Origin of the sequence: Paenarthrobacter sp. TAF1 (assembly GCF_052113825.1) — a bacterium.
GTDB lineage: Bacteria > Actinomycetota > Actinomycetes > Actinomycetales > Micrococcaceae > Arthrobacter > Arthrobacter nicotinovorans.
Genome location: NZ_JBFRDO010000006.1, coordinates 1 through 57671 on the forward strand (window position 1 = coordinate 1; position 57671 = coordinate 57671).

A 57671-nucleotide genomic window follows, 5' to 3' on the forward strand; every position below is an offset into this window, starting at 1 on the left:
TACCCGACCACCCTGGTGGCGGACATCGATAACGACAACCCGCTGGTGGCTGAAGAACAGTTCGGACCCGCGCTGCCGATCATCAAGTACAGCACCGTTGACGAGGCCGTCGCCAAGGCGAACGCGCTCGACGTCGGACTGGGCGCCTCMGTCTGGTCMTCSGACYTGGRYGCSGCCCGGGAAGTCGCCTCACGGATCCAGGCCGGCACYGTRTGGATCAACAAGCACGGCGCCGTAGACCCMCGCATCCCGTTCGGTGGTGCSAAGCAGTCCGGCTACGGYCTGGARTTCGGCGYCGARGGCCTCAAAGCYCTCGGCGTTCCCCAGGTCATCAACGGCTAAATGAACACCCGGACGGCACGGCGGGCCGCACACCCGCCGTGCCGCTCACTCGGCAAAGGGAGATTCCCGCCGTAAGAGCCATTGCAGTCACAGCAGTCCAGTCCACCAGGAAGCGAGGAACCCCATGAAACAGAGCAAGCATGCAGTTGAAGTGAAGGATTGGTCTGTTCTGAAGGCCGGTGAAATGGTGGCCATCGCGGACGATCCCTATGTCCAGGACCCGCTGCGCGTGGAGGAAACAGCTCCGGAGCTGGGTGTGCTCTGGGTGCGGAGGCAGTCCAGTGGAGACCGGCAAATTCTGAACGCCGGCGATTTCAAGATCTGGCGCTTGACCTGACAGGTGGTGTCGACGCGGAAATAGGTCCAGTGTGTCCGTCGCGGGTAGGGCTCTGATGGATGGTGTCAGGCGTTGGGGACCGGCTCGCGGACGTTGCTGCCCAGGGATGCCCAGAGGTATCGGATCGCTTTCTCAACTCCCGAGGGATCCACCCCGGCAAGATGCTGGAGGACCAGCCCATCCAGGGCCGCGAAGACTGCCTCCCGCAGTACCGGCCCCTGTATCGACTCCGATCCGGCGCAGCCCGTCCGAAGGTGCGGAGACGTAGCTGGAGTAAAGCTTCCGTACGGACACGCCAAGCTCGGGTCTGCGACGTGCCTCAAGGATCATCTCGTACTGAAAAATTTGCAGATCCGAGTTCTCGGCTATCAACGCCAGGATGCTCTGGCAGAACTCTTCTTCCGTTCCCGGGAGTGCTTACAGCTGCGACATACCGATGGATTGCTGGACCGACCATTGCAAGGCAGCCTGTATGAACGCATCGCACGTGCCGAAATGATGGGCAACAAGAGAGTTGTTGACACCAGCCTGGTCGGCGACCGCCCGGAAAGTCGCACCCCTGAGACGTTTGCGCGCGACAACGAACATGGTTGCAGCCAACAGGGCTTCCCGCCATTTGCGGCAGTACCGATTTACGGCGGAAGCGCCCCGGAGGTGGACTCAGCCTCCGGGGCTCTTTTCGGGTTCAGAGATGTTGTCCTGATTATGAAGGGCCCCGGGAGGCTTGAATGATGCCTCGGGCCGCTTCCAACCCGCTCTCGATAGCGCCGTCTATGAAGCCGCCCCATCCATTCGCGTAGTCAGCCCCGGCGATCCGGAGACTGCCTTGGAGCTGCTGAAGGGCGGGAAGGGATTCGGTGAGGAAGCCGGTCCGGTGCATGGGCCACGTCTCTCCGGCCAGGGGGTCGTTGGTCCAGTCATGGCTGGCAACGTCCAGGACTTCCAAGCCGGGAATGAGCAGGTCGATGGCTGCTTGAACTTCATCGCGTGACGTGGCATCCAATCGGGAGGCTTCCGGACCGAAAGCCACAAGGATGGTGTTCCCGTCGTGATGGTATTCGGTCTGGACGAAGTTCAGCGGCCAGCTGGCCGAGCCAAGGGAAACGAACGGTGTAACCTCACTTTTGACGGTGATCCATGCCTTGACCCCCTGCGATATTTGGCCAACGTTGATCGCCTGCTGGCCCGCTGCGGGAAGAACGGGGTTGAAAGCGACCGTCCCCAAGCTTCCCAATGGGATGGTGCAGACGACATTGCCAGCGCGGAATTTCTTGCCGTCGGTAGTGCGAACCGTAGCGCCGCCAGGGCCGTGCTCGATCGCAGTGACGGTGTTTCCAAAGCGCACCTCAGTACCTGCGGCGATGTGGTCGATCAGGGTCTTGGTTCCGCCGACGATCTTGTAGGTGGCGCACGCTTCGAAAGTCACCATCCAGTCACCGTTGGTCAGCGCGACCCAGCGCAAGGCCTGGGTTAGCGCGGCGTCGTCAAGGGGACCGTTGAAGTTTAGGGTCCAAAAGGACTCGAGAACATCTTGCTCTTGATCGCTGAGGTTGAGTTGGGCGATCTTCTTGGGGAGCGGGATGTCGTCGATGGCTGAGATCGCGGGATTGGTGAAGGGGGCGAATGGTTGCGGGAAATACTCGCGGGAGCTCTCAGTAAGCTTGCGGTTGGGTCCATCGAGGAGTGCCAGCAGTTCTTCGGGATTTCCTTGGTATCGTTTGCCGGCTGCGTACCAGTAGGCGGTCCCGGGGACGGGGCTTTGGACCGTGCCGATGCCATAACGCTTCATTTCGGCCCAGACGTACGGTTGGGTCCAGTGGACCCAGGTGCCGCCGATTTCCAGGTCGACGCCCATGCGCCGATCCAGCCAGGTCCGGCCGCCAATCCGGTCGAGTGCTTCTAGGACCGTGACTGACAGCCCTGCCTGGCGGAGTTCCCGGGCGGCGGTCAGTCCGGCAAACCCGGCGCCAATAATGACGACGTCGGAGTGTTGGGTTTGGGAGTTGGTGTTGGACACGGTGGAGCCCTGTTCTCTGTGTGCTCAGGAGTAAACGAAGAACTCGGTGGTGTCTTCGAGAACAGTCCACCTGGTCTGGGCACCCTTGTTAAAGGATGCGRCCGAGCCGGGGCGCAGGTCGAAGCTTTCGCCACCTTCGACTTCGATGCGCAGGTGTCCTTCGATGATGTGGATGGTCTCGTCGGCGTGGATCAGCAGATCGAAAGGCTCGGGTGCCTCCGTGGTGGTCACCTGCCAGAATCCGGCCGAGAGAGCGGGCCGGTTGCCGTCACCCGGGCGACGGACCCACTGAACCTGGCCAAGCTCAAAGGGTTCGAACTTCGTCGCATCGTAGGCGTCGTGAACGGTGAATCCGGTTGCTGGGGTAGAAGTCATGGTTTCCTCCTTGAAATGAACTAAGCATCCGCTTAGTTGTGTGGCTTATCACAGCTAAGCAGATGCATAGTTTTCATGTCAATAGCCCAACAGCAACCGTTAGAATCTGGTTCATGATTGCTACGAAGCACACCGGGTACGGCACAGGCCGCGACGCACTATTGGCCGCGACCGTGCACGTGGTTGCCCGGAAAGGGCTTCGGGGTTTGACCTTTCGCGCGGTGGCCGAGCTGGCAGGGGTCAATAACACCTTGGTGGTGCACCACTTCGGAACAAGGGATGCTCTCATCGAAGCGGCGCTGGACTGGTCCGTCAGGCAGTCGATCGGTCTCTCCAAGCTGGGGGAACTTCCATCGACGGAAGACGAGTTTTGTGCAAGCATCATGGCCCTCATCGGCGCAGACCCGGACATGCAGATTTTTCAGTACGAGATGATTCTTGAGGCCCGGAGGCGACCTGAACTGGCCCAAGCGGTGGGACAGCTCTATGAGAGCTACGTCGAAGCACTTTCCGAGGGGTTAAGGAAGGCGGGGCTCGGTGACGACAAAGGAGCGGCGCAGGCTACTTTTGCTGCCTTGGACGGCCTAGTGCTGCAGTTGCTCGCCGGTGGCAACCCAGCCGGCGTGGAGGCTGCCATCCGGTACCTCTGGAATTCGCTCGGAGGACAGGTGGCAGCAGCTGCGGGCGAGTCCGGATAGTCCCTTCTCAGGGCTGCATGGTGGCTTTGCTTGTCAATGCCGCCGTCGTCATGGCGCTGAATCCAAGGCTTCCGGGATCGACTGACACCATTCCGCCATCCACGGGTATGACTGCTGCATTGATGTAGGAGGCTTTATTCGAAAGCAGCCAGGAGATAACGTCGGCCACCTCGCTTGCTTGGGCGGGTCTGCGGGCAGGTACGAAAGACGTCGCTGTCCGGTAGGCCTCTTCCGGGCCTAATCCCAGGTCCGCCCCGTATTCCTGCATTTCCACGTCCGCCATCTCGGTCCGCGTCCAGCCCGGGCATACAGCGTTGGCGCGGAGGCCCCGAGGTCCGTAGTCCACGGCTATGGACTGCATGAGCATCGTCAGTCCGGCTTTGGATGCGCAGTACCCGGCTATTGCTTCCGTTGCCCTCAGCGCGGCGGCAGAGGCGACGCCCACGATAGCTCCCTGGGAAGCAAGGAGATGAGGCAGTGCTTCCCGGACCAGCCGGAAGGGGCCGGTGAGGTTTGTCCTCATCATGTCGTCCCAGTCATCATCTGCAAGTTCTCCCACGGATCCCGGGCGGACAATCCCCGCGTTCAGGACCAGACCGTTCACTGAGCCGAACCGTTCAAAAGTTGATTCGACCAGCTTTGTGACGTCGGGTTGGGAGTAGGTATCGGCTACTACCGGGACGGCCCCCGTTTGCTCGGCAATCAGCTGCAAAGGTTCGGGACGACGGCCGGAAATGACGACTTCCCATCCTTCGGCACGGAGCCGGGCGGCAGTAGCGCCGCCGATTCCCGAGCCTCCGCCGGTGATGATGGCTACTGGAGGACTGCTCATGGTGACTCCTTGCATTGCTGGGCGAAAGCTGAGGCAGAACAACGGGTGATACCCGCGCGTATAGGCGACCGGGTATCACCCGTTCTAAAGGGTTTAGCCGTTGATGACCTGGGGCACTCCCAAGGCCTTCAGGCCCTCGACGCCGAACTCGAGACCGTAGCCGGACTGCTTCGCTCCGCCGAAAGGAATCCGCGGGTCAACGGTGCCGTGCTTGTTGATCCACACCGTGCCTGCTTCGATTCGGGCCGCCACTTCGCGGGCTGCTTCGATGTCGCTGCTCCAGACTGAGGCGCCGAGCCCGACGTCGAGCCCGTTCGCCTTGGCGACGGCCTCGTCAACGGTGCTGTACTTGATGATCGGGAGCGCCGGACCGAACTGTTCTTCTGCGACCAGCGGGTTGTCGTTGTCGATGTCGGCCACCAAAGTCGTGGGGTAGAAGTAGCCGGGCTGGCTTGTATCGGGGTTGCCTCCCAGCAGGACCCGGGCGCCGGACTCCTTGGCGGCATTGACGAGGTTTGTCACGATGTCGTACTGGGACTTGTTCTGCAGGGGACCCAGGACGCTGTTTTCGTCCAGGCCGTTGCCCATAGGCATCGAGGCGGCGACCTTGGTCAGTTCCTCGCACACGGCATCGTAGATGTCCTCGTGAACGTACAGTCGCTTCAGGGCTGCGCAAGTCTGCCCGGTGTTAATGAACGCGCCCCAGAAGAGGTCTTCTGCGATGGCCTTGGGGTCAGCATCCGGGAGCACGATGCCCGCATCGTTTCCACCCAGTTCCAGCGTCAGCCTCTTGACGGTATCGGCGGACGATTTGATGATCGCCCGCCCGGCCGCGGTGGAGCCGGTGAACATGACCTTGCCAATGGCAGGGTGCTCTGTCAGCCGGCCACCCACTTCGCGCCCGCACGACACAGCTGAAAGTATGCCTTCGGGCAAAGCTTCATTGATGACGTTTACCAGCGCCAGAACGGACAGTGGAGTGTTCCCCGAGGGCTTGACCACCACGCTGTTTCCCATGCGCAAGGCCGGGGCGAACTGCCACACGGCGATCATCATGGGCCAATTCCACGGACCAATTGCCGCGACGACGCCGATGGGCTTGTAGCTCATCCGGGCAAAGGTCTGGCCGTCGTCGACCACGGTTTCCGGCTCGAGGGGGATGGTCGCCGCTGCGCGCAGCCATGCGGCGCAAGCGCCCACTTCGAAGCGTGCATTCGGCCCGTTGAGGGGCTTGCCCTGCTCCCGAGAAAGGATTTGCGCAAGTTCTTCAGCGGAGCGCTCGACAGCATCAGCGGCTTTGAGCAGGGCCTCAGACCGGCCTTCGTGCCCAAGGGCGGCCCAAGCCGGCTGCGCTGCGTGTGCTGCGGCGACAGTGCGCTCAAGGAAGTCGAGGTCATGAATGGGCGCTTCGCCGACTGTTTCGCCGGTGGCAGGGTCCAGGATGGTGCGGCTGGGTCCGTTGTGGGCGGTGATGTGATCGAGCCAGGATACTTTGGTCTTCATGTTTTCTCTCCTCGTTGAGGGATGGTTTGGTGATAATTACGGCTGACTTCAGCTGAACTCAAGGACCGGCTGGGCTGATCGCGCGAGGTACCCGTGGTCGGCCAAGAGGCTGGTTCCGTTGATCGGTGCACTGGCTGGGGAGGCCAGGAACAGGGCATGTGCTGCAACTTGCTGGGGATGCATGACGGGAAGGTTGGCGTCTACAAAGCCGTCCTGGCGGCCCAGGTCGGTGCGCGACATGGGGGTGTCGACGACGCTGGGGGACAGGCAGTTAACCCGTATCCCTGGGTGTTCGACCGAGAGGGCCTTGGTCAGCATCAGGAGCGCGCCCTTGGAAGTGGTGTATGGGACCATGCCTTCAAAGGCCACCATTGCTGAGTCTGAGGCCAGGAACACCATGGCTGCAGCGCCGCTCTGGCGCAGATGCGGAACCGTGTGCTTGGCAAGGAGGAAGTTGCCTCGAACATTGACCGCCATGACCTGGTCCCATTGTTCGACCGTGATGTTTTCTGTGCTGACGCCGACGGGCCCTGACACGCCGGCGCAGGCGATGACCACATCAATCCGGCCGAAACGGTCCAGTGTTTCCTTTACGCACTGGCGGACGTCCGGTTCGATGCTGAGATCGGCCTGGGTGAAGACGACATCGTGACCATCTCTGCTGAGGCTGTCTGCCAACTCGACGCCCCGCGGGTTGCGGTCGGCGATCGCCACATTGGCGCCTTCGGCCAGGGCTGCTTCCACGCAGGCCAAGCCAATGCCTGAAGCGCCGCCTGTCACGAGGACTACAAGGTCGCTCAAGTGCAAGTCCATTGGTTCTCCCTGGTGTCCTCAGCGGCGGATGTCATTTGTTCTTCCGTTTCGGGGAATTCGATTACGTCAGGTAGCGCGGGGGTCCGCTTGCCGGCGGACCCCCGAGTTTCCTTTATTCCTTGTGGAAGTCTTCCGGGTATTCTGTGGTGTTCAGGACGCTGAGCCTGGAGTTGAATGGGAGGATGACGGGTTCGTTTGCGGGGTCGTCCCAACCGAACATGCGGCCAATGGAGCGATTCTCGCGCAGATCGACCAGAAGCACGGCCTCGACACACATGACCTTTTCGGTCCAGAAGAAGATGAAGAGGTCTACAGCGACCTCCCAGGTCATGCAGCGGTCGGTGTCTGCAAGGCCGGCCTCACCACCGCGAATGCAGTTCCACGTGAACGTGCCGGGGTTGAGGTAGATGTGTTCGTACGTTTCGACGTCGCTGTAGCGGTAGAAGATCCGCTTGCCCACCAGGGCCGAGGAGCGTTCGTGACGCAGTGATGATCCCTTCGAGTTCCCTTGATTGAATTCCGTGGTGCTTCGCGTTCGTCCCTCGGGGACTACGAAGTAGGACAAGCCGGAGGTGACAGCTCCGGTGTTGTGGTCCCAGATGATGGTGACGTTTTCAGCCTCGAGAGCATCGCCGCGGACGAAGTCGATAATGAAGATTCCGCTGCGGGCTTCGATGGCCTTGTAAGTGGCCGTTCCACTGGTTTCGTCGCCTTCACGGGTCTCCGTCCACGTGACGGTGGCTGCGTCGTCAAAACGGTAGGTCGCACTTGCTTCATCATCCGAGGGGATACTCAGTGTGGTGCCGGCGAGAGCGGGGGAGGCAGGCAGGGTCTGGTCTCCGAAGCCTTCAAGCATGGCCGAGACGGGAGGCCACTGGTCTTCGGGGATGTAGTCCTGGATGTCTGTTGAGGTCATGTGTAGTTCCTTATTGTGAATTTTCATTGGTACGGACAGTTGGTATGCGCGCGCGTTGTCAGCCGATGACAGCGGCGAAGTTGATGGACGGTTTTTGTGTTCCGCGGGCAAGTCCGGCAATGAAGAAGACGGGGATACCCAGAAGCAGCCAGCGGGCCACCCCGCCTGCTCCTCCGAGGAGGGCGTCGTAGTTGTCCAAGGTGAGGTAGCCGATGACGACAAAGGCCAGGAAGGACAGTGCGGGGGCGATGACCGTCACCCAGAGGTTGTCTCGCATCCGGTTCTTGGCGAAGAACACTATGATCGCAGCGGAGGTCACGAGGAGGATCGTGATGAATCCGGCAGTTCCTAGGGCAACGAACCACGAGAAGACAGTCGTGATGGGATCTGCTCCGGAGAGCAGGAAAGCGCTGATGATGACCAGGACCACGGCGCCATTAATGAAACCTGCGACATGGGGAGCCCCGGACTTGGAGACGGCGGACAGCTGCACTGGAAGGGCCCCGGCCCTTCCGAGCGAGAACAAGTAGCGGGAAAACATGTTCGACAACCCCAGCAGCATGGCCAGGAAGCTGGTGACCACCAGAACTTGCATGGTTACACTCAGCCAGTAGCCTGCGCTGGCGTCGGCAAGGTCGAAAATCATGCCGGCAGGATTCTCCGTGGCGACAGTCTGGATGTTGTCGATACCGATAGCGCCGCTGATGGTCCATGTTGAGATGGCGTAGAAAACGCCCACAAAGGCGATGACGAAGTAGGCAGCCCGGGGTATGGTGCGTCGGGGATCCTTGGCTTCTTCGGCAAAARCGACGGTGGCCTCAAAGCTCGTAAAGCAAGCAAACGCAAAGAGCAGGGAGATGCCCAAGCCCGGGCCGAACACGGCGGATCCGGTGAATCCTTCGAAAGTGAAGACGCTGAAACCTTTTTGCGCGATCAGGGAGATCACCAGTGCCGCTACAGCGAACGTCTCGCCGAGGATCAGTACTCCGAGGACTTTGAGGCTGGCATCGACGCCCCGCATCGTCAAACCGGTGACAACAGCAAGGAGGATGGCAATCCAAAGGTAGACCGGAACGCTGAGGCCGGTCAGCCCTTCGACGAGCAACTGCGCAAAGGCGCCAAACTGTGACCACAGGCCCACCTGCAAGCTGAGATAAGTGAGAATGGCAATACCTGCGCCACCGGTGGCCCACTTGTTCCCGAGGCCCTTGGCCATGTAGGCAACGAAGCCGCCGGCGTTGGTGATGTGTTGGCTCATGCGCAGGTAGCCCACCGAGAACAGGGCAACCAGCAGCGCTGCAATCACATAAATGATGGGAGTTCCGGCACCGCTGGCAGAAAACAGCACTGGGCTGGCCCCCACCACGGCGGCCATGGGGGCGGCCGCTGCGATGGCAAAAAAGGCGATGGCCAGGACACCGAGCTTGTTCGCCCGCAAGCGCACCGGAGCGGCGGAGTCTCCGCGCTCTTCCAACCCGATGGTGGTGGAGGATTCGACTGAATCTTGGTTCATGCGTTGGCTCTTTCAGGAGTGCAGAGGCGTGATGCTACTGCGAAAGGGTTTGGGAAGCCCTGCATAACTGCGCGACTGTGCGCTGACGTGTCAGGGAAGTGCTGGAGCTTTTGACGTCAAGTGAAGTGACCGAAGCCACAAACAAAACTCTACGTCTGTTTAGTTCTGGCTGTCAATGCCTCACGGGTAAGCGCCGGCTGGGGCTAGACTCGAAGCATGACGCAACCTCAAACCTCTTCACGCTTGCCATACGGTGACGGGCGCGACGCACTCTTGTCGGCAGTGCTCGCCGTCGTGGGGGAGAGGGGCCTCAAGGGTGTCACGTATCGCGCGGTCGCGGCGAAGGCGGGGGTGAACCACACGTTGGTCACTCATCACTTCGGGTCTCTGGAGGGCCTCCTGGCCGCAACCATGGAATGGGCTGTGCAGCGGTCCATCGAGGAGACGGGCCTGGAGCACCTGGTCGACTTCGGCGAGGGCTTCGCGGATGCACTCATTGCTACCGTGGCTGCCGAACCCGAGCTGCAGCTGTTCCAGTTTGAAATGTTGCTCGAATCGCGAAGAAACCCCGAGGTTCGAGCACTCGTGGAGCGGCTGTATGCAAACTATGTGCGAACCGTTGAGGCTGCTCTTCGGGAGCGTGGCCTGACGCCTGACGATGGTTTCTCGCTGGCCATATTTGCCGCGCTCGACGGACTGATGTTGCAGTTCCTGACCATCAGTGACCCGGTCAGGATCCGGGCTGCCGTGGTTGAAGTGGGGCGCCTGCTCGAACTTGTTGAGGCTTCCAAGGGTCGCGATGCCGGCCGCCCCTCCTTCAATTCCGCGCACGGTAGCGCTGGCGCCGCTGTGCTGTTCATGGAGTAGTGTCCGTGGCGTATGGGGCCGGACGTGACGCCTTGGTGCGCGCGGCCATAGAAATCGTGGCCGAAAAAGGCATTCAGGGACTCACCCACCGGTCGGTCGCGGCCCGCGCTGGCGTGAATCATGGGCTGGTGGCGCTTCATTTCGGGTCGCTGGACGGCCTTGTTGCAGCAGCCACGGAGTCAGCCGTGGAGCGCGCGATCACCGAAACCGGCCTCGCGAGGGCCGAGGGATTCGATGGAAGTTTCGCCGATCAGTTGCTGGCGTCCCTGGTTTCGGATCCCGAGATTGAGATGTTCCAAGCCCGGATGGTGCTGGAAGCACGCGGGAGACCCGAGATAAGAGCGCTGATTGAACGCCTCTACGAGAACTACATCTCAACTATCGAGCGTGGCCTGCGCGGGCGGGGAATCCATGGAAACGAAGGCTCCCCGAAGGAATTGGCCCGCCTGGTGTTCGCGTCCCTGAACGGGCTGGTTCTTCAGTTCCTCGCTGTCGGAAGCGAGGCACCCATCCGGGAGGCCATTGTTGAACTCGGGCGATTGCTCGACGCTGTGTCGCCAACCCGCAATCGCCCCGAGGCCCCCGCCGCGCGCCACAGACCGTAGCCCGCTTTGGCGCGGGGCGCGATAAATCCGCGGCCATGTTGGTGCTGCGTTGTCGACGCCGACGGCGGTAAACGCCGATCTCGCGGCAGTAGCGGGGTGTGCTCTCCCCGGAAAGAAACTCTCCATTTGTTTAGTCAAAGTCTTGACGCTCGAAACTAGACAAACGTATATTTTTAGCAACGTGGTGGTCGTCACAGGTAGATGACCCACCTGCGCCATCAACCTCAATACCTCTCCCACAGCGCCCCCAAAGCATGACGCCGTTCTCATCAGTCATGCGCTGAAAGGCGTCGTTTCACTCATCAATCCCTCCTGACTCTGAGGACTCCCATGAAATTCTCTGCATTCGCACGAGCCGCCGTCCTCGTCACGGCTTCCGCGGCGCTCCTCACAGGCTGTGCCAGCGCCGAAGGTGCTGGAAGCTCGGACGGCTCCACGCGCAAAGGTGCCGTGGCCATGAGTTTCCCTACCCATGACGTAAACATCTGGAAGCAGCAGATCGATCTGATGCAACCCATTGTGGAAAAGGCCGGCTACGAACTGCTGGCAGACAACCCTAACTGGGCCATCCAAACACAGGTCAACGACTGGACCAGCTGGATCCAACGCGGCGACGTGAAGGCCATCATGGGCTTCCCGGTGCAAGCGGACTCCATGGTTGCTGTCACCGCCCATGCCAAATCGGCCAACATTCCGGTCATCGGATACGCAGGTTCATGGGAAGGCACTTCCGGCCAGCTCATTCTTGACGTCAAAGGCGCAGGCGCTGAAGTTGGCCAAGCGGCCGGGGACTGGATCAAATCGAAGTACGCCAACCAAGCAGTCGAGGTAGGACTGCTGGCGGATACGCGCGCCGACCTCGGTCGCCTACAGGCAGAAGGAATCACCGAAGGACTCAAGGCCAGTGGTGCAAATGCGAGCATTTTCAACCTTGAAGCATCTTCCCGGGACGACGGCTACAAAGCCGCGCAGACCCAACTCGTAGCCCACCCGCAAACAAAGATCTGGCTCGGCATCGGTGCCGACATGATGCTCGGCGCCCGTCAGGCCGTCCTCGACAGCGGCGTCAGCGCCACTGACCCCGACCGCTATGTCTCCGCTACCGACGGGAACGATGAGGTCTTCAAGCTCATCCAGACGGGCAACGACATCTGGCGTGAAACCCACGTGTGGTCCCCGAAAGATCTGGCCGAAGCGGACGCCAAGCTTTTGATCTCAGCGGCCGACGGCAATCCTGCAGGCGACATCAATGTACCCACGCGGCACGTCACCAAGGACACCGCTGCAGACATGATGTCCAAGTGATCGACTCAACGATTGAGGTGAGCGTCATGACGCCGAATAGCGACGACGTCGCGAGTCGCGTGACATTCCAGAACCTGACAGTTGAGTTCGGCGCTACCAAGGCCGTGGATGATTTCACCCTGACCATGCGCCCAGGGGAAATTGTTGGACTCCTTGGGCACAACGGTGCTGGAAAATCGACCGTCCTGAACGTCGCTACCGGCGCCGTCAAACCCAGCGGGGGTTACTTCGCCATTGATGGAGTGGAAGTGCCCAAGGGTAGCTCTCCGCGGGAGTTCGCGGAACTTGGGGTAACAGTGGTGCACCAGGAACCGGCACTGGCCAGGAACCTCAGCGTTTTCGACAACCTGGAACTGGGTCGCAGCCGACGCGGCGGGCTCGAGGTGCGGCGCAAGGCGGCCCGTGAAGTGTTGGCAAAGGTCGGGGCGAAGATTGCGCTGGACCACCCCGTTGCCACCCTGTCCCTCGGGCAAAGGCAACTCGTAGACCTTGCCCGGGGAGTACTCGAGGGTGAGATCAAAGCCCTGCTTCTGGATGAACCCACAGCTGCTCTCGGGGCGCAGGAAACGGCAGCCTTGCACCAACTCATCAGGGAATTTGCAGCCACCGGAACCTCCGTCATCTACGTCTCCCATAGATTGCCGGACATCCTCGATGTCTGTAACCGGATCGTCGTGATGAGCGGTGGTCGGCTGATCGCTGACCGTCCCGCGGCCGGCATCACCGCCCGCGACCTAGCCCAGGCACTGGCCCCCGGAGTCTCCAAACCAGAACTGACCAACTCAGCTACGCGAGGGGTCGCCGTCGAATTCCCGTTCGGTAATGGCAAGATCAGTGGTTTCGCCGGGGAAGTGGTAGGCCTCTTTGGAATGGCCGCCGGAGAGCAATTTTCGCTGCTCGAAAGCCTCTACGGAGTGGGCCGGTCAATGGATGCGGTCCTGCTGGATGGCCACCCCTACAAGCCAACAAAACCAGCAAACGCGCTTCGGGGAGGTATCCACTATGTCCCCGCCGACCGGGAAAAAGATGGCTTGCTTCCCACCGTATCGGCCAGCATGAACGTCTTGCTTCCGTGGCTTTCCAACCTGGGCGGAGGTTGGTGGACCAGCCGTGCAGGAACGCAGCTCTATGCCAATTCCCGAAAGCAACTCAACGTCCATGGCCCCACCGGAGAGGAACCAATCGCGGAGTTCAGCGGCGGAAACCGGCAAAAGCACTTGCTTGCGCGGTGGATGTTCCCCAAGAGGCCCCGGCTCTTGCTTCTGGCACAACCCATGCAAGGGGTCGACTTCGGAGCCAAAGTCGATATTGTCCGTTCCCTTCGTCGCCTCGCCGCTGAGGGAACCACAGTCCTTGTGGCCTCGGCCGAGTCCGACGAGATCGCCAGCATGTGTGATCGAAGCTACGTCCTCTACCAAGGCCGGATCCGTGAGCTCACTGGGGAAGACCTTACTGACGAGAACCTGCTGGACAGCCTCCTCACGCTCGCAGCAGACAGCGCCCAAAGCCGGACCGCAATTCCCCTTCATGATTCTGATAGAAAGCAACTCCAATGAGCATTGAAAAGATCAAGATTGTTCTTGCCCAAAACGGCGTGTTTGGCGCATTGCTCGTTATGGCCCTCATCTTCGCCGCACTCAACCCCAGATTCCTCTCGTTCAACAATGGGTCAACCATCCTGCTGCAGATTGCCGAGCTGGGGATCATCGCCCTCCCTGTGGCATTTGTAGTCATGATGGGATGCGCCGACCTCTCTGTAGGCGCCATAGCGTCCTGTTCAGCTGTCATAGCAGGCTACGCATTGCTCGCAAGCGGCAACGTCGTTCTCGGGATGCTGGCGGGCCTGGCATTCGGAATCTTCGCCGGGGCCGTCAATGGCTTCCTGGTGGCTTATCTGGGCCTCAATACATTCGTCGTGACGCTCGGCTTTTTGAGCGTTTGGAACGGACTGGCTTTCCTTCTCAGCGGCGGCAAAACACTGACTGGCCTGCCTAAGGACTTCACCAGACTCGGCACATTCTCCATCGGCTTCATACCGCTGCAAATCGCCATCCTCATCGTCGCCGTCRCAGCCGCTTGGTACATCCTCAACCGAACGGCGAAGGGCAAGCAGATCCTGGCCGTCGGCGGGAACAACCGCGCCGCCCATCTGATGGGCGTCCGCGTCGAGGCCACCAAGTTCTGGGTTTTCGTTGTCACGGGTGCGCTTTCGGCGGTGGCAGGGATGATGCTTTCGGCGAAACTGGCGGCTGTCAGCCCGGCAGCGGGCAATGGTATGGAACTGACCGCACTGACCGTCGTCCTCCTGGGCGGCATTGCCTTCGAAGGTGGCACCGGCCGTATCAGTGGAGTCGTGGCCGGTCTGTTGTTCGTGGGCGTACTGCGCAATGGGCTCGTCATCCTGGGTGTTTCCGCCTACCTCCAAACGGTTCTGGTTGGCCTGACGCTGGTTGTGGCAGTGGCACTGGACAAGTCCATCCAGCGAATCATCCGCTCCGCCTGGCAGGCCCGAGCCAGGAAATTCATCGAGCAGGACCCGGCCGGTCCGAAGCGCCCTGAACTCTTGTCCTTGAACAAGTAGACCTGGTACCAAGATCCCTTCAACAACAGGGCCGTCCGCCATCACCAGTACGGCGGGCAGACCTACAGGAGCAGACATGTCGACCATTTACCTCAATGGCGAGATTTACACAGGGAACACCGCTCAGCCGTGGGCCGAGGCGATATGGGTTTCCGACGGACGCATCAGGGCGGTGGGCACCGCGCGGGATCTCCAGGACCTTTCCGGCGGCGCCGAACAGGTGGACCTCCAAGGGCGCATGGTCATGCCCGGCATCCACGATGCGCACCTCCACCTTTTGTTCAGTGGCCTCAAATTCACATACGAAGCACGGCTTTCGCCCGGCGCCGACGCTGAACAAATCATCGAAGACCTCCGGAACTGCCAATGCTCAGGACCCACGGACAGGCACGGAAACCAGTGGATCATCGGCGGCGAGTTCATGCCCGCCAACTTCACCCACGGCGTCGACAATCACCACCTCAGTGAAGCTTTCCCCGAAACCCCGGTGTTCCTCTACGACTACTCAATCCACCACGGCCTCGCCAACGCCAGGGCGCTGGAACTGGCCGGATTGGAATCGGGACAGCCCCCGGAAACGCCCGGAGGAAGATTTCTTAGAGATTCGACGACGGGCCAGCTCACCGGCGAACTGGTGGAACAAGCCACCTGGCCGGTGCAAAGCGCCATCCCGGACTACACCGAGGATGTCTACCTTGATGCCGTGAACTGGGCTGTGCAGCAATGCAATCAATATGGCATTACCTCCGTTCAGGAAGCATCCGCCTCACCTCAGGCCCTGGCAGCATTCAAAACCCTTGACTCCCGTAAGCARSTCAAGGTCCGGGTAGCCGCGCACCTGGTGTGGCGGGAGGAAGGTTTCGGTATGGCAACGGCCGCTGAGCTTGAAGCCTTGATCGCAGACCGACACGCCTGGGCAAGCCCCCACGTCGATACTTCGTTCATCAAAATCTGGTTGGACGGAGCCCCACTGCCGCCGCACTGCACGCAATCAGATCTGCTGGAGGACGAGATCGACGAGTCGAAGATCCTGGTCCCGCAGAGCGAACTTATCGAAGCACTGGCGAAGTTCGACTCTGATGGTCTTCAAGTCAAGATCCACTGCGCTGGTGAAGGAGCCATACGGGCAGCCCTGAACGCCATCGAACAGGTGCGGAAAAGGAACGGCGCCGGAGGCCCAAGTCACGAGCTGGCACACGCCGGGTTCATCAGCGAAGCAGACTATCCCAGGCTCGCCGAACTGGATGTCATCGCCGAAATGTCTCCGGCGCTGTGGCACATCCCGGAATTCGGCCTCCAGGACGGATTCCGGTTCAAGTCCGTCCTGTCCCACCACGCGAAACTCACTGTGGGTTCCGACTGGATCGTCTTGCCGAGCCCAAATTTGTTCCCGGGCCTCCAAGGAATGCTCGAACACGGCCCGCACTCCGTTGATCTGGCCACGGCCTTGGAAGCAGTGACCGTTGCCGGAGCACGAGCGGTCGGCAAGGAAGACATCCAAGGAACGCTGGAGCCGGGAAAATCGGCGGACTTCATCGTCTTGGACAGGAATCTCTTCAAAATCCCCATTTCGGATATCGGGACAACCCGCGTCGAGATGACCGTCTTCGAAGGCGACGTCGTCTACCGCTCCGAACCCACCATTAACGACCACCTTGGCGCCGCAGCAGGGCCTAGCCCGGCGGCATCCCCAGAACAGGAATACCGAGCCACATGAACCACGACAAACATTCAAAGCCCGTTGCCATCGTCACCGGCGGCGGAACAGGAATCGGTGCCGCCACCGCGGCGCAGTTACGCGACGCCGGCTGGGAGGTCGCCATCAGCGGCCGGCGACCCCAGTTGCTTGGGGAGACAGCCGCAGCGACCGGCGCGTTCCCCATTGCCCTGGACATGACTGACGAAACGGGAACAGATGAACTCGTCAGCATTGTCATGGAAAAATTCGGCAGGATCGACGGGCTGGTCCTTAATGCTGCGGTGGCCCATGCCGGGCGTTTCATGGACACCACTGACTCGCGCTGGAGGGAGATGCTCGAGACAAATCTCGTAGGCGCCGCGCGCCTGACCAGGGCAGTCCTCCCACATTTCGGTCCAGGGGGAGGCTCCATTGTCGGAGTCGCGTCCCTTGCGGCTCTCCGGGCAAGTTCATTCATGAGCGGGTACGCAGCCTCGAAAGCCGGCCTTGGGCTGATGCTGCAGTCCGTAGCTGTTGAGTTCGGCCATCAGGGCATCCGCGCCAACTTGGTGTGTCCTGGACTCATCAAAACCCAGATGTCGGCAACTGCCTTGATGATGGTCGCCGAACAGCGGGACATCAGCTTGGAGGCAGCCTACGACGCTGCCACTCAACACGTTCCGGCACGAAGGCCCGGCGACCCTTCGGAAGTCGCCTCAGTCATATCCTTCCTTCTTTCTCAGGGCGCGTCTTATCTCACCGGCGCAATCATCCCCATCGACGGCGGCGCCTCGGCCGTGGACGTCGCGGCATTGCTGTACGAAAACGACCACTGACAGGCCGGAGCCTCTGGCTCGATGTGGACACTGATACGGGAACAGCTGCGGCTAAGTCGTTCTGCCGCTCCTTTCGAAGCGCGCCTTGGCGTTCCGCCTGGAGATTGCGGCCTCAAACACTCGGAATGGTGCGTCACGGATGGCCGGCTTCATCCCTTCCACTTCAGGGTGCCATTGAACACCTACAGTTGAGCCGTCTGCGTTCTCGAACGCCTCCACAAGGCCATCCTCTGCAGTAGCAGAAGCTTTGAGTCCAGTCCCTAAACGATGGATTCCCTGGTGGTGTCCGGAGGCGATACTGAAACGGCCGGAATTGGATGCATTGGCCAGATGTGTACCTTCCACGACATGGACGTCGTGCCACACGAAGTCCATATCCTCTTCTTCGAGAGGGACGCGACAATGCTCAACGGAAGTGGGAGGAAGGTCTTCAAACAATGTTCCGCCGAATACGACGTTGATAACCTGGGCGCCTCGGCAAATGCCCAGGATCGGAATGTCGGCCCTAAATGCCTGTTCCGTCAGCATAAAGTCGAGCTCGTCCTGAGCAGGATTGATGTCATAAAGGACGTCAATAGCAGATCCTCCGTACCGGGCAGGGTCTATGTCTCCTCCACCAGGAAGGACAAGCCCGGAATAGGGAGCGAGTTCGGACCCGGGATCGGTGAGGACAACCGGTTCGAAGCCCCTGAGCCTGATCAGGTCGACCACTTCCTCAGAAAGTCTGTTCGCCCCGGCAATGCGAGGGTCACCCCCGGAACCTTCAGAGAGCCGTGCTGGAACAGCTATCGTGCCGCGACTGAGATTCAATGATTGCTCCTAAACGATTTTGGGGTCGTGGGCTGGCTGCAGCCAGTGAAGTATGGAAGACAGTCTGCACCAGCTGCGTGCTTATACTCGGTTCATGACAAATGGGCGGCCCGAAAGACCAGAAACAGGGGAGGCCACCCCGGAAGTGCAGGACATCCTGGGGCCTTTGGAGGGCGTGATCGCGGCGCAAGTTAAGCGTCACAGGCTCCAGGCAGAGATGTCCGCTGCAGAGCTCGCAAACCGGACAGGCTTGTCGAAGGCGATGATTTCCAAGATTGAGTCAGCGAGTACGTCGTCTTCGCTCACCACCTTGCAACGGCTGGCGCAGGGTTTGAATATCCCGGTTACCGCCCTGTTCCAGGGTGCGGACACTGAACGTGAAGCAACTCTGACACGAGCCGGGGAAGGCAGCGTCACCGTCAGGAGCGGCACCAGGCATGGCCACGAATACCGTTCCCTGGGTTCTTTGAAGAGGCGGGAGCGGGCCATCGAGCCAAGCCTGGTGACCCTGACCAGTGCCTCGGATGTGTTTCCGCAGTTCCAGCACCCCGGCACCGAGTTCATCCACATGTTGGAGGGTCGAATGGTTTATGGCCACGGTTCCTATGAGTATGAGCTCGGCCCGGGGGATTCGTTGGTGTTTGAAGGGGAGGGACCTCATGGGCCGCTGCGCCTGGTGGAAGTGCCCATCCGTTTCCTGGCCGTGACCGCCCCTTGACACTTCCGGCAGGAATTTGTTTCAGCGGCTGAGGGCGCCATACAGTCCCACCAACGCCATAGTCCCGGTTCCTCTCAGCAGGACCTTTTCGTTTCGTGAACCGAAAAGCGTATCGAGGCTGTGGAGTTTGTTTCCGCCTGCGAAGGCTTCACCCTCCAGCAGGACTGCGGCCTGATGCGGCAGCAGCACGTGTTCCTGCAGCGGAATAATCGAGACGCTGCCGCCGGCATGACCCCTCCGGCACATGAGATTCAGGTTTCTGACTGGCCCCTTGGGCAGTGCCGCCCTGGTGTGGATGCCGCCGTCGAACGCCAGCGGCTGGTAGGTGGCAGCCAGCCGGGATTTGCCGTTGATGGTGAGGTGAAGCGGTCCGCCGTCGACAACTGTCAGGATGCGCCCGACGCCGGGCAGCGGAGAGAAGTCTCCGGGCTGCCCGACGTCGGCTATGGAGAGTCGCCAATCCCAGCGGTCGCTTCCGGCGATGCTGACGGTGCCGTCGCTGGCGACGGCCCCGGAGGCAATGACCTTGACCGTGCCGCCGCCGTTGATCCAGCGGGATTCGGCGAGATCGCTGTAACTGACGATGTTCATCAGGACCTGGAGGGCGAGCCGAGCATCTCGGGTTCTTCATCGACGAGGTAGGCCTCTTCGGCGTGGGCTGCGAGGTCGATGCCGCGCAGTTCGTCCTCCGGCCGGATCCGCAGGCCGACAGTCATCTGGACGAGCTTCGCGACGAGCCAGGTAGCGACAAAGGAGTACACGAGCACGGCTCCGATGGCCAGCGCCTGTGTTCCGAGGAGCCCGAAACCCCCTCCATAAAGGAGTCCTGCGGTCTTGTTGGGTGCGGCTTCGGTCGCGAAGACGCCGATGAGAAGGGTGCCAATGATGCCGCCAACCAGGTGGACGCCGACCACGTCGAGGGAATCGTCGTAGCCCAGGCGGTACTTCCATTCGACGGCCAGCGAGCATACGACGCCGGCGATGGCTCCGATGGCGATGGCGCCCAGAGGGCTGACTGCGCCGCAGGCGGGGGTGATGGCGACAAGCCCCGCGACGAGTCCGGAGGCTGCGCCGATGCTGCTTGCGCGGCCGCGGCGGAGGCGTTCGACGGCGATCCAGCCCAACAGCGCAGCGGCAGCTGCCACTGAGGTGGTGAGGAAGACGACCGCGGCGGTGTTGCCGGCCGCGAGTGCTGAACCTGCATTGAATCCGTACCAGCCGACCCAGAGCAGCCCGGCACCGACAAGCACCAGCGGGCGGCTGTGCGGGCGGACGTGTTCGCTCTTCGGCCATCCGGCGCTGCGGCCAAGGACCAGGGAGAGGGCCAGGGCAGCTACGCCGGCGTTGACGTGTACGGCCGTTCCGCCAGCGAAATCGATGGCCTTGAGGTCGTTGAGGATCCAACCTCCCGTGATGCTGCCGTCCGCGGAGTCAAGCGCGAAGACCCAGTGGGCGACCGGYAGGTAGACAACGGTCGCCCAGAGGCCGGAAAACAGCATCCAGGCGCCGAATTTCATGCGGCCAGCTGCGGCTCCGGCGATGATTGCGGTGGTGATGCCGGCGAAGAAGAGTTGGAACGCTGCGAAGATTGCCGGCGGCAGGCTGGCGTTGGGGTCCTCGGTCAGCGGCTGTTCCAAACCGAGGAACTGAGTGACATCGCCGATCAGTCCGAGGCCGCCGACGGAGCTGCCGAAGACTGCGGAGTAGCCAAACGCTGCCCAGAGGACGGCGACGATGCTGACGCCGCCGAAGCACATCATCATCATGTTCAGGATGCGGCGGGAGCCCACCATGCCTCCATAGAAGAGGGCCAGGGCGGGGATCATCAAGCAAACCAAGGCCGAGCTGACCAGCAGCCAGGCGACGTTTCCCGAATCCATGGGAAACCCCTTTCATGCAGCAAATTGTTGGGTGCGGTTGATTGGTGCGCGTGGGGGGCAGGTGACCTCTGCCCCCCACGCAGGTTTGGGGCGCTTAGGCGAGGGCGGGGGTGTCCCACAGGTTCAGCACGGTGCCGATGTTCTTCTCCTCGGCCGTGCGGTACAGGTCGGTGGCCCAGGCGACGTCTTCGATGGGCATGCCACCGACGGAGTAGAGGATGATTTCCTCGTCGTCGCGGCGGGCCGGGAGCTTGCCGGTGGCGATGTCGGCGATCTCTTCAATCTTCGAGGCGGGGAGCTTGCCTTCTTCCAGCAGGCCGAACCAGTGCGAGCCGGGGATGCCGAGGATCTGGTAGGCGGTGGGGCCGTACTCTTCGAGCCAGGCTCGGTAGAGTCCTTCGGCGTCGATGACCAGGCGGGCGTCGCCCTGCAGGAAGTCGTCGTCGAAGCGAGCCGCTGCGGGCAGGAGCAGCAGGGCGCCGGGCTTGATGGCGTGCTTGGGGAAGTAGGGGAACGCTTCGCTGCCGGCGGCGTCGGTGGATGTGGTGGCCATGACGACGTCGGCCTCGGCGATGGCGTCTTCGATCGTCTCGGCTGCGGCGACCTTGGTCAGCTGCGGGAAGGTGGATTGTGCCCAGTCAACGAAGGCTTGAGTACTGCCGGTGCTGCGGCCCTTGACGTAGAGGGTGTCGATGGAGGGGCGCAGGGCCAAGGTGGTGGACAAGACCGAGCGGGCAATGACGCCAGGACCGACGACGGCGGCGACCTTCGCGTCGGTTTTCGCCAGGTGCTTGACGCCGACACCGGGGACGGCGCCGGTGCGGTAGGCGCTGAGGAGGTTGGCGCTCATGATCGACAACGGGGCGCCGGTGTCGCGGTCGTTCAGGACAAACACGTGGATCGAGCGGGGGAGGCCCTTGGTCCGGTTTTCGGTGTTGGAGCCATACCACTTCACACCGGACGTGCCGAAACGTCCGCCAAGGTAGGCCGGCATGGCCATGAAACGGCGGTCCGGGCCGTCCTTCGGCATGCCCTCGAACTCCGGTGCTGCCGGAAAGGTAATCATGGCGCCGTGGGAATTGCCGTTCTCGCCGGCCATCCGGTAATCGCCTCGACGCAGCAGGACGAGGGCCTCTTCCATGACATCGGTGCAACGCACGAGGTCACCGACACCGGCTTCGATCATGTCCGGTTCGCTGAGGTAACGGAAGTTAATTTGAGTAGACATGCGGGATTCCTAAATTCTTGTTGGGAAACGGTGGTAACTGCTAGTAAACGCTGATTCCGTTACGCATTCATCAAGCGAATGTTTCCGGCGTGTAACTTCTCGGTCGGCCTGTGGGACGTTAGACGAGAAGAGCTTGTAGGGCTTCGGCCAGGGCCTGGGCTCCGGTTTCGGCGTCTTCGTCCACGACGTGCTCTTCGGGGGAGTGGGAGACGCCGCTGGGGTTCCGGACGAAGATCATGGCCGTGGGGACATGGGGGGAGAGCACTCCTGCATCATGTCCAGCGCCGGTGTCCAATATGGGCGCCTCGGGGAGGGCCTTTTGGAGTTCCTTTTGCAGGGCGGGGTCGAAGTGGACCGTGGGGCTAAGCGATTCTTCGTGCAGGTCCACGGTGCAGCCTTCTTCCGCAGCTATCAGTTGCGCTTGGGTGTGGATGCTTTCCACCACAGCCGCAGTGACGGCGTCGTCCGGGTGGCGGACGTCGAGCCAGAAGTCCACGCGGGAGGCGATGACGTTGGTTCCGCCGGGGACGGGTTGGAGCCTGCCGACGGTGGCGCGGGCGTGTGGTTGTTCGCGGGCGGTGTCGCGGATGGCGACGACGGTGCGGGAGGCGGCGACCATGGGGTCGTGGCGGTCGGCCATCAGCGTGGTTCCGGCATGGTTGCCTTGGCCGTTGATGCTCAGGCGCCAGCGGCCGTGGCCGAGGATGGAGGAGGCGATGGCGATGGGCTGGCTCAGGTCGATCAGGCCTCGGCCTTGTTCGACGTGCAGCTCAACGAACGCACCGATCTGGCTCAGGAGTAGCTCGTCGCGGCCAATGAAGCGGGGGTCGAGGCCGTTGGCTTTGGCGGTGTCGGCGAAGGTGTTGCCGTCGGGGTCGCGGAGGTTCCGGGCTTTGTCCGGGTCGATGGCGCCGGTCATGAGGCGGGAGCCGAGGCAGGCGACGCCGAAGCGGGAGCCTTCTTCTTCCGGGAAAACGACGACGCCGAGTGGCCGGGTGGTTTTGGTTCCGCGTGCTTTGAGGATGTCGACGGCCACCAGTGCAGAGACCACGCCGAGGGGTCCATCGAAGGGGCCGCCGCCGGGGACGGAGTCGAGGTGGCTGCCGGTGACCAGGGCGTTGCTGCGATCTTTGGTGGGGGTATCCCACCAGGCCCAGATGGCTCCGTTGCGGTCGGTTTCCACGGCAAGGCCGCGCCGGGCGGCTTCTTGGATGAACCATTCGCGCAAGTCGAGTTCAGCGGTTGAATAGACGGGGCGGGTATAGCCGCCACGTACTTTGTCAGTGCCGAGGTTGGCGATGTCGGAGAGCAGCCCGGTGACCGTTGCTGCCGTCGTGATTGTCTGGTTGGTGAGGCTCTTCATTAGTGTGCTCCCGCCTTTGCGACCTGGGCGGCGATGCGGAACTGGTCCGGGACGGTCCCGGTACCGGTGGCCAGGTCCGCTGCGAACTGGCCGATAAGAGGTGCGAATTTGGCGCCGTGACCGGAGCAGGGGGAGAGGATGGTGATGCCATCCGCCCGGTCGATGATGAAATCTTCAGTCGGAGTGTTGGTGAACAGGCAGGTGGTCTCGGCGTACGGTTCGGGCACCAGGCCTGGGAGGTATTTTTCGACGTAGTTGATGACACGACGGCGGTTCTCGGCGCTGATCAATCCGTCCTGTTCTGCGGCCGATGGCAGAATTTTTCCGCCGTTATATTCGGCGACCTTCTGGCCCCGGAATCCTGCATCACGACCACCTGGCAGGCCGTAGGCCTGCCAGCCTTCTCGCTTGTGAATGAACGTGGGCCAGGTGGCCGGGTCGGTGCCGTCGACGTAGGGGAAGTGGTAGGCCTGTTCTTGCCGGACTTCGAATTCCGGGAAGTGCTCGAGGAACGAAGCCGGCAGGGACAACGACCCCAACAGCTTGGGGAGCCAACCGCCTGCCGCGACGACGACGTTTGCTGCCTGGATCGAGCGTCCATCTATGGATGTGAGAGTGTAGGAGCCCGCAGATTCGGTGATGCAGGCAACTTCCCAGTTGGTGTGCACTGCAGCCCCGTGGGCCACAGCCTGGTTCACCATGGTGGCGACCGACTCGTGCGCGTCGATCACGCCGGCGCTTGGGTGCCACAGCACGTCGGTGTCGAAGGAGATCTGGCCCCAGCGGTCCTGGGCTTCCTTGGCCGTCAGCAGTTCGTGGTCAATCCCACGTGTCTCGAGTACGGCCGCGAGCCGCTCCGGCCGGCGCACGGAACCGTAGTCCACCGCGCCGTGAGGTGTGATCAGTTGCTTGCCGGACAGGCGGGCGAGTTCGTCCCAACCGGCCGCGGCCACCTGGACCAGCGAAGTGTAGAACTCGTCCGGGTATGCATAACGGAAGATCCGGGCCGAGCCGTGGGAACTGCCAGCGTCATTGGCCGGGGTGGCCCTCTCCAGCAGGGCCACCTCGTGTCCTCGGGCAGCCAGATGCCATGCGGCAGCTGAGCCGGAGAGCCCGGCTCCGACAACGACGTATTCGAACGATTCCATGGACGATACTCCTGTGATAGCGGGTGGTTGCTGAGTTTTTTGCTGCAATCAGTTACCCACCATTCAGGGCGGTGCGTCCAATATCATTTTTATTGGAATTGTTATCGTCGATCGAAAGAATTGCCCATGGAACTCAGGCAGTTGCGGTACTTCCTCGTTGTCGCGGACGAGCTTCATTTCGGTCGCGCCGCCGAACGCCTGCACCTAACCCAGCCGCCGTTGACTGTGGCTATCCGCAGGCTGGAGACAGAGCTGGGCGTCCAGCTGTTCGATCGGACCACCCGTCGCGTCACGCTCACCCCAGCGGGAGAAGCGTTCAGGAGACGGATCCAGGACGCCGTGACAGAACTGGACGACGCCGCCGGCGATGTTGCCAGTGTGGCTGCAGGACTTAGTGGCCGGATCAGGGTCGGATTCGTGAGCTCTGCCAGTTACAGCACCATCCCGCAAGCGATTAGAACGTTCAGGGAACGCCGGCCCCGCGTGGAGCTGGTTCTTTCCCCACTCACCAGCGGGGAGCAAGTGGAACAGCTGCTCGATGGCGCGCTGGACCTGGGTGTGCTCCGCGACCCCGGTGAGGTACCAGGCTTGATGCTGGAACGGGTCAGCACCGAGGCGCTGGTTGCAGTCGTGCCCGAGGCCCACCCGCTGGCATCGCGCGCGGAGATCCGACCCCAGGATTTCCAAGGGGAGCCAATGATCCTGTTCCCGTACCGCCTCATGCCTGGGTTTGTTGCATGCGTCCTCAACCTCTTCAACAAGGAAGGGGTGTCCCCGAACGTGGTCCAACAAACCATCCACCAAGAAACCGTCCTCGGCCTGGTCGCAGCAGGACTTGGGCTGTCGATCCTTCCCGAGTCCGTTCGTCGTTTCCAGATGCCTGGCGTAGTCGCCAAGCCCATCACCGGGCACCCGCAGACGTCTCTCTTCGCTGCCCGGAGCGCCGGTACTGCGCCAGCAGTGGACGAATTTCTGAGCTGTCTAAGAAGCGCGGAGCGGAGAGAAGAGAAGTAACAGGGCTGAAACTTCTGCTTTATGCGCACGAAATTCCAACTATGGTTTACTGCTAGTCATCAGAGTTGACTAAAGGTCACCAGATGCGTAGGAGTTGGTATGAAGAAAAGAAGCCTTATCAGCAGCAAACGAAGGAGTGGATCCGGGCTCATCAGCACCATCCGTACGGGAGATCATTGCCCAACCAGCGGCTGGTGGGCGCCGGACGGAGATGCTCAGGCGAGGCAGTTCGTCAGCGAGGGAAGCCTGATGCCAACGAGTAACGGTACTGCCACTTCATGGATGCCAGCGCGAGAAGTGGTTGCTAGTCCTGCCAACTAGGACCATACGGTAGGACTCTATGGTCGGCGGGCACCCCAGGTTTCTGGTCATGACTAGCTGGTCCAAGTCGGTCGTCAGGGATGGACCTTTGCTCGAGTGCTCATTCGTGAGCTGCAGATGGGGGTACTTCAGTGGAATCAGCCCAGGTCATGGCATGTCGAGGTTGTTCCGGTAGGCGGTGTTTTTGTTGGTGTTCCAGCCGGCGATGATGCCGGCGCCGAGCATTTGGTCGGTGAGCCGCGCGAAGCGGTAGCTGGGGTCGATGTCGAGGGCGAGTTGGAGGTATTGGTGTGCTTTGGAGCCTCGGCCTTCCCACCAGTTGATGTAGCCGATGGTGGTGAGGATTGGTGCTGCGTGTTGTGGGCTGGTTCTGGTGTAGGCGTGGATGAGGAGTTGTTGGGCCCATTCGACGCGGGGCCATTTGGGCGCGGTCTCGGTTTGGGCGAAGAGGAGGTGTTGTGGTGGTTCGTTGATGCCAGGGATGTCTGCCATGAGCCGGTCGCGGATGTGGGGGAGTTGGAAGTAGGCGATGAGTGTGGTGCAGTCTTCGTCGGTGGGGAAGTCGTTGCTGTCGAGCATGTTTGTCCAGAGTTGGCTTGCTTGTAGTGCCGCTTGATGGGGTGCCTGGGCTCGAATGGAGTTCATGCAGTTTTCAACGGCGGTAGCGTGGTCTTCTTCGTGGGTCGGCGTCGGGAGGATGATGCGGTTGGTGGGTTCTATGGTGCTGCCGCGGTAGATGAATTCGGCGTTGACGCGGCTGTATTGGGTGGTGCTGATGGGCAGGCTGATGTCTTGGCCGGGTTCGCTGTCGTAGGGGGAGTAGGTTTCGTCGCTGACGAAGACTCCGTCGCGGATGGTGATGCCGTTTTGGGCGAGGACTCCGGTGAGTGCGGCGATGGTGGCTGCGTGTGGTTTGGGTTGGCCTGGTTGGCAGTGCTGGGAGGTGTAGAGGGCGAAGACGATGCTCGTCGTGCTGGTGTCGCTGGTGAGGTAGCTGCTGACGGTGCGGGCGTAGGGGAGTTCTGTTCCGGGTTGGCGGGGGAGGTCGATGCGGAGGGTGGCGCCGACCTTGCCTTTGTCCAGGGTGATGCAGACCAGACTCTCTTGGGGCCAGAACCCTAGGGTGTGCCCGATGAAGCTGAGCAGGTCCGCTGGGTCTTTGATGGTGAGCGCATTCATTGTCCTTTTCCTTTGCGCGTGCGTTGCGTCTTTGGTCTTGTGGGCCGTTCTGATAGGGGCCGAAGTGCAACTCGGGGGACCGGGTCCGTCGCGTCAGCGCCCTGGTTAGGCCGGAGTACCGTCGAGCGATGATCGGGATATCAGAATGACAAACAGCGTTGTTGCTTCTGCCTATTCATGGGCAGCCTGATGCACGGCGCCATGACGTGAGCTGCCACATTCTTCGGTATGTGCCATCGCTTGGCGGGATTTCTTCGCCGGTTCGGCCGCGGGCTGCTTCCAGTCCCGACTTATGCCCCGTTATCGGCTCGAATCTCGGTAGGTCTGCGCCCGAGCGCGATCGTTGATTCGTCTCGCTGCGAGAAGGCTGAACCGATTCGCGCAAGTAAATATTGGCTCGTCAGACGCCCTCGTAACGTTCAACTCCCGCCATAAATTGGACCATCTGTCCAGTGCTCTCGTGTGTCGAAGCCCAGTTCAGCGCGACTACTGTCCGGTCTACTTTGATTCGTCCGCGTCCCAGAAGGACGCCAGACCAGTAGGCACTGCCAACGGTCGGTTGGCACAGGTTCGTCAGGATGTCTGCCAGCATGCCGAATCTGGTCACTCCTCCGATTTACGACGACGGAATGACGAGGGGGCAAGGGCTGTCTGGCGCGTTCAGGCACTCCTACCTGTGTCCAGAACGCGTGCCCGCTTTTCTGTGCTAATCTCGCGAGACTAGCACTGGGAGGCGCGAGCTTGGAAAGTCTAATCGAGGATCTTAGGGCGGATGCACAATACGCGCATCTTGCGAACTCTTTAGAAAAAATAAGAGGCTCCGTCCAAGCACATTGGGCGAATGTCGCGTTGCCAGATTTTACGGATCACGGCCCAAATCATTCGAGGCGTGTAGCAGAATATGCCGAAAAGTTAGCCACCCTTCGAGATCTGCCACCAAGCCTCAAATTGGATCTGCGGGAAAGATATCTTTTGTCGGCCGCAGCATGGCTCCACGACGTCGGCATGCAGGATGAGCGTGCAAATATTTTCGACCCCGGCGACAGGACAATCGCTGATCCTCAAACAGTTCGACGGACGCATGCGCAACGCTCGGAGCACCTCGTGCTTCAGCGACAACTTGACTTAGGACTCCCGACCAATGAGATTGCCGCCCCCGAGGCTATTGCTCGCTTAGTGCTAGCGCACGGAACTGACACTTACCAGGCAACAGTGGCATCCATTACGGAGCCTGAGGCCTCGTTTATGAACAAGCCCGTAAAACTGAAACTTCTGGCAGCTCTCCTACTCATGGCCGACGAACTGGATTTACACTACGAGCGTGTCCCCCCTGCAAATCCGATGCGCCCTCTAAATCACGAATCTTCGGCCCATTGGCTCAAGCACGAATGCGTCCGGAGTGTGGACCTCTTCGAGGAAGAAGGGGGTATACAGATCGTGGTGAACTTAATGTCCCCCAGTTCCATGCAAGAGGACGACGTGGCTAGGGTTAAAGAGTGGATTGCGACGAAGCTGCAACGGCAGATGGTTCTAACGGAATCCGAGATACTTTCACGGACGGGATTCAATAGGCATTACCACTTCAATCGGCAGATCCGGCTTTCCAACAAGCCTGCAAGACGTGACAGCGAACATGCGACCCCGCAAGCTGCGGCCATAATAGATCGCGAAAATGCGTATGCGCGCCTCATTAGTAATCGCGCCACTCTAAGTAGCATTGTGGAGTACGTCAAGAATGGGGAGCCAGTACTGTTGGTCGACTCAGAAGATCTTACTGGTGGCATTGATTTGAAGCATGCAGTAGATTGCCATTTCAGAAGCGAAGGCTGGAATGTTCTCTCATCAAATACCTTAGACCCCTTTGGCCTTACGAGTATCACTGAGCAAATTGCTATTTGGTCTAAATCGCTCGAAGTTCCTTGTGATGGATCTGGCTCTGCGCAAGAGGATGTCCACGGCTTGGTCAACTTTGTGCGCTCCCAGCCGGAGAAACGTTATCTTTTCTCCCTCAATGCCGGGCAGAACCGGGAACTGGAGAGGGATGCCCTGGGTGAGCTACTCCACAAGCTAACTGACATCGACAATGCCRGCCTTTTTGTCCTAGGTGTCGAGGACTTTGCTGATATCACCAAGGGAAGTTGGGTCAAAGCTTCATTTGATGATTTGACTGAACAGGACTGCGCTGAATATTTGGCTCGGTATTTGGCAAATGATGCAAAGATTGTTGCTAGAAACATTCCTCGAACTTATGCAAACATAAAGTCTTTTGCTATCGACCATGCACTTGGAAGGTAATTAATGGCTACTACCTTGGGTTTCCCCACGTCAGCATTTGACGTGTTAGGGACCGTGCCGTGTTTTGACCTAACGCTCGGCATCGAACTTATGAGTCTTGCGGGCCATAAGGATAATGCGGCGCAACTTTTGTCTCGGATAACTAATAATGGAATCGCACTCTCCTCCGGGGGCCTGTATGCAATTCCAAATCATAAAGCCACTGAATTACGCGGGCGTCTGCTAGAGTCGGATATCTCAATGGTCAGACGAGCTCTTTCGCTCTTCGTTGAGCACGCCCGTGATCGGTTAAAATCCCCATTGGCGCTCTCCTTTGGCGAGGATGGCCTGAGCCTTCTCACAAAGTCCCTAGCGGTTGTTCTTTCGCCGGACCAGGTGTCCGAAAGCTTTGATGATTTTATACGCAACAGAGAGCAGCAATCCAAGTTCGCTGATCTCAGTGCGTCGGCAAGGGTGTTGGACGCCTACGGTCAGGGTCGAGGTAGAACGGCTCGGTACCTGCACGGGATGACGCTTTGGCATTTGGGTAAACGCGCTGAGGCTTTCAATCACTTTTCGCAGGTCTGGAGCTCGGGAGTGGAAGATCGGATGACCGCCGTTGCGGGACACCTCCAAGCCGTGCACCTTCATTCGGATCTGAACAGGACAAGCGATGCTTTGGAGCTTCTAGACCGGACCGTAGATGTTCAAGAACATCTTGACGATGCTTATGGCCTAGTAGTGACTCTGTCTACGCGTGCTCGGACGCTATTGGATCGTTTCCGTAACCTTCGGAACGAAGACGATCTCTGGTCTGCGTTCACCGACGCGGAGCGTGCGGTGAACACGTCCGTGCGAACGGCTGATGGCGTTCCCGGCGGATCGGTGCACTTTGCCGCGACGCTCACGCTGGCGAATTTATTGCTTGAGGCAGGAAAGCCGGACGATGGAAATGAGAGGGCAGGTCAGGCTCGCCATATGGTAGCAAAGGGTTCAATTGACTCTCTTAGAGCTGCAATGACATCTGCGCGGGCGCTGCGAAACCTTGAGCGATTCGGCGAGGCGGCAGATGTCCTTAAGGATGAGTTGAATCACTTTGTACCGAAGTCGAGGAGCGATACTAGGCATAAAGCTATCGCGCTTAATGTGCTGGCGAGCGTCCAGAGATTCTTTGACCTTCACGAAGCATTGCAGGCTGCCGAGGAGAGCCTGGATATCGGAAGGGGCATTAACGATACTCGTCACACGGCGCACGCAACGTTGACCGTTTCGCAGATCCGCCTGGACATGCTAGAAGAGCAGACCACCTTCGGGGAGGCTGAAGCGGATCTGCGCAACGTTAAGTCAAGCCTGTATGTTGCCAAGAGCAAGCTGACGGAGCTACGGGATGCAGATGGGCTTCGTAGAACAAATGAGTTGCTAGAGCGAGTCACAGCCCTTCAACTTCGCCTTGAGGATCGTCTTTCCGGAAGTCAAGACCCGTTTTCCCCTGACTGAGTCCAGTGCTTGTCTTCGGCGGAAGCCCGCAACCCAGTAAGGGTTTCGGTTCCCCCTTGAGGTTCTGCTTGCATCGGGCCGATGCTTTGCTCAGCCGGCTCGGTGTTTCGAGACCCCTGTGTCTAGAACCTGTCTAGAAGCGCTGCGGCTTAGTAGGAAGCGAAGGGTCGTCGCTTTGCGGGACCGGTAGGTAGAGCGCTCTGAGGAGATTGAGAGGCTGGCAGATCGGGTTTCGGCTTGCGTCAAAGCCAGGTGCAGGGACTGGATAAACGTCATGGTTTCTGCACGGAAGTATGCATGATCGCTTGGCTGTGAAGCAGTCTATTTGAGGATTCGCTGGGCCCGCTGGATGTACCACCACATTTCAGGCCAGCGCCATTCGTTGAGTCTCATTTCCGCGTGTGCGACAACCAACACGCTCAACCCTTCCAACTGCTGTGCGGCGTCCATTGAGACGTCGCCGGCCATGACTTTCGCGGCCGCTGTGCACATCCGGTCAGAGATGCACATGGATGTCACTGTGCAACTAAGGACCGCACTCCGACCTGACGACAGCCAGGATAGAACGGCAGCGGGGACGTGTTGAAGCGGGACGACTAGCAGTCGGTGGAGTGTTCGCGATGTCCGTTCTATTGATGCGTGCCTTTCAAGTCCAGTAGCTGCGGGCATTGGGCGGATTAGGCAAATCGCATCTCGCCCCGAGTGATCCGACCGCGCGGCCGCAATCAGCCCGCTGCCGACGAGGCCGGACTTCTCGGCAGAAGTGAAAAGACCGCCACCAACCTCACTAAACTGGCCAGCTCAACACTTGAAGGGCGATGTTTTCCGTAGATTCCGGTGACGATGCTCCTACAGCCGTGAAATTGCCTGAGCGGCTTGATTGACAGTTTTAGTCTTCTCGACGCGGACTATCGCACACAGCCCTGAGACAGCGGACAGATCGCAGGAAAGCCAATATCGCGAGTCGCGTAGTTTTTGCTGAGGCAGGCCGACTCAGGAGACTTTTCATTATGATCCCCACTACGATGAGTGCAAACGTGGGCTGGAAGATCCGCATGGGGGACCTTAGCTCTAATACGGGACATGAGGTAACCACACCGCAATTGCACCTGTTCTCGTAACTGCCGGACTGCCTGGGGCTCCGAATAGCCATGAAGGTTTGGCTCGTCTCGGAAGACGTCTTCCCGTGGTGGGGTCAGCGTCACTCTCGCTTGTGTCCTAATTCTGCGGTTGCCGGGGCGGCTGTATCGGCGCCCCACCCCAGCCATAGGAGGTTATGATCCATCTGTGGAGATACTGGACGAGACTACTCACCGTGTTCTGACTTACATCGAGGCTGTGACACGCCAAGGCGCATCACTAACAACCGGGGCGGTGAATGCATTCGCCGAAGATTGGAATCGAAAGACCACCTACAAGATGACGATAGCTGAGCAGATCACCATTGCAGCACAAATGGCGTCAGGTTCGTTCAAGCAGTTGTCTTCCGAAGAAGCCATGTCAGCGTTTCTGACCCGCCTTGGCTGGGTAACCAAATCCAAGGACGTGGTTGCTTTGACTGAGGTTGGTCGGGCTGTCCTGCGCGAGGCAAGTTCGCCGCAGTCTGCTCCAACAGCGGAGTCAACGTTGGAGATCGTCATTGATCCTGATAACCCCTTTGCCTATGCCCAGTTGATGACCAAAATTACTAGTCTCGAAGACTGCATGATCGTCGACCCCTACCTGGACCTCGATCAGCTTGCAGTGGTGGCGAAGTTCAACACGGTCAGTCGTATCCTCACAGGTTCGAAGGATCTTGAAGCGAAGAAAGCCGCGTTTGGGTTGATTTTGGAAGCTGCCCAGCACCTCGAAATTCGAACCGCGGCGAAGGGCATTTTGCATGATCGGTTTGCCATCCCAAAGGACGGGAGCGTGTACGTCTTGGGATCGAGCCTGAACTCGATAGCAACGCGCTTCGGTGTGGTCACTACCCTTGAGAAGGCCAGCTCGGCGCTGATCCGGGATCAATACCAGAAGCTCTGGGATGAGGCCACCGCTATGGATCGAGTCCCTGTAGGCGCCAAGAAGGGGTCTTGAAGCCTACATTGTCGGGAAGGCTCATTTGGAGGCGGCGTCGGTTTCTGGGTGGTGGCTGCAGACGGCGGCTGGGCCGCAGGCTACCCACATGAGAGCTGGCTCGGCTCGTGCCGTTGATGCATGTTTCGAAGTTACTTGTCAGGACTGCATAGTAAGTTTTTCATTGAGCCAACCAATGGAAGATGGAGAACCTAGATGGCAAACGCAATTTGTGGCCGGTGTGGAACCTATACGCACATGACTACCTACGGCGGCGGACACTGGACGCCTGATTCTGTGGGTTCGCCAACTGGATGGTATGACAGCGCATTTAAGTGTGACTCCTGCCAACGGCTCAACATTGGGACCACCCATAATGGCCAGCACCCTACTCACCCTTCCGATACCGGCCAGACGCGGAATTGGTGGGATCAGAACCAACCAGACGAGTGGTCACCATCTTTCGTCAAGGGGCAGCATTATCCTGACGTTCCGGACCATGTGGCACGGCCAGCGTCGGAAGCACACAAGTGCCGGAGCATCAATGCCTTGATGTCTTCCATCTTGATGGCCCGGGCCGTAATTGAATCCATTGCAAAGGACCACGGAATTACGGCTGGAAATCTATTCAAGAAGATCGATGCCATGCATGGTGCGGGTCTCATAGACGCTTTTGCAAAAGAGACGGCGCACACAATAAGGGTGTTCGGTAACGATATGGCCCACGGAGACTTCACGGTTGACGTCGACGCATCTGATGCTGACGGTGTGCTCACATTCTTGGATCACATCATTCGTGGCGTTTATCAGTCCAAAGCCGAACTGCAACGCCTCAAGGACTCTGCGGCCGCACGTGCGGCCGCTCAGAACCACTAGGAGGTCGAGTAGCCGGTGCAACTACATCTTCTGGCTGCATCATTGCGGTGGCCTCGCGGTGTTCCCCGGAAAGACAGTGGGGCCACGTACTTCAAGTTTTGGCTGAGTAGGGCCGGCTCAAAGACTGTTCCAGTATTACCGTCGTTTTGGTAGGTCCAACAACTCATCACAAGCCGGCCTCGATGTCGAGATCGGTGTCAACCGCGATCTTCTCGATAACGTGGGGGCCGTCCGTCGAGTTTCCGCCCGGGGCTCCGCTTGAACTGTGACTAGTTCTTGGGTGATAACCCCAGGATCGGGCGGCAATCAGCCATTGGCCGCCCTGATGAGGACGGCACGGAAAARAAGAGTGGAAGTTCCTTGCGCCGGTTTCGTATCCCAAGAGGGTGTCAAGCTCAGCTTGCATTCGCGAAGATCAACCGTTTCGTCGGTCGGCTCAGTGCGACGTACAGATGGTTGTGTGCAGAGATGGTTCTTGGATCGAGAACAATCACGTTGTCGAACTCGAGCCCTTTCAGCCTAAGCGTCGTGCCAACAACTGTTCCGAAGGGCGCCCATGAGGAACGATGATTATTCCGGTCGATCAGCTGGGCAGCATTGACTTCAAGTGCAGGTTCTGGGTCGGCAATGCTCATGGACAAGACCTTGACGAACAGCTTTTGCAGTTGGGGTCTATACGTGTGGCCCTGTTCAGAGCTGATGAGGTGTCTGAAGAAGGTCATCGCTGCGCGTGCGCTTCCGTCCTCAAGGTACGTTGTTGCGGCGACAACAACCGGCTGTTTTGACCGGCTTGCCGCCCCTTTCGACTTGAGATTTTTCTTCAAGTTCTGGACTACGGATGTGGTCACCGCTGTCCTTGTACTCGAGGCAAATTCGATCAGTCTAACGAGTACTGCAGCCCTGTCTGATGTTCGGTCGATGAAGCTGGCTATGGCCCGTAGCTCCGAAAGGTCAGTTTTTTCAGCAACCCGCACCTTACCTTTGTAGGAACGCGCAATGTTATGAAGAGCGGTGGGGTTGGCTGGGTCTGGAGAGATGATGGCCGTGGTGCCTTGTCGGGGTATTAGGCCCGCAAGCCCACCTTGAGCAGCACCGCGATCTAGTGATGCAACTTCGAATGGGTGCGGTGTGTTAGGTCCTGGCCTTCGGCCGGCGAGCATCTCCTGGCGGCAATGCAGTAGCCACTCTCCGAGGCGGGGATTTGTGTGCTTCCAGCGGTGGGGAGTGCTCAACGACGCCAGTTGGGGCAGAACAGTGGTCGAGCCCGTCCATGCAACAGAAGGAGTGGCGCCGAAGTCGAAGATCGCCTGCAAAGGATCGCCCAGAACGACCGTCCGTAGTACGCCTGCCAACAGCTCGATGACCATGGTCTGTTCGATGCTGCAGTCCTGATACTCATCAACGATCAGGAGGTCGTAGCCCAACGCTACGACTTCCAGAATGGTACTGCTTCGCAGTGCCCTCAATGCGGCAGGCTGCACTTGCGCAAAATCAGGTTCTTGATCGGTGTGCCATTCAGCCCGGCCCGGAAAAGAGCGCACTAACTTGAGGCAAAATGCCGAGATCGTCTCGATGCGGACGTGACCCGCCCCATGAGCTTTGACCTGACGCTTGATCGCCGCAATTCCGGCATTCGTATGCGTGAGAACCAACAAGCGAAGCTCAGGATGGTCAGCTATGGTCCGCGCGATGGAGTAAGTCTTGCCGTGACCGGCCGGGGCTATGACGCTACCTGTCCCAAGGTCAGCGAGGTCGAGGCTGTCAGGCACCCGTGCCCCAAACTAAGAGCTTGCTGACTATTTTCTCTGCATCGGAATTTGGTCGGACGGCATCTCTATCCCTAAGGGCAATTTCCGCAAGGATCTCACCGCCCGTTGTGGATTTGAACCACTTTGTGCCCTCCTTCTTGGCCAGTTGCCAGAGGGCATTTCTTGCCAGTGTCAGCTCACCTGGACGGAGAGGATTCCGCTCGCGGATCATTTCTACGATTGAACTGCTGCAACCCCTGCTTACCAAGGCGTCCACAACCGATTGCAGCGTTGAATTGGCGAGACCGTGTTCAAGGACAAGCCGGAGGCCATCTTGGGAGAGTGCTCCGATTACTTGCTGCTCTGTACATTTCGAATCGTCACACCGGATTAGTGTTGTGGTGGAGGGCAGTCTTGAAAGATCCAGTTTTGTGTCGTAATCGCAGAACACGGCGGTGCGATAGCCCAGTTCAGCGAATGCTGTCGCGTGAGAGACAAGAGATGCTTCTCCGCCTGCGTCCGCAGTTGCCACCGCCGTGATCAGTTGGGGGTTTGATTCCTCAGCATGAGCATAGACTCCCCGAGCGAAGCCAGCCTCCGTGGCGCCCTCGCAGATCAGAACGTTGGGAGCTAGAAATGATTCTGCATTCTTTCTCAGCGCCCCTTGAAAAGCTGGTCCCGGAGTCGTTGCCTGGGTTTGGCCAGGCGGGGCAGTCCTGACTACATTCAAGTTTGAGTGGCTCAGCTCCCGAAGTACGACCGGAGAATGCGTTGTGACCACAACCTGGGTGAGGAAGGATTCGTCAGAAACTCGGGTTTGTAGTGCTCGCAGGAGGTGTCGAATGCGGAAGGGCTCAAGACCGGCTTCTAGTTCATCAAGTAGGAGTACGCGGGCATTTTGAGCTCCCGAAAGCTGGACGCCCACTCCAGTGAGTCGCCGCGACCCCAAACCATGCCGTTCAAGCGGAACACCCTCGCTGTGCAGGGAGACGGATCCTTCCTTCAGTTGCATGGAGTCTGCATTCAACGCTGCAACTAACGTCGCTGTTGGAGCTATGCCGCGCAGTAGCCGGGCTTCGGCCTGAATTCTTGCAGTTATGCTGTCAAGCTCTCCGAATGCACTGGCCGAAGCGTGTTTGGCTGCCCTTGAGGCCTCAAGGAGGGCGTGAGCGGTGGGACGCTTATCCTCTGAACCTGTCATTCGGAGCAAAGCAGAATTTCGGGACCACCGAAGATCCGCGACGTTGTCGCTCGTCACCCTCACAACACCGAATGCGTCTCGGTGGGATGCCCGAAGCACGCCAGGGACTTCCTGCCGATCAGCAATCACCTGCCAAACGGGTTCTAGGAACCGATCCACTCTGAGCTCAACTGTCAGTGCGGGCCGTTCGGTATCGGGCTCATCAACGATGGCACCCGAGAGCTGATCGACGCCTCGTATGTACGGCATGAAGGCATCAAAGCTGAGTAGCTCCGCGGGGGGATCCACAACTGTGGCCTGAATTAGGAAGCCGCCGGAGTCGATAGATTGTCCGAAGAAGTCGTTGTCGGTGAAGGCATGGCTCCAACGTGGGGAAAACAGTAGACCCACCGCGTCCAGGATGGTCGTCTTGCCCGAGTCGCCGGGACCAACCAGAGCCGTGATGCCTTCCTGCGGGCGCCACGTGAGATTCTTGATACCCCTGAAGTTCTCGATCTGAACTTCGTGAATGCGCACTGCTAATTCCCCCTGATCTGAGGGCTCGACGCGTATAGAGCCCGCACAAATCTATAGCCTTTCTTGGGTAAAACTAGCTTTGCGGGAGCAGGTTTTCTTTCGTGTCGCCCAGCGCCGGCTCCGTCGGATCTCCCGTTGTCAGGTGGGCAGGGGCTGGTGGCGTCGCGGTCTCGGAACGAATCCGATGAACGACTTTTGCACCTCCGCGTCGGCTGCTCGCACGGGCCTGATGAGAGGTCAGCCTTCCTAAAGCACAAAAACCTAGGGTCGAGCGGCGCGTGCCGAGAAGGGTTTGCAGCCACCGTCTTTTGTTCGTTCGGACGTTCTCTGTCAGACCGCTGCGGGTACTCCACGGATTCTCCCCGCAATGGCTCTCCCTTACCGTTCGTGACGTTCCGCTGTGAAGGCAGCATTCTTCACACCGTCTAGCCAAGGAGCAGTTGACTGCTAGGGGTGGTGCTATCAATTCAAATCCAGCTAGTACGCGGGATGGGTCTGAAAGTTTCCCGCGTTGTCATGTTGCTCGCTCGTCGCCGTGACATGGATGCGTGAAAGGGGGAAAGCTAATGAAGCTGTCTTGCTCAGCGCTGGTCTGCTATTCCGGGCGCCAGCGTGGACAGGTTGCGTGCCGGGCTGTGCGTTGCGTGTCCCAGATGATAGGCGTCGCCCTGACGGCTAACCGTATAAGCAAAAGGAACGTGTGGACACTGTCCACACTTTCCGCCCCGGACTTCCCCGTATAGCCGCCGGACTGCCCCGGATTCCGCATGTTTCCGCCACTTCCCAGTCTTCGCAAGGCGTGGAATCCCCTTCGAGTCCCACCTCGGGCACGGCATACCCCCTCGTCAGAGGGGGTTTTGCTTTTAAGTGTTGACAATTGTTGACACGAGTCTCTGATGTGTGGTGCCGGCTTGTGCCTGGTCGCCGGTTGGCCTGTTCAGTTGTGGGGAGCGGGTTCTGGGGTTTGGCTGGTGCGCCCTCCGCTTGCTGTGAGCTGCCGGCTATGCGTTCCTTTCTTGTTCGTCCGGGAGGACGTTGTTGTCCTACACCCCTTTATGGATAGAGGGACTGAACGCAACATGACTTCGAGATCCTGTGTCAAAGTTCTTGGTTGTGGCTCGAAGTCGGAGTTTAGAGGGTTGACTCAGGAGAGCTTTGTTAGGCCAAAGGGGGTGTGGGTATTGTCCACACTTAAATCTCCTTTATAAAGACTGATCACAGCCATTTCCTTCCACTTCTTCGGCCTACATCTACTCATCGCGTGTAATGGCCCGGACGATATGACGCCAGTTCGCAGGCGCTCCGTCTGCAGGGCCGCAGCGAGGCGAGAGCCCAGCCGCCACGGGCGACCGGGCGCTTTGGGGGAGGTCTCTTCGGTGTCGTCGACGCGTAACTACGACTAAATGGGGGAGTGTCCGGCGCGGATGCCGGCCCTTTCCAAGGTCGACGATCATTCAGAGTCCGCACGCTTGTGGGGGCGCGCACGGCGGGGCCGACCACATCGACCATAAGTGCCCTTCCGTCAGGCTGGGGAAGTACGTCGCTAGGCGCGTCGGATCAGGGCGCAATAACCAGAATTTCGGCCTGGCGGTAGAGGCAAGGACATGCTTTATCGGGCAGAAGCTCTTCATGCCCACCCGACGACGAGGCGCGCAGCGTCCTGTGGGACGGTAGGATCGATCCCTGTGATTTCCGCGAATCGACGTAGACGGTTTGTCAACGTATTCCGATGACAAAAAAGCTCTACTGCCGAGTCTCCGACGCTGCCTGTACGGAGGTAGCTGCGAACGGACTCTTCCAAACGGCTACGTTCCGCCCTAGTGCAGCTTGAAAGAGCTGCTGTGACGTCTGTTAGGACCGGGTGCCCTGCCAGTATTAGGCTCCGGTTGGCAAGTCTGGCCCAGCCCCGCTTCCAAGTCATTGCACCATGTTCATCGCTTCGGAACACCCTAGCGAGATCTCGGGCGATGTTTGCTGCTTGACGTAGACCCCGGAGGCCCGTATCAGCATCGGTAAGTCCGACTCTGATGGTGAGTAGATTGCGTCGGAACGCATCGCGCTTGGGATCTGTGCCTCCGAGTTGCGTTGTGAACGCAATGAGTGCGTCACCACGGTGATGGGTGAACACGTTTCTGCCTGCGCGTTCGGCTTCGGCGATAAAGACCCTCAGGGCAGGCATCTCATCGGGCTCGGCACCTACCACTATCAGGGGGACGGCAGGGGAAATCTCAAGCTCACTGGCGATGGTGCGCAGCTGTTCGTCCGTCATTTCGGATGTCTGGAAGAGTTCCGCCAGCAGGCCCTGCCGTACGGAAAATGCTTCGTCCTGCATACGCTCCCGTTCTGCGATGAATGCCCGCTGAGTCTGTCCCGCGTATTCGTCGACGGTGTCGAGCACAATCCAGGTGTGACGAACCACCAGGGTTGCATCCTCCGGTGTTGCAACCCTGATAAGGGCCTCCCAAAGGACGTTGTAATCAAGGCGGATAGCTGACATCAATGAGGTGATGGGGATTCCCGCTCGTGCTCGGGAGACCCCGACATCAGCGGCTACAGCAACTGCCTCATGAAGCCCACCTTCACGTAGGCCGGTAACCATGGCCTCGAAGGCCAGCCGCCCCGTCCGCCGTATCTCGGAAAGGGGGATCGGGGCAGGGTCGTAACCGGGGATTGCGATAATTCGGGAAAGAAACGCCTCGGTGAGCTCCTCAACGTCGAGCTCGTCCAGAAGCTCCTGCCAGCGCATGGAATCGTGGGGCTCCGGACCACCGCTAAGCCGGGGTTGGTTCATGTCCATGCTTCTCACGATATGTGCATATGCACTTTTTTCACCAAAAAAATCGAGGTGAATGCTGTGCGAAAATGGCCGTAACTCCTGAGAACCTCATTGAACAAGATGTTTGCGGAAGATTCACATAAACGTAAACCGGATCACGCATCAACGGAGAAGACAATGAGTGAGACATTAGAGACGGCGAATATTGAGCAACATGCCGTCAAAGAGCTGAGCAGGAAAGACGCGAACAAGGTCGCGTTGGGCGCATTGATCGGCTCCGCACTTGAGTACTACGACTTTTTCCTTTTCAGTGCCGCAGCGGCACTGGTGTTCAACGTTCAGTACTTCACAAGCGGCAACCCGACCGCGGCGGCTTTGGCCTCGTTCGCCACCTTTGGGGTTGGCGTTGCTGCCAGACCCCTCGGCGGAATCATCTTCGGCAGCATGGGCGACCGGATCGGGCGCCGCAAGACCCTGATGATCACGATCATTGGCATTGGCATGATTACTGGTCTTATCGGGGTGCTGCCGACTTACGCCGCAATCGGTATTGCCGCTCCAATTCTGCTCGTGTTGTTGCGGGTAGTACAGGGCCTCTTTGTCGGTGGAGAGTGGTCAGGGGCCCTGACCCTGGTGGTAGAAAACTCGCCGTTACACCTTCGAGCCCGGTACGCCGTGATTCCACTGATTGGTTCCCCCATCGGGACGATACTCTCTTCCGGAGGGTTCTTCCTGGTCACGATCCTCTTCACCAAAGAAAACTTTGACGCGTGGGGCTGGCGTATCCCGTTCCTCATTTCCCTGCCCCTGTTGCTCATTGCCATTTACATCCGCAGCAAGCTCGAAGAGTCGCCAGTGTTCCGCCAAATCGAAGAAGCCGGCGAAATTGAGCAGACCCCTGTCCGCACCACCTTTGTGCACTCTTGGCGACAGCTCTTGATCGGTATGGCTTCGTGCCTACTTGGCATGGGCGGCTTCTATCTGGTCACTACGTTCTGCGTCTGGTACGGAGTGAACGTCCTCAAGTACCCGTCAACCCTGATGTTGCTTGGCACTATCGCCGCCGCAGTAGTAGAAATCTTTGTCATTGTCTGGAGCGGACGCCTTGGCGCTAAATATGGCTCAAGCCGGGTCATACTGTGGGGCGGTATTGCCTCCGCAGTGGTAGCCGTTCCTGCGTTCCTGCTGCTCACCTCAGGTAATCCTGTTCTTGTCGTAATCGCCATGGTCCTTGCAGTATCGACTCTCTCCTTCCCCTACGCCGGCACCGGCGCGGTTCTGACGGGCCTGTTTGAAGCCAAGACCCGCTTTACGGGTGTGGCTGTTGCAAACAACACCTCAGCCATGGTGGCGGGCTTTGTCCCCTTGATCGTCACGGGTGTAGTTGCCGCCGCCGGGAATCACTGGTGGCCCGCCGCCGCGATGCTTGTACTCATCTCGATCATTACCGCTTCGKCTGGTGCGATCGCACCCCGTTTCAGCGTGAATCTGCCCGGCTTCAAGCACTAACAAGGACGGCTTGGGCAGTCGCCACGATTGCCACCTCAGACCGGGCCCGCTCGTCGCGCAGGAACCCACTTGGCTAGCTGCCGATAGGGCCGCCCAATGCTGACAAGTCCGAGCTGGCACTCGTCTAAAGAACGGTCACTCTCATCACAGTAAAGACGAGAGTGGTCCCCAGAAAGGAACTTCACCATGAAGCTCGACCTTCTTGTCCGGGCGAACGAGATTCGCACCATGGACCCCGACCGGCCCATTGCGACGGCTGTCGGAGTCATAGGCGAACGGATCGTTGGCTTTGATGACGAAATCGCAAGCATGGAGGCGGAGCGGAGCCTTGATTTCGGTGATGCGTGTATTACCCCGGGCCTTATCGACGCCCACTGCCACACAACATGGTGGGGTTTGGGCCTGGATGCGGTGGACCTGAGCGGGTGCAGGGGACTCGAAGACGTTTACGCCAAGATCGAGGCTGAAGTAGAACGTCTGTCCGGTGATGCCGAGGCTTGGGTTCACGGTACGGGTTTCAACCAAGCCCACCATGGGGGACTCTTCCCTGACATAGGACGTATTGATGACATAACTGGTAATCGCCCGCTGTACCTTCGGCACGCTTCCGGACATTCATCAATCACTAACAGCGCCACGCTGGACCTGTTCGGGGCATCGCATCCGACCTTCCAGGACCCGGCAGGAGGGATTGTGGTGCGGGACGCCGACGGAAATCCTACCGGTGTCTTGGAAGAAGCAGCACAGGGATTGGTGCAGGCACTGCTACTTCCGTATTCCACCGAGAGAATCGTTAGGGCCTTGGATGCCGCAACCGAACGATACGCGGCACAAGGGATAACCAGCTTCACCGAAGCCGGCATCGGCGGCGGCTGGATCGGCCACAGCCCTGTCGAGGTTGCTGCGTACCAGACCGCCGCCGAAACCGGTCATCTTCATGCACGCGCACAGCTGATGCCCGCCATGGACGCGCTGCAACCCATAACGGGGCATCCCGCCGATTTCCACCATCAAGGAGCAGGTCTTGGACTGGGCTTGGGAGTTCGTTACGGCTTCGGAGATGATTACGTCCGGTTCGGACACGTCAAAGTCTTCCTTGACGGCTCCCTGCTGGGAGCAACCGCTGCAGTAACCGAATCCTTCTGCGGACACGATCACAACACCGGCTACCTCTTGGACAAACCAGGCACTTACCAGGAGCGCGCCTTGAGTGCCTACCGTGCCGGGTGGCCCCTGGCGCTGCACGCCATTGGCGATGTAGCCATCGACCTGGCAATGGACCTCATTGAGGAGGCGCAGGACAGATACGGCCGCCGCGAAGCACCTTGCCGCATCGAGCATTTCGGCATGTCCCGCCCGGACCAAGTCGTTCGCGCCGGTATTCTCGGCATCGCAGTGGCCCCCCAAGCAGGATTCATTGGTCCCTTAGGCGATCAGATTGTGACCCTGGTTGGGCCCGACCGGGAATCCTGGCTGTACAGGGGCCGGTCCGTTATCGACGCGGGAGCCCTTCTCGCAGGATCTTCCGACCTGCCGGTAGCAGATAACAACCTGCGCAGGGGCATGCAATCAGCCGTTGACCGGCGGACGGACAAAGGCATGCCTTTCGCCGCAGGGGAGGCCATCACCCCTGAGGAAGCACTCCGAGCGCACACAGAGTGGGCTGCCCGCGCCACCGGTCAATTCCGGGACAAGGGCACGCTGGAACGCGGCAAACTCGCCGATTTCACGGTGTTCTCTGAATCGCCACTGACGGCCCGCAACATCGCCGAGATCGACGTCGTGGCCACGATTCTTGGCGGCCGGCTGAGCTATGACGCCCGGGAAGCGCTTAAGAATTCGACACCTGAATTGCAGCTCCTGTCGGTCACCAACTGACAACCGAATATCCCAACCCAAACGCACACAACAAAAAGGATCAACGATGCACGAAGTAAAAAGTTCAACGCGTTCGCTATCGGATGCAGACCCGGCCGAAGAACCAGCCACAACGATCGCATTGGATCTCGCCATCGCGCGCGACGGACAGGCAAGCTTTGACCGGCTGATCCGCGATCTGGACCCCGAGGACCTTCAGGGCGAATCGCTCCTGCCCGGATGGACCCGGGCGCACGTCATCGCGCACATCGGCTACAACGCCCGAGCACTTGCCCGGTTGGTCCAGTGGGCGCAGACAGGGATCGAGAATCCGATGTACGAATCGCCTGAGTCACGGGCGGATGAGATCGACCTCGGGTCGACACTCTCCCACACGAGTCTTACCCGGCTTTCCTCGCAGGAGGCCGCACAGCTCGACGAAGCCTGGACAAATCTTCCCGACGATCGCTGGATCTACAAGGTAAAGAACGCGCAAGGACGCATGATTCTCGTTTCCGAGACTATTTGGATGCGGGCCCGCGAACTATGGCTGCATGCCATCGACCTCAACACCGGAGCAACCATCCAGGACATACCCCAGCCAGCCGCAGCCCGCATCCTGCAGGATGTGTTAACTACTTGGGAGAGCCGGGACGGCCATTACGTGCGTGCTGTCCCAACAGACGCCCACACGGACTTTCAGCCTGACGGTGAAGGACAAACCGAACCGGCAGGCGGCGACATTCTGACAATCTCCGGCACACTTACAAACCTCCTGGCTTGGGCCACCGGACGTGGTCACGATGGCGTCGTGGTGATCAATGCGGATGGACTTGAGATCGGCCCCGCGCCGGYCGCGCACCGCTGGATCTAATCGCCACTGCCGAAGAAGCCCAACCAAGGCGATCTCCGACCAAGAACACCGCACGTGCGGGTATTCGGTGCTTATTGGCTGAAGCATCTGCCTCGTCCTCACGGAAATTCCACAGACGCCCCACGCACTAATCACCAAAAAATCTCCTCAACAACTCTTGAAAGAAGAGGTCACCATGTCGGCTCCACCCATAACAGGCGGCCCCACTCTCCCGCAGGTGCGGAAGCTCGTGAGCACAATCCCCGGCCCGAAATCGCAGGAACTGCTGGCCCGCAAGGACGCAGCCGTTGCCACAGGCACCGGCGGAGTGCTCCCAATTTCAGTAGTAGCCGCCGGAGGCGGGGTGCTGATCGACGCCGATGGCAACTCCCTTATTGACCTCGGTTCCGGCATCGCAGTCACCGGTGTCGGTAATTCAGCCCCCGCTGTGGTGCAGGCTGTGCGACAGCAGGCCGAGCAGTTCACACACAGCTGTTTCACCATCGCCCCCTATGAGGGCTACGTCAAAGTCGCCGAGAAGCTCAACGCCATCACCCCTGGTGAGCACGAAAAACGCTCGGCCCTCTTCAGCACCGGTGCTGAAGCCCTGGAGAACGCGGTCAAGATCGCTCGCCACTACACCGGCAAGCAGGCCGTGGTTGTCTTCGACCACGCGTTCCATGGGCGAACCAACCTCACGATGGGAATGACCGCAAAGAACATGCCATATAAGAACGGGTTTGGACCCTTCGCCCCCGAGATCTACCGGGTCCCCGCTTCCTATAGCTACCGAGACGGACTCACAGGCCCTGAGGCAGCTGCACGATCGATACTTCAAGTCGAGAAGCAGATCGGTGCCGATAATGTCGCTGCCGTCATCATCGAACCCATTCAGGGTGAAGGCGGCTTCATCGCCCCTGCCAACGGTTTTCTACCGGCGCTACAGGAATGGACATCCCAGAACGGGGTGATCTTCATACTGGACGAGGTGCAGACCGGCTTTGCCCGTACTGGTGACATGTTCGCTGCCAACCATGAGGGCATAGTTCCGGATCTGATGACGTTCGGCAAGGGCCTGGCCGGTGGGCTTCCTCTTTCGGCAGTTACCGGCCGTAAAGACATCATGAACTCCGCAGTGGACGGAGGACTCGGGGGTACCTATGCAGGCAACCCCATCGCCTGTGCTGCCGCTCTGGCAACGATCGAAATTTATGAGAAGGAAAACCTGACGGAGCGTGCACGGGCAATCGGTGCCATCATCACCGACTTCTTCGCCGGTCTAGCGGCAGAGGATGACCGCGTCGGCGACATCCGCGGCCGCGGTGCCATGATCGGCATCGAGTTCGTCGAAACGGGCACTCAGAGACCGGCTGCGGCGCTGACTTCTGCCATCGCGAAGAAGGCAGGCCAGAACGGCGTGCTGGTACTCACATGCGGCACATACGGCAACGTGCTCCGGTTCCTGCCGCCGTTGTCCATATCAAATGACTTGTTGCGCGAGGGCCTTCAGGTCGTGGCGGACGCCTTAAAAGGAAAATGCATGAACCACAGCAAACCAACTACACGTACCTAGAAGGACAGCGATGACTTTAAGACCCCACGAGCAAGAACTGATCAACCAGGTGCAAACCGGTCTCGGCATCGGAGGGACGTGGCAGCCCTCTTCGACCGGTGCGACATTCGACGTGCAAGACCCGGCAACCGGGGAAGTCATCAAAACGATCGCCGATGCGACCGTCGACGATGCCCTTAGGGCGCTCGAAGCTGCCGTAACGGCGCAGGAGGCGTGGGCTGAGACCTCTACGCGCGGACGCTCAAACATCCTGCGCCGAGCGTTCGACCTTCTAATGGATCGCCACGAGGACTTTGCACTGCTCATTAGCATCGAAATGGGCAAGCCGATCTCCGAGGCCCGCGCAGAAGTGACCTATGGAGGCGAGTTCCTGCGCTGGTTCTCGGAGGAGGCTGTACGCGTCCGCGGCGACTATCGTCCTACTCCTGAGGGTGCTGGCAACATCGTCGTATCGCACCTTCCGGTCGGGCCCACCTATTTCATCACGCCGTGGAATTTCCCCTTGGCTATGGCAACCCGCAAGATAGCCCCAGCCTTGGCGGCCGGCTGCACGGTCGTCATCAAACCCGCCGAACTGACTCCGCTGACGACCATCTTCTTGGTACAACTGCTCGAAGAAGCGGGCCTACCGGCAGGAGTTGTAAATGTGGTTCCTACCACCTCGCCGGCCGACCAGTCCAGCGCGCTGTTAAAGGACGCCCGCCTCAAAAAGCTCAGCTTCACCGGTTCGACCCCTGTCGGTGTAAAGCTCCTTGAAGCCGCAGCCCAGAATGTCCTGCGAACTTCCATGGAGTTGGGGGGTAACGCCCCGTTTATCGTCTTCGAGGATGCGGATTTGGATCGAGCCGTGGAGGGTGTCCTGCTGGCGAAGTTCCGTAATATCGGCCAGGCATGCACTGCGGCGAACCGCATCATCGTCCATGAATCAATCGCAGATACTTTTGCTCAACGCGTGAGCGACCGGGTGGCCCAAATGAAGATCGGCAGGGGAGCTGAGGAAAGTACTGACATCGGCGCTTTGGTCGACAGCCGTGCGGTCGCTAAGGCTGAGCGCCTGGTTGCTGACGCCGTAGCGACCGGCGCAACGGTTCTCACTGGAGGTAAGTCCATTGAAGGTCCTGGCAGCTACTTCGAGCCAACAGTTCTGGATCGGCTCAGTCCCAACTCGGCTCTGATGTCCGAAGAGATCTTTGGACCGGTCCTTGGCATCATCCGATTCACCAATGAGGAGGAAGCAGTCAAAATCGCCAATGACACCGACTATGGGCTGGTCAGCTATGTGTTCACGGAGAACGTTCACTGCGGCCAGCGCATGATTGAAAAGCTGCAGACAGGAATGATGGGCTTGAACACCGGTCTCATCTCCAACGCCGCAGCACCCTTTGGCGGTGTTAAGCAGTCCGGTATCGGCCGGGAAGGCGGTTTTGAGGGCATCAGCGAGTTCCTCTCAACCAAATACACCCTTATTCCCCGCTGATGGATGTCCCTGAACCGGTGTCTCGGGGCTCGTCGATAGCCACTGAAACTGACCGAAAGCGAGGGCCTTCACGTTCCGGGCTGGAACGTGAAGGTCCACGCGTTGTCTGCCACCGTGCATGCCAAACGGTCTGCGCAGGAGCAGGATCACGATTGGACTTGCCTGGCGGTGCATCCGTCCGGCAAGTAGAGGGTGCGAAGGTAATTCGATGATGCAATGGACGGATGAGAATGGGCCTGCTGGAGGCTCGTTCTGAAGTTCTCGTTAGCGCAATAGCGCACTAACTGGAATGTTGGTACTCGTTGTGCTTCGAGACTGCTTGCGTAAGGTGCTCAGCCAGAAGGCCGGGTGCTTCACTGTGGGCCAGGTGACCCTGATTTGCCAGCCGAACGACCTCGGCTTGGGGGAGGGCTTGAGAGAAGGCGGTGAAAGCGACACCGTATGGCGGCCTCTCCTCGTTGCGTTCGCCAAGCATCAGGGTGACTGGAGCCGTGATTTCGCTATATCGGGAAAGCGCTGCAACATGGTCATTTATAGCAGTCAGCTCATCAGCCAAGGGGTGAACAAGAAGACGGAGGACAGGCCAAATAGGGTCCGTGCGCAGCGCTGCCATGTATTCGGCGGAGTAACCCGCCATGACCCGCTTGACCACCTCGACAGCGCTGTCCAGGTCGCCCCTCCCGAGAGCAAGACGTAGGGGTTCAAGGGCGTTCGATCCGAACGGGCTTGAGACGGGCTCATACGCGATGACAGAGCGCAGGTTGCGTCGCTCTGTCGCCGTTTCCAAAGCAATCAGTCCGCCATAGCTCCAGCCGAACAGGTGGATGTCCTCCTCGAGGGTGTCGAGGATGTGGTGCAAATCGTCAATTTCAGTACGGACCGAGTAGCCACGACCTGTCGGGCCGCTAGGGAGCCGCCCGCGGCGGTTAATGACCATTATCGGGTTATTCAAATTCAATGCATCGGCGACTGGGCGCCAGGTATACGCGTCGGACATAACGCCTGGAACTATCACGACGGGCGATCCGCTGCCTTCTCGTAGCTCGGCAGTCAAAATTGTTCCCTCGCGGTTGAAGGTAAGTGTTCGCATCAGTTTCCTTTCATCGGGTGCTGGGTCTCTTCAATTTGCGCAGCCACCCTCAAAAGTTGGGATTCGGCTCCGGGGGGACCTACCAGCTGTAGTCCAGTCGGCAGCCCCTCGGTCGTGCCCGCTGGAATGGAGATGGCCGGGAGTCCTAAAACGCTCCATGGGCTTGTAAGGGAGAGAAGAGCCTTCCGGGTCTCTAGGCTGCTCCCGTCGATGAGCTCCCTACGGCTGTTCAGCCGGGGAGGGGCCAGGGGGATCGTCGGAAGTGCCAGAACCCCGTACCGATTTAGCAAAGGCTGGATTCTCTGGCGGGCACTGTGCCTAAGCTCCATCGCCTTGACGTACTCCCAACTGAGAATCTCGCCGCCGGCAAGCAACCGAGCGAGTACTTCGGGGTCGTAAAGTTCGGGCGAGTTGTATATCAACTCAGAATGTTGGGCGTATGCCTCACTGCCTTGGATGATCCCGTATGCCTCCCTGAGGTCACTGGCTTCCGGGACGTCGGCGTCCCCGGTGAGAAGTTGATCGACCCTGCTTCGGGCCGCACTAGTGATTGAAGGCTGCGTCGGATATATCGAATCCGGCTTGATCCAYCCGATACCAGGGGGGAGAGCTACAGTATTGGCGCCCCTCAATGCAGTCCACAGCAGGAGACAGTCGGCCGCGGTGCGGGCCAGCAAGCCTATGGTGTCCAGGGATGGTGACAATGGCACCATCCCGCGGGTAGGCAAAGCTCCGTGGGTTGGTTTGAGCCCTACAACGCCGCAGCAAGCAGCCGGAATACGAGCGGAGCCGCCGGTGTCGGTACCGAGCGCCAACGGGATGATGCCAGCGGCAACCGCGGCAGCAGACCCGCTGCTCGAACCACCAGCCATGTGGTCCGTATCGTGTGGGTTGCGCGTAGGGCCGGTGGCCGAACGATCTCCGGTAGGTCCGTTCGCAAATTCGTGGGTCGTGGTCTTCCCAATAATGATCGCCCCTGCCTGGACGAGCCGTTCAACGCATTCGGCGCTTTCACGGGCAAGGTGGTTTTTTCGGTGACGCGAACCTGCAGTTGTTGGTATTCCTCGCACATCGATGACGTCCTTAACGGCAACAGGAATGCCGTGCAGCGGCCCCCGATCAATGCCCGAGGCCAGTTCAGTGCGAGCCTTCGCCGCCGCAGCGTAGGCGCCGTTTTCATCGAACGAGACGAACGCGTTGATCAAAGGCTGCCACCGGTAGGCCTCCTGCAAAGCAATGTTTACAAGGTCCGCTGGCGCGATAAGCCCACTCCGCATCATGGCGGCGAGCTCGGAAACACCAACGTTGGCGAAAAACCCCGCTCCAGAGGGTTTCTTCAGTTGTGCTTCGGGCAATCGCATACATCCCTCTTCGCAGTTGATTGTGCTGGTGAACTGCATGTAACCATACCCAAACGTTTGGGACAATCGTTTGGTAAGATTTGTACTCAAACCTCAGAGGGAGTTTTCGACGATGCCAGGTAGATATAAAAGCAGCTCGGTCACGCTGAAAACGATTGCGCAGGCGGCGGGGCTCGACGTCTCGACAGTGTCGAGGGTTCTCAGCGGATCTCCTGATGAGGTTTCGCGTGCGGCATCACCGGCTACGGCAGCAGCAGTGCGTGATTGGGCTCAACGGCTCGGTTATCAACCCAACCCACACGCAAAGAGCCTGCGAACGGCGCGAAGCAATCTGATCGGAGTGCTGGTTCCCCGCTTGTCTGACATGGTGCTCGCCACTATCTACGAGGGGGTGGAGGACGCGGGCGCCCGCAATGGACTGGCCACGTTTGTAATGAACACTTATGACCGCCCCACGGAACAGCGCGCCAGGATTGATTTGGCTTTATCCCGCCACGTCGATGGCCTCATACTCGGTGACGCGCACCGGGACGCAGTGGTGCTGGATGAAGTGGCGGCCCGCGGGGTGCCTTTTGTTCTCGTGAGCCGGTACGCGTCCAAGTATCCATCCGTGACATGTGATGACTATCTGGGAGGCCGCCTTGTTGCCGAGCACTTTCTGGACCTTGGGCACGTGAACGTCGGCGTAGTCGCTGGCGAGCCTTTCGCCAGTACAGGCGTGGACCGGAGTAGTGGCTTTGTCGATACGTACCGGAAAGCGGGTATTGAAGTGTTGAAAGTGAATTCCGCCTTCGATGCGAGAGGCGGCCATGAGGCAGCGGAATACCTCCTCAAGCAAACCCCTAAGTTGACAGCCATTTTTGCTGTCAATGACTTTGCCGCTATCGGTGTTCTGGGCGCAGTGCGCGACGCGGGACTGCGTCCCGGCAGGGACGTAGCCGTGGCGGGCTACAACGACACTCAGCTCGCAGCCGAGTTGCCGTTGCCCTTAACCAGCGTGCGCTCACCACTGCACACCATGGGTACCCGGGGGCTGGAGTTGCTCGTGTCAGTTCTTCGTGGACAGAATCCGTCTTCTGAGCGCTTGGCTCCGGAGTTGGTCATCCGGGAATCAACACTTCTTCATGTCAGGAATAGCTAAATGCGCGCCTATCCCACATTAGAAGCGCCTATGGCTCCTACGGCAGCAACGCCGGTCGTCCTAGAGCGCGCAGAGCAAGTTACCAAGCTCCTTCGCGACTTGGTGAGGTGCGATGCTGTCTTGCTGTCGGCGTCGAATCCTTCCGGAGAACGACCCCAGCACCAGCAACTGGCCTCGGACGGCTATTCGGAGGACGCGGTGTCACAACTGCTTGAGAACTTCATCCCGGAAACCAAGAATCCAGGATTCGGAGTCGTGCGAAACCGAGTCCGTCAGGCTCTTCGATGGGCAGACCTCGATCGTGACTGGGACGTCCACTTTGCATTCACATCCCTGGCCGAAGATTATCTTCGACCGGCAGGCTTTAACGAAGGCATATCTGCGAGCCTTTGGTTGCCCGGAGGGCACCACGTGGGAGCCATCCATATGAACTGGGGGACGGCGCGGTCTGCTACAGAAGAAACCAAGAGAATCGTCGAACAGTTCCTTCCGGTGCTTGCTTCCGCCTGTGACCCATCGCAACCGCACCGGGTCTTGGCCGAAGAATTGCATGGCGACGCAAACGTAGCGGTGATGGCTGCAGGACTTGACCAAGCCATTGCTGGCCGTGAAGTAGGCATGACCCTGCGATCGGACGGTCCCTTGTGGCCACTACTTCTGCCGCTCGCCCCCTGCGGAGACAACAGCTACATCTGGATTGGAGATCAGGGGAGCTACCACAGAATCAGCATCACACGATGTATACAGAACGCCGCCCTTGTGGCGGAACGAGAAGTGTTACCGCCCTATGGGCTAACTCCCAGAGAGCTTCAGATCGTCACACTTCTTGCTGATGGCATCAGCAACCCTGAGATAGCCGATCACCTGGTAGTTAGCCGGCGAACGGTCTCAACTCACGTCGAACATATCCTTGCAAAGCTTCGGGTTTCATCCCGTGCTGAAGCGGCCGCTCTTGTTAGCCGCGAGGGACTGCGACTCATCCAAGCAGCCCCCAGGCGTTTGCCCGTCCCGTCTCAGAGAGCTTAGCCAAGGATGGTGACTCCTCCTCAGGAGGACAAGATACGTCAAGTGACCGATATTACTTAGGATCAAGCTTCCCTAGGCTGGGATTTGTCAACGATGACACCCCCAAAACATAGTCCTAAGTGAGGCATCATGGAACGCGCAGAGATTCATCGGCGGTCCCTTACTAATCTTCTTTTCGGCACGCTGTTCACCCTGATTTTCGTGCTGGCCTTGGCGCCACCGCTGTACATTGCACTTTCTGAAGAACACGCACTGGTTGCCGGTGTCCCCGGCTCCATCTGGTATCTCCTCTTGGTTTCAGCCGCACCCATCTTGGTGGCTTACGGCCTCTGGCGCGTTGAGGGACGACGGGGGGAGTTGGACTGATGCTTATCACTTTCGGAGTCCTCGCCGCGTTCTTTATGCTTATCGTCCTCGTGCTCCATAGGACCAAACATGGCCGCAGCGTCTCAAGCTTCAGCAGCTACGCGGTGGGCGAAAGATCGTTCTCCAGCTGGTTCGTGTCAATGGCTTACACCAATTCGTGGTGGCCCGGCTCCACGTTCACGGCGGTCTTCGGCTTTGCCGTCATCAGTGGTGTCATTGGACTCTATTTCCTCGTCTACTCCACCTTGGGCGTTCTCGCCATGTACTTCATAGCTCGACCAGTGTGGAAATGGGGCAAACAGTTCGACCTGCGCACCCAGTCAGACCTGCTGTCGCTGCGTTATAACAGCCCTGGCCTGAAACTGCTTAGCAGCGCTATCAGCGTTGTCGCGCTACTTCCCTGGCTCATCCTCGGACTCATTGCCATGGGTGCGGTCATCCAATGGGCTTCTCTGGGAAACCTCTCCTTCGAAGTCTCGATTCTGATCGGTATCGCAGTGCTCGTGATTCGCCAGTTCTGGACTGTGCAAATGGGCATGCGTGGACTGATCGTCACCGATATGGTTCAGGGGATCGTGGCATACATCGGTTCTGCCGTTCTGTGCTTGGGCCTGCTGATCTTCTACTTCGGCGGATTCTCGAATCTTGAACGGCTCACCACCGCGCAGCTAAGCCTTCCGGGTTACGGTTCAGAAAGCGGCGAATGGTTCTATTTCGGAATTGTTGCTTCCGGGATCATCGGCAGCTTGTGCTGGCCTATGATTTTCACCCGGATCTATACAGCCGGCAGTGTTCGGGAAGTCAAGAAGGGCTCCCTCCAAGCCATGGTCATCGGGTTTGTTTTCTTTGTGTTGCTTATGGCTGTTGCGCTTTGCGCCGCGCCCATGTCTCTTGCGTCGGCGGATCCGTTGTCGTCATTCTTCGCTCTCACGCAAGACGCGGGCGGAACCTGGCTCCTTGCCTTTGCCCTGCTCATCGTTTTTGCGGCCAGCATGGGATTTGTTGACGGAGTCACACAATCTCTTGGAACGCAGGTCGCCAACGACATAGTCGGCGTGATTCGGCCTCTGAGCGATAAGCAGGAACTCTATTTGGCCAAAGGATCCATGGCTGGCGCAGCCATCATTGCAGCAGTCATCGCAAATCAAATTTACGAGTGGTCAAACCTGGCCGGAGTGGCCCAGCTTGCCTACCAGGCGATCATCCAGCTGGCTGTACCGATCTTCGGTGGACTGATCTGGCGCCGAGGTAACAAGGATGGAGCAATTGCTGGGCTACTTATCGGCACAGTGATAGCCCTGGTGCTGACCATTCCGTACATGGACACGGGAGGCGCAGTTCCATGGCTCGGCGGGTTCGGAGCCGGCTTGGTCGGGTTGATCGTCAATCTAATTGTCTACGTCTTGGTCAGTTTCATCCGTAGAAGCAGCGACGTCGAGCTGGCGAGAGTAGACGGTCTCTTTCGTGCCGCCCGAGCCCGTGCAGAAGTGTTGGAGGACGCTTCTGTGTTGACGGATGCGAAACCAGTACCCAGTCATGAACCAGCATGACCTCCCGTGTAAGGCTCGAGGAACTGCCTCTGGCCAACGGGTCTGACAATAGGAAAGAAAGTAATACGCACATGAGCAAGATCGAACAGACCGTAAGCATCCCGCACCTTGGCGGATCAGTGGTTGGATACACGCTGAGCGGTGAATACAACCCGGATCTCCCCACGTTGGTGCTTATCAATTCCTACACCACATCGGCTGAACTCTATAGGCCCCAGTTCGCCAACACCGCCCTGACATCGGCCGTAAACCTTCTTGCACTTGAACCTTACGGTCACGGCCGTACAAGAGCGGCCTACCAGCACTTCACGTACTGGGACAGCGCCGTCGCCAACCTGCAGGTCCTTGCCGCTTTGGGTATCGACCAGGCCTTTGTACTGGGGACCTCACAGGGAGGATGGATAGCGGCGCGCATGGCGTTGTTGGCGCCGGAAGTAGTCCGGGGAATCATTCCGCTGGGTTCGTCCATGGATTCGGAGACCCTCCAGAGCCGGCAGCTCGGATGTTGGGATGCCCTAGAATTCTGCACGCCTTTCATTGAAGCCTTCGCAGAACCGGTACCGGACGAATGGGTGGTACCGGAGCAGTTCGTCGACGACACCTTTGACGCGGCTCTGGGCGGACTCTCACCTGACGAACGCGAATTCTGGCTAGCTACCTACCGTACCAACTACTCCGGAGACGGCGGTCGCCGACGGCTGTTGCTCAGCACCATTAACCTCAGGGACCGCGACGGGCTTCATGGACGACTGCACGACATTACCTCACCTGTGCTGTGGCTGCACGGCTCAGAGGACAAGGTCTATTCCGTGGCCAACGCAGAAAAAGAAATACTCATGTTCACTGGTGCGACGGAGGTCCGTCTGGAGGTCATCGAAGGCGGCCATCACTTCCTGAGTGCTTCAAAGCCCGCAGAGGTTGACTCGGCAGTTCTTGAGTTCATCAAAAGCTGGTCCTAAACACATCAGTGGGCCAGGCCATGGCGCCTGCCCACTGATGTAATTTGCTCAAGGGATGGCCGTTAGGCAGCTTCAATCCTGACTGTGCAGTACGAATTGGCAGTTGGAGGAGCCAGCGGCCGCTACGGAAATCGGATCGAAGTTCATGGAAACCAACATTAAAATCCCGGATGTGCACTCAACGGGGGACTACCACGTTTGCAAATTGGGCTATGACGATTGGGTGCATCTCAACGAGGGGGACAGGGTGCTCGTCCAAGTCCCTGGGTCTCCGCTCCAAAACGCCACCGTCGACGACATAGGTGATGATGCCTCCTATTTCTGGTTATGGATCGACGGGTACGGCCGCAAGATGACTTTTGATGGCGACAACTCAACGATTTTCAAGTTGACTGAATCGCCCCGGTAAGCCGGCGCCTCCGGGCTTGGGCTGCTAATGGCTGGATTACCTACGAATGGCGCTGTAGCCAGCAGGGATGCTAAGTCGCGAGAGCCGGACATCATTCCACCCCTTATCTGCGCCCCCGGCACCCCGGCACCCCGCCACTGAGGCCAGAGCGATCGACCGAATTGACGCCGATCACAAGAATCTCTTCAGCAATTGGTGCTGCAGTCCCGAGAAACCGAAGGAGCTAGCGATGATTGAGATCGAGGAAACCCCGGGCACGCCCACATTGCAGGAGCTTCTACGTGAATCGCCTAAGAATTGGGACAAGTGGGGACCCGAGGATGAAGTCGGCTCCTTGAATTACCTTACAGTCGAAGAAGCTCAGCGAGGTGCGGCGGAAATCCGTACCGGGAAGAGTTTTACTCTGGCCATTCCAATTGGCAATCCAGAAGGCGATCCGATCTGGCCCGGCCGAAAGACGGCAGTGAGGACTAACGTCATGGACCGGGGAAATTTTCTCTGTGGGACAGGCCCTAGCTTCAATGGCGATCTTGAATACGCCGATGATGTGATCACCATGTATCTTCAGGGAACCAGTCAGTACGACGCGTTGGGGCATATGTGGTACGGCGAAAAAATCTACAATGGATATGCCGCAGAGACAACCATCGGGAGCCTGAAGAAGGCCAGCATCTTCCCGATAGCAGAACGCGGAATCGTGGGAAGGGGCGTCCTCATCGACATGGCGCGCTTTCGGGGCAAAGCGGCCTTGGAAAGAGGCGAAACCTTCTCCCATGAGGACCTGCTGGCTGCCGCGTCAGCACAGGGTGTCACCATCCATAAACGCGACATACTACTAATTCGCACAGGCTGGATCGGCTCCTATTACAGAACGGAGGAACCCGAGTTCTACCGCGACTTCCTAGAACCTGGGCTGACCTACTCCCCGCAGCTAGTGGAGTGGTTCCGAGATATGGAGATACCCAACCTAGTCACTGATACCATCGGCAACGAGGTCACCCGCGACCCGGTCAGCGGAGTTGACCTTCCACTGCACAACGCGCTCATGCGTAACCTCGGCATCGCATTTACGGAAATCATCGCCTTGGATAAACTTGCCGACGATTGCTCCTCTGACGGGCAATGGACTTTCCTCTACACCGCCGCCCCTATGAAGATTGTTGGCGGCTCGGGCGCACCGGTTAACCCTGTCGTTATTAAGTAGCCCGTCCACCAGCGTTGTGGCCGCGCTCAAAGGGGCCCGCCCGACGCAGAGCTAGAGACTGAGTCTGCGTGATCTGCTAGCGCAGATAATTGGACGTTCCGTCTTGGGAGTGGCCGTAAGGGGCTTGGTCATGTTCTTCGGTGCCGTCTCGGCCATGTACTTGATGAAGGAGGTGCTCCCACTGTGTCGAGTTATTCATCGTTCTGGCGGGTCGAGTTCCGTCGCGTTTCGAGTTGTTCGACCGACCGGCGAGAGTCCTTCTTTGGGCGTCGGGGGCTCATCCTGACCGGAGGCTTCACGTGTACTGAGAGGTGCCATCCTGCAGGCGATCTGCAGAGGCGGCAGCGCCCGTTCCCGGCGCAGGCTATGAATGCGCAGGGACGCATCGAGTCCCCGTTTTCGGTGCTCGATCGAGGCAAAAAAGAAGTGTGGACAATGTCCACACTTTCTACCTCGGACTGGCTCGTACAGCCATCGGACCGGCCCGGATTCCGCATGTTTCCGCCACTTCCCAGTATTCCCAAGGCTTGGAATCGCCTTCGAGTCCCACCTCCGGCACGGCATACCCCCTCGTCAGAGGGAGTTTTTGCTTCTAAGTGTTGACAATTGTTGACACGAGTCTCTGATGTGTGATGCCGGCTTGTGCCTGGCCCCCGGTTGACGTGTTCAGTTGTGGGGGGAGCGGGTTCAGAGTCTTGGCTGGTGGGCCCTCCGCTTGCTCTGAACTGAGGTTATGCGTTCCTCTCCTGGTTCTTCAGGTAGGTCGTGGCTGGCCTACACCTCTTCATGGGTAGGGGTGATGTGCGCAACATGACCTAAGGAACGTGTTCATGGGAGGGGTGATTCGAAGGATTGTCACCCGGCGGGGCTGCCCGGGCGACTGCGATTGCGTCCACGTTCACATTGATGGAGTGAGGGGCCGAACACTCGTTCGCTGAAGCAAAGTTAGCGTGTGACTGGGTCAGAGCTCCAGGCCCAACACCGTTCGCGACAGCACCACGGCTTTGTCTGCCATGGATTCGAGCTCTGCGTCGTCATACTCGTCCGGCGCCCAGCGTGTTGCTCCTTCCAGGAGGGTCACCACAATCCGGACCTTCTCTTCGGGGTTTGTGTAGCCCATGTCTCGCGCGGCCGCCGCGTACATGTCTTCATGCAGGGAGACCCAGTCGTTCACCTGGGTGCGCAGCTCCGAGGGGAGAATTGCGGCCATTCTGTCAGTGGCCACTAGCAGGTCCCAGAGATTGCTCTCGGGAAGCCTCACTTGTCGCGTGAAATGCAGCCTCACCATAGCGTCCCAGAAGTCCGCTGCCGATTCCGCGTGATCAACGGCCTCGAGAAGTGCCAGGCCGAATTGGTGAAAGTGCCAGCGCAGTGATTCCGCCACGATCTCGTCCCTGCCGTTTGGGAAGTGCGAGTAGAGGCTTGGCGGCTTGATGTTGACAGCATTGGCGATGGTGCGCATCGACACGGAGCT

50 protein-coding genes (1 of these 50 running past the window's edge) are annotated in these 57671 nt (G+C 59.3%); 28 read left to right on the top strand and 22 right to left on the bottom strand.

Annotated elements, in window-relative coordinates; all coding sequences use genetic code 11:
• Both AB4Y81_RS10595 and AB4Y81_RS10600 read left to right on the top strand, forming a co-directional pair.
• On the top strand, positions 1–342 hold a 342-nt coding region (locus tag AB4Y81_RS10595), incomplete at its 5' end, for an aldehyde dehydrogenase family protein (protein WP_441995799.1).
• Between the two features lie 124 nt (positions 343–466).
• On the top strand, positions 467–679 hold the full coding sequence (locus AB4Y81_RS10600; protein ID WP_434326654.1) for a hypothetical protein: 213 nt from the start codon (positions 467–469) through the stop codon (positions 677–679).
• 132 nt (positions 680–811) lie between these two features.
• Here AB4Y81_RS10600 and AB4Y81_RS10605 read toward each other — a convergent pair whose 3' ends face one another.
• From AB4Y81_RS10605 to AB4Y81_RS10615, 3 genes are all read right to left on the bottom strand, one after another.
• A complete protein-coding gene (locus tag AB4Y81_RS10605; protein WP_434326655.1) occupies positions 812–1051 on the bottom strand; it encodes a hypothetical protein in 240 nt (79 codons plus the stop codon).
• Positions 1052–1382: 331 nt separating this feature from the next.
• Positions 1383–2696 carry a flavin monoamine oxidase family protein gene (locus AB4Y81_RS10610; protein ID WP_434326656.1) on the bottom strand — a complete coding sequence of 438 codons (1314 nt, stop codon included), beginning with the start codon at positions 2694–2696 and terminating at the stop codon, positions 1383–1385.
• 24 nt (positions 2697–2720) lie between these two features.
• Positions 2721–3071, bottom strand: coding sequence for a cupin domain-containing protein (locus AB4Y81_RS10615; protein ID WP_441995800.1), 351 nt, complete (start codon positions 3069–3071; stop codon positions 2721–2723).
• Positions 3072–3184: 113 nt separating this feature from the next.
• Between AB4Y81_RS10615 and AB4Y81_RS10620 the strand changes: the two genes are divergently transcribed.
• A complete protein-coding gene (locus AB4Y81_RS10620; protein ID WP_434326658.1) occupies positions 3185–3769 on the top strand; it encodes a TetR/AcrR family transcriptional regulator in 585 nt (194 codons plus the stop codon).
• 7 nt (positions 3770–3776) lie between these two features.
• Here AB4Y81_RS10620 and AB4Y81_RS10625 read toward each other — a convergent pair whose 3' ends face one another.
• The 5 genes from AB4Y81_RS10625 to AB4Y81_RS10645 all read right to left on the bottom strand — a co-directional run bounded on the left by AB4Y81_RS10625 (position 3777) and on the right by AB4Y81_RS10645 (position 9346).
• Positions 3777–4601, bottom strand: coding sequence for an SDR family NAD(P)-dependent oxidoreductase (locus AB4Y81_RS10625; RefSeq protein WP_434326659.1), 825 nt, complete (start codon positions 4599–4601; stop codon positions 3777–3779).
• 93 nt (positions 4602–4694) lie between these two features.
• Positions 4695–6104 (bottom strand): aldehyde dehydrogenase family protein, encoded by a 1410-nt coding sequence (locus AB4Y81_RS10630; protein WP_434326660.1) that lies wholly within the window; start codon positions 6102–6104, stop codon positions 4695–4697.
• A gap of 48 nt (positions 6105–6152) precedes the next feature.
• A complete protein-coding gene (locus tag AB4Y81_RS10635; protein WP_434326661.1) occupies positions 6153–6917 on the bottom strand; it encodes an SDR family NAD(P)-dependent oxidoreductase in 765 nt (254 codons plus the stop codon).
• A 112-nt stretch (positions 6918–7029) separates the two neighbouring features.
• The gene (locus tag AB4Y81_RS10640) at positions 7030–7833 is read right to left on the bottom strand and encodes a MoaF C-terminal domain-containing protein (protein WP_434326662.1); all 804 of its coding nucleotides are present in this window, start codon (positions 7831–7833) and stop codon (positions 7030–7032) included.
• A 58-nt stretch (positions 7834–7891) separates the two neighbouring features.
• Entirely contained in the window at positions 7892–9346 is a 1455-nt protein-coding gene (locus AB4Y81_RS10645; RefSeq protein ID WP_441995801.1) for an APC family permease, read from the bottom strand.
• A gap of 216 nt (positions 9347–9562) precedes the next feature.
• Between AB4Y81_RS10645 and AB4Y81_RS10650 the strand changes: the two genes are divergently transcribed.
• The 7 genes from AB4Y81_RS10650 (at position 9563) to AB4Y81_RS10680 (ending at position 17218) form a co-directional block, all read left to right on the top strand.
• Entirely contained in the window at positions 9563–10213 is a 651-nt protein-coding gene (locus AB4Y81_RS10650; protein WP_434326664.1) for a TetR/AcrR family transcriptional regulator, read from the top strand.
• 5 nt (positions 10214–10218) lie between these two features.
• On the top strand, positions 10219–10818 hold the full coding sequence (locus AB4Y81_RS10655) for a TetR/AcrR family transcriptional regulator (protein WP_434326665.1): 600 nt from the start codon (positions 10219–10221) through the stop codon (positions 10816–10818).
• A 330-nt stretch (positions 10819–11148) separates the two neighbouring features.
• Complete coding sequence (locus AB4Y81_RS10660) at positions 11149–12123, top strand: sugar ABC transporter substrate-binding protein (RefSeq protein WP_434326666.1); 975 nt, start codon at positions 11149–11151, stop codon at positions 12121–12123.
• Between the two features lie 26 nt (positions 12124–12149).
• Positions 12150–13679, top strand: coding sequence for an ATP-binding cassette domain-containing protein (locus tag AB4Y81_RS10665; protein ID WP_434326667.1), 1530 nt, complete (start codon positions 12150–12152; stop codon positions 13677–13679).
• Positions 13676–14704, top strand: a complete 1029-nt coding sequence (locus AB4Y81_RS10670) for an ABC transporter permease (protein ID WP_441995802.1) — start codon at positions 13676–13678, stop codon at positions 14702–14704. Before AB4Y81_RS10665 ends, AB4Y81_RS10670 begins: the two co-directional genes overlap by 4 nt.
• A gap of 76 nt (positions 14705–14780) precedes the next feature.
• Positions 14781–16421: an amidohydrolase gene (locus AB4Y81_RS10675; protein ID WP_441995803.1), complete on the top strand. Its 1641-nt coding sequence runs from the start codon at positions 14781–14783 to the stop codon at positions 16419–16421.
• Positions 16418–17218 carry an SDR family NAD(P)-dependent oxidoreductase gene (locus AB4Y81_RS10680; RefSeq protein WP_434326670.1) on the top strand — a complete coding sequence of 267 codons (801 nt, stop codon included), beginning with the start codon at positions 16418–16420 and terminating at the stop codon, positions 17216–17218. The genes AB4Y81_RS10675 and AB4Y81_RS10680 overlap by 4 nt, the downstream gene beginning before the upstream one ends.
• A 51-nt stretch (positions 17219–17269) precedes the next feature.
• Here AB4Y81_RS10680 and AB4Y81_RS10685 read toward each other — a convergent pair whose 3' ends face one another.
• Positions 17270–17929, bottom strand: coding sequence for a gamma-glutamyl-gamma-aminobutyrate hydrolase family protein (locus tag AB4Y81_RS10685; protein WP_441995804.1), 660 nt, complete (start codon positions 17927–17929; stop codon positions 17270–17272).
• Positions 17930–18122: 193 nt separating this feature from the next.
• Here AB4Y81_RS10685 and AB4Y81_RS10690 point away from each other — a divergent pair, with 193 nt between their 5' ends.
• Positions 18123–18746: a helix-turn-helix domain-containing protein gene (locus AB4Y81_RS10690; protein ID WP_434326672.1), complete on the top strand. Its 624-nt coding sequence runs from the start codon at positions 18123–18125 to the stop codon at positions 18744–18746.
• Positions 18747–18767: 21 nt separating this feature from the next.
• Here AB4Y81_RS10690 and AB4Y81_RS10695 read toward each other — a convergent pair whose 3' ends face one another.
• The 5 genes from AB4Y81_RS10695 to AB4Y81_RS10715 all read right to left on the bottom strand — a co-directional run bounded on the left by AB4Y81_RS10695 (position 18768) and on the right by AB4Y81_RS10715 (position 24365).
• Positions 18768–19337, bottom strand: coding sequence for a HutD/Ves family protein (locus tag AB4Y81_RS10695; RefSeq protein ID WP_434326673.1), 570 nt, complete (start codon positions 19335–19337; stop codon positions 18768–18770).
• Positions 19337–20626, bottom strand: a complete 1290-nt coding sequence (locus AB4Y81_RS10700) for an ammonium transporter (RefSeq protein WP_441995805.1) — start codon at positions 20624–20626, stop codon at positions 19337–19339. The genes AB4Y81_RS10695 and AB4Y81_RS10700 overlap by 1 nt, the downstream gene beginning before the upstream one ends.
• Positions 20627–20720: 94 nt before the next feature.
• On the bottom strand, positions 20721–21854 hold the full coding sequence (locus AB4Y81_RS10705) for a tyramine oxidase subunit B (protein WP_434326675.1): 1134 nt from the start codon (positions 21852–21854) through the stop codon (positions 20721–20723).
• 118 nt (positions 21855–21972) lie between these two features.
• Positions 21973–23217, bottom strand: coding sequence for an allantoate amidohydrolase (locus AB4Y81_RS10710; protein ID WP_434326676.1), 1245 nt, complete (start codon positions 23215–23217; stop codon positions 21973–21975).
• Positions 23217–24365: an FAD-dependent oxidoreductase gene (locus AB4Y81_RS10715; RefSeq protein WP_441995806.1), complete on the bottom strand. Its 1149-nt coding sequence runs from the start codon at positions 24363–24365 to the stop codon at positions 23217–23219. The genes AB4Y81_RS10710 and AB4Y81_RS10715 overlap by 1 nt, the downstream gene beginning before the upstream one ends.
• 126 nt (positions 24366–24491) lie before the next feature.
• Between AB4Y81_RS10715 and AB4Y81_RS10720 the strand changes: the two genes are divergently transcribed.
• Positions 24492–25379, top strand: a complete 888-nt coding sequence (locus AB4Y81_RS10720; protein WP_441995807.1) for a LysR family transcriptional regulator — start codon at positions 24492–24494, stop codon at positions 25377–25379.
• Positions 25380–25847: 468 nt separating this feature from the next.
• Here the strand turns inward: AB4Y81_RS10720 and AB4Y81_RS10725 are convergent, their stop codons facing one another.
• Positions 25848–26879: a DUF4192 domain-containing protein gene (locus tag AB4Y81_RS10725; protein WP_441995808.1), complete on the bottom strand. Its 1032-nt coding sequence runs from the start codon at positions 26877–26879 to the stop codon at positions 25848–25850.
• 741 nt (positions 26880–27620) lie between these two features.
• On the opposite strand from AB4Y81_RS10725, the gene AB4Y81_RS10730 reads away from it, so the two are divergent.
• The gene (locus AB4Y81_RS10730) at positions 27621–29174 is read left to right on the top strand and encodes an HD domain-containing protein (RefSeq protein ID WP_441995809.1); all 1554 of its coding nucleotides are present in this window, start codon (positions 27621–27623) and stop codon (positions 29172–29174) included.
• A 3-nt stretch (positions 29175–29177) separates the two neighbouring features.
• The gene (locus AB4Y81_RS10735) at positions 29178–30650 is read left to right on the top strand and encodes a hypothetical protein (RefSeq protein WP_441995810.1); all 1473 of its coding nucleotides are present in this window, start codon (positions 29178–29180) and stop codon (positions 30648–30650) included.
• Between the two features lie 321 nt (positions 30651–30971).
• Here AB4Y81_RS10735 and AB4Y81_RS10740 read toward each other — a convergent pair whose 3' ends face one another.
• Positions 30972–31160: a hypothetical protein gene (locus AB4Y81_RS10740; RefSeq protein ID WP_441995811.1), complete on the bottom strand. Its 189-nt coding sequence runs from the start codon at positions 31158–31160 to the stop codon at positions 30972–30974.
• Positions 31161–31937: 777 nt separating this feature from the next.
• On the opposite strand from AB4Y81_RS10740, the gene AB4Y81_RS10745 reads away from it, so the two are divergent.
• Together AB4Y81_RS10745 and AB4Y81_RS10750 are read left to right on the top strand one after the other, a co-directional pair.
• A complete protein-coding gene (locus AB4Y81_RS10745) occupies positions 31938–32726 on the top strand; it encodes a hypothetical protein (RefSeq protein WP_441995812.1) in 789 nt (262 codons plus the stop codon).
• 237 nt (positions 32727–32963) lie between these two features.
• Positions 32964–33581 carry a DUF4145 domain-containing protein gene (locus AB4Y81_RS10750; protein ID WP_441995813.1) on the top strand — a complete coding sequence of 206 codons (618 nt, stop codon included), beginning with the start codon at positions 32964–32966 and terminating at the stop codon, positions 33579–33581.
• 395 nt (positions 33582–33976) lie between these two features.
• Here AB4Y81_RS10750 and AB4Y81_RS10755 read toward each other — a convergent pair whose 3' ends face one another.
• The 3 genes from AB4Y81_RS10755 to AB4Y81_RS10765 form a co-directional block, all read right to left on the bottom strand.
• Complete coding sequence (locus AB4Y81_RS10755; RefSeq protein ID WP_441995814.1) at positions 33977–35350, bottom strand: UvrD-helicase domain-containing protein; 1374 nt, start codon at positions 35348–35350, stop codon at positions 33977–33979.
• Positions 35343–37046 (bottom strand): ATP-dependent nuclease, encoded by a 1704-nt coding sequence (locus tag AB4Y81_RS10760; protein ID WP_441995815.1) that lies wholly within the window; start codon positions 37044–37046, stop codon positions 35343–35345. The genes AB4Y81_RS10755 and AB4Y81_RS10760 overlap by 8 nt, the downstream gene beginning before the upstream one ends.
• Before the next feature lie 1627 nt (positions 37047–38673).
• Positions 38674–39843, bottom strand: a complete 1170-nt coding sequence (locus tag AB4Y81_RS10765; protein WP_441995816.1) for a helix-turn-helix domain-containing protein — start codon at positions 39841–39843, stop codon at positions 38674–38676.
• 156 nt (positions 39844–39999) lie between these two features.
• Here AB4Y81_RS10765 and AB4Y81_RS10770 point away from each other — a divergent pair, with 156 nt between their 5' ends.
• From AB4Y81_RS10770 to AB4Y81_RS10790, 5 genes are all read left to right on the top strand, one after another.
• The gene (locus AB4Y81_RS10770; protein ID WP_441995925.1) at positions 40000–41331 is read left to right on the top strand and encodes an MFS transporter; all 1332 of its coding nucleotides are present in this window, start codon (positions 40000–40002) and stop codon (positions 41329–41331) included.
• Between the two features lie 186 nt (positions 41332–41517).
• The gene (locus AB4Y81_RS10775) at positions 41518–43209 is read left to right on the top strand and encodes an amidohydrolase (protein WP_441995817.1); all 1692 of its coding nucleotides are present in this window, start codon (positions 41518–41520) and stop codon (positions 43207–43209) included.
• 46 nt (positions 43210–43255) lie between these two features.
• Positions 43256–44062, top strand: a complete 807-nt coding sequence (locus AB4Y81_RS10780) for a maleylpyruvate isomerase family mycothiol-dependent enzyme (RefSeq protein ID WP_441995818.1) — start codon at positions 43256–43258, stop codon at positions 44060–44062.
• Between the two features lie 175 nt (positions 44063–44237).
• Positions 44238–45614: a 4-aminobutyrate--2-oxoglutarate transaminase gene (gabT, locus tag AB4Y81_RS10785; RefSeq protein WP_441995819.1), complete on the top strand. Its 1377-nt coding sequence runs from the start codon at positions 44238–44240 to the stop codon at positions 45612–45614.
• A gap of 10 nt (positions 45615–45624) precedes the next feature.
• Entirely contained in the window at positions 45625–47091 is a 1467-nt protein-coding gene (locus tag AB4Y81_RS10790) for an NAD-dependent succinate-semialdehyde dehydrogenase (RefSeq protein ID WP_441995820.1), read from the top strand.
• A gap of 280 nt (positions 47092–47371) precedes the next feature.
• Here AB4Y81_RS10790 and AB4Y81_RS10795 read toward each other — a convergent pair whose 3' ends face one another.
• Entirely contained in the window at positions 47372–48181 is an 810-nt protein-coding gene (locus AB4Y81_RS10795) for an alpha/beta fold hydrolase (protein WP_441995821.1), read from the bottom strand.
• A complete protein-coding gene (locus AB4Y81_RS10800) occupies positions 48181–49581 on the bottom strand; it encodes an amidase (protein ID WP_441995822.1) in 1401 nt (466 codons plus the stop codon). The genes AB4Y81_RS10795 and AB4Y81_RS10800 overlap by 1 nt, the downstream gene beginning before the upstream one ends.
• Positions 49582–49654: 73 nt before the next feature.
• Between AB4Y81_RS10800 and AB4Y81_RS10805 the strand changes: the two genes are divergently transcribed.
• The 7 genes from AB4Y81_RS10805 to AB4Y81_RS10835 all read left to right on the top strand — a co-directional run bounded on the left by AB4Y81_RS10805 (position 49655) and on the right by AB4Y81_RS10835 (position 56197).
• Positions 49655–50683 carry a LacI family DNA-binding transcriptional regulator gene (locus AB4Y81_RS10805; RefSeq protein ID WP_441995823.1) on the top strand — a complete coding sequence of 343 codons (1029 nt, stop codon included), beginning with the start codon at positions 49655–49657 and terminating at the stop codon, positions 50681–50683.
• Positions 50684–51301: 618 nt separating this feature from the next.
• Positions 51302–51709: a response regulator transcription factor gene (locus tag AB4Y81_RS10810; RefSeq protein WP_441995926.1), complete on the top strand. Its 408-nt coding sequence runs from the start codon at positions 51302–51304 to the stop codon at positions 51707–51709.
• 129 nt (positions 51710–51838) lie between these two features.
• Positions 51839–52075: a hypothetical protein gene (locus tag AB4Y81_RS10815; protein WP_311212262.1), complete on the top strand. Its 237-nt coding sequence runs from the start codon at positions 51839–51841 to the stop codon at positions 52073–52075.
• Entirely contained in the window at positions 52075–53625 is a 1551-nt protein-coding gene (locus AB4Y81_RS10820) for a sodium:solute symporter family protein (RefSeq protein ID WP_441995824.1), read from the top strand. Before AB4Y81_RS10815 ends, AB4Y81_RS10820 begins: the two co-directional genes overlap by 1 nt.
• Before the next feature lie 71 nt (positions 53626–53696).
• The gene (locus AB4Y81_RS10825; RefSeq protein ID WP_441995825.1) at positions 53697–54584 is read left to right on the top strand and encodes an alpha/beta fold hydrolase; all 888 of its coding nucleotides are present in this window, start codon (positions 53697–53699) and stop codon (positions 54582–54584) included.
• 145 nt (positions 54585–54729) lie between these two features.
• Positions 54730–54993, top strand: coding sequence for a hypothetical protein (locus AB4Y81_RS10830; protein ID WP_441995826.1), 264 nt, complete (start codon positions 54730–54732; stop codon positions 54991–54993).
• 229 nt (positions 54994–55222) lie between these two features.
• Complete coding sequence (locus AB4Y81_RS10835; RefSeq protein ID WP_441995827.1) at positions 55223–56197, top strand: cyclase family protein; 975 nt, start codon at positions 55223–55225, stop codon at positions 56195–56197.
• Between the two features lie 961 nt (positions 56198–57158).
• On the opposite strand, the gene AB4Y81_RS10840 is transcribed toward AB4Y81_RS10835, so the two are convergent.
• Positions 57159–57671, bottom strand: partial view of a TetR/AcrR family transcriptional regulator gene (locus AB4Y81_RS10840; protein ID WP_441995828.1) — the 3' portion only. It continues 135 nt past the right edge of the window; 513 of the gene's 648 nt are visible here — the last part of the coding sequence; its start codon lies off the right edge, out of view; its stop codon occupies positions 57159–57161.

Bases quoted from the DNA above. Each gene is read 5' to 3' on its own strand.
- AB4Y81_RS10775 (WP_441995817.1), top strand. From the start codon at position 41,518: ATGAAGCTCGACCTTCTTGTCCGGGCGAACGAGATTCGCACCATGGAC.
- AB4Y81_RS10625 (WP_434326659.1), bottom strand. From the start codon at position 4,601: ATGAGCAGTCCTCCAGTAGCCATCATCACCGGCGGAGGCTCGGGAATC.
- AB4Y81_RS10620 (WP_434326658.1), top strand. From the start codon at position 3,185: ATGATTGCTACGAAGCACACCGGGTACGGCACAGGCCGCGACGCACTA.
- AB4Y81_RS10690 (WP_434326672.1), top strand. From the start codon at position 18,123: ATGACAAATGGGCGGCCCGAAAGACCAGAAACAGGGGAGGCCACCCCG.
- AB4Y81_RS10765 (WP_441995816.1), bottom strand. From the start codon at position 39,843: ATGGACATGAACCAACCCCGGCTTAGCGGTGGTCCGGAGCCCCACGAT.
- gabT (WP_441995819.1), top strand. From the start codon at position 44,238: ATGTCGGCTCCACCCATAACAGGCGGCCCCACTCTCCCGCAGGTGCGG.
- AB4Y81_RS10815 (WP_311212262.1), top strand. From the start codon at position 51,839: ATGGAACGCGCAGAGATTCATCGGCGGTCCCTTACTAATCTTCTTTTC.
- AB4Y81_RS10830 (WP_441995826.1), top strand. From the start codon at position 54,730: ATGGAAACCAACATTAAAATCCCGGATGTGCACTCAACGGGGGACTAC.
- AB4Y81_RS10640 (WP_434326662.1), bottom strand. From the start codon at position 7,833: ATGACCTCAACAGACATCCAGGACTACATCCCCGAAGACCAGTGGCCT.
- AB4Y81_RS10805 (WP_441995823.1), top strand. From the start codon at position 49,655: ATGCCAGGTAGATATAAAAGCAGCTCGGTCACGCTGAAAACGATTGCG.
- AB4Y81_RS10660 (WP_434326666.1), top strand. From the start codon at position 11,149: ATGAAATTCTCTGCATTCGCACGAGCCGCCGTCCTCGTCACGGCTTCC.
- AB4Y81_RS10825 (WP_441995825.1), top strand. From the start codon at position 53,697: ATGAGCAAGATCGAACAGACCGTAAGCATCCCGCACCTTGGCGGATCA.
- AB4Y81_RS10725 (WP_441995808.1), bottom strand. From the start codon at position 26,879: ATGAATGCGCTCACCATCAAAGACCCAGCGGACCTGCTCAGCTTCATC.
- AB4Y81_RS10810 (WP_441995926.1), top strand. From the start codon at position 51,302: ATGACCCTGCGATCGGACGGTCCCTTGTGGCCACTACTTCTGCCGCTC.
- AB4Y81_RS10790 (WP_441995820.1), top strand. From the start codon at position 45,625: ATGACTTTAAGACCCCACGAGCAAGAACTGATCAACCAGGTGCAAACC.
- AB4Y81_RS10695 (WP_434326673.1), bottom strand. From the start codon at position 19,337: ATGAACATCGTCAGTTACAGCGATCTCGCCGAATCCCGCTGGATCAAC.
- AB4Y81_RS10635 (WP_434326661.1), bottom strand. From the start codon at position 6,917: ATGGACTTGCACTTGAGCGACCTTGTAGTCCTCGTGACAGGCGGCGCT.
- AB4Y81_RS10740 (WP_441995811.1), bottom strand. From the start codon at position 31,160: ATGTGCATCTCTGACCGGATGTGCACAGCGGCCGCGAAAGTCATGGCC.
- AB4Y81_RS10820 (WP_441995824.1), top strand. From the start codon at position 52,075: ATGCTTATCACTTTCGGAGTCCTCGCCGCGTTCTTTATGCTTATCGTC.
- AB4Y81_RS10650 (WP_434326664.1), top strand. From the start codon at position 9,563: ATGACGCAACCTCAAACCTCTTCACGCTTGCCATACGGTGACGGGCGC.
- AB4Y81_RS10705 (WP_434326675.1), bottom strand. From the start codon at position 21,854: ATGTCTACTCAAATTAACTTCCGTTACCTCAGCGAACCGGACATGATC.
- AB4Y81_RS10600 (WP_434326654.1), top strand. From the start codon at position 467: ATGAAACAGAGCAAGCATGCAGTTGAAGTGAAGGATTGGTCTGTTCTG.
- AB4Y81_RS10630 (WP_434326660.1), bottom strand. From the start codon at position 6,104: ATGAAGACCAAAGTATCCTGGCTCGATCACATCACCGCCCACAACGGA.
- AB4Y81_RS10835 (WP_441995827.1), top strand. From the start codon at position 55,223: ATGATTGAGATCGAGGAAACCCCGGGCACGCCCACATTGCAGGAGCTT.
- AB4Y81_RS10795 (WP_441995821.1), bottom strand. From the start codon at position 48,181: ATGCGAACACTTACCTTCAACCGCGAGGGAACAATTTTGACTGCCGAG.
- AB4Y81_RS10665 (WP_434326667.1), top strand. From the start codon at position 12,150: ATGACGCCGAATAGCGACGACGTCGCGAGTCGCGTGACATTCCAGAAC.
- AB4Y81_RS10735 (WP_441995810.1), top strand. From the start codon at position 29,178: ATGGCTACTACCTTGGGTTTCCCCACGTCAGCATTTGACGTGTTAGGG.
- AB4Y81_RS10715 (WP_441995806.1), bottom strand. From the start codon at position 24,365: ATGGAATCGTTCGAATACGTCGTTGTCGGAGCCGGGCTCTCCGGCTCA.
- AB4Y81_RS10710 (WP_434326676.1), bottom strand. From the start codon at position 23,217: ATGAAGAGCCTCACCAACCAGACAATCACGACGGCAGCAACGGTCACC.
- AB4Y81_RS10750 (WP_441995813.1), top strand. From the start codon at position 32,964: ATGACTACCTACGGCGGCGGACACTGGACGCCTGATTCTGTGGGTTCG.
- AB4Y81_RS10680 (WP_434326670.1), top strand. From the start codon at position 16,418: ATGAACCACGACAAACATTCAAAGCCCGTTGCCATCGTCACCGGCGGC.
- AB4Y81_RS10720 (WP_441995807.1), top strand. From the start codon at position 24,492: ATGGAACTCAGGCAGTTGCGGTACTTCCTCGTTGTCGCGGACGAGCTT.